At 65.9% G+C, this 56,280-nt stretch carries 53 protein-coding genes and 1 tRNA gene (2 of these 54 running past the window's edge); 21 read left to right on the top strand and 33 right to left on the bottom strand.

Going from position 1 to position 56,280, the window contains the following annotated elements; all coding sequences use genetic code 11:
* Positions 1–1,188, bottom strand: the 5' portion of a protein-coding gene (locus AC3A3X_RS11855) for an FAD-binding oxidoreductase (protein ID WP_487583231.1). 198 nt of this gene lie to the left of the window's left edge; only the first 1,188 of its 1,386 coding nucleotides appear in the window; it begins with the start codon at positions 1,186–1,188; the stop codon falls past the left edge of the window.
* Positions 1,189–1,434: 246 nt separating this feature from the next.
* Between AC3A3X_RS11855 and serA the strand changes: the two genes are divergently transcribed.
* On the top strand, positions 1,435–2,673 hold the full coding sequence (gene serA / locus AC3A3X_RS11860; protein ID WP_487583232.1) for a phosphoglycerate dehydrogenase: 1,239 nt from the start codon (positions 1,435–1,437) through the stop codon (positions 2,671–2,673).
* An 81-nt stretch (positions 2,674–2,754) separates the two neighbouring features.
* Here serA and AC3A3X_RS11865 read toward each other — a convergent pair whose 3' ends face one another.
* On the bottom strand, positions 2,755–3,348 hold the full coding sequence (locus tag AC3A3X_RS11865; RefSeq protein WP_487583233.1) for an NUDIX hydrolase: 594 nt from the start codon (positions 3,346–3,348) through the stop codon (positions 2,755–2,757).
* Positions 3,349–3,535: 187 nt separating this feature from the next.
* Between AC3A3X_RS11865 and AC3A3X_RS11870 the strand changes: the two genes are divergently transcribed.
* The 3 genes from AC3A3X_RS11870 to AC3A3X_RS11880 all read left to right on the top strand — a co-directional run bounded on the left by AC3A3X_RS11870 (position 3,536) and on the right by AC3A3X_RS11880 (position 7,755).
* Positions 3,536–4,555 (top strand): hypothetical protein, encoded by a 1,020-nt coding sequence (locus tag AC3A3X_RS11870; RefSeq protein WP_487583234.1) that lies wholly within the window; start codon positions 3,536–3,538, stop codon positions 4,553–4,555.
* A gap of 198 nt (positions 4,556–4,753) precedes the next feature.
* A complete protein-coding gene (locus AC3A3X_RS11875) occupies positions 4,754–6,226 on the top strand; it encodes an amino acid permease (RefSeq protein ID WP_487583235.1) in 1,473 nt (490 codons plus the stop codon).
* Between the two features lie 101 nt (positions 6,227–6,327).
* Positions 6,328–7,755, top strand: a complete 1,428-nt coding sequence (locus AC3A3X_RS11880) for an amino acid permease (protein ID WP_487583236.1) — start codon at positions 6,328–6,330, stop codon at positions 7,753–7,755.
* 432 nt (positions 7,756–8,187) lie between these two features.
* On the opposite strand, the gene AC3A3X_RS11885 is transcribed toward AC3A3X_RS11880, so the two are convergent.
* Positions 8,188–8,574 (bottom strand): RNA-binding S4 domain-containing protein, encoded by a 387-nt coding sequence (locus tag AC3A3X_RS11885; protein ID WP_487583282.1) that lies wholly within the window; start codon positions 8,572–8,574, stop codon positions 8,188–8,190.
* 161 nt (positions 8,575–8,735) lie between these two features.
* Here AC3A3X_RS11885 and AC3A3X_RS11890 point away from each other — a divergent pair, with 161 nt between their 5' ends.
* Positions 8,736–10,244 (top strand): MATE family efflux transporter, encoded by a 1,509-nt coding sequence (locus tag AC3A3X_RS11890; RefSeq protein WP_487583237.1) that lies wholly within the window; start codon positions 8,736–8,738, stop codon positions 10,242–10,244.
* A gap of 7 nt (positions 10,245–10,251) precedes the next feature.
* On the opposite strand, the gene AC3A3X_RS11895 is transcribed toward AC3A3X_RS11890, so the two are convergent.
* The 6 genes from AC3A3X_RS11895 to ffh form a co-directional block, all read right to left on the bottom strand.
* Positions 10,252–11,058, bottom strand: a complete 807-nt coding sequence (locus tag AC3A3X_RS11895; protein ID WP_487583238.1) for a Mut7-C RNAse domain-containing protein — start codon at positions 11,056–11,058, stop codon at positions 10,252–10,254.
* A 92-nt stretch (positions 11,059–11,150) separates the two neighbouring features.
* A complete protein-coding gene (gene rplS / locus AC3A3X_RS11900) occupies positions 11,151–11,531 on the bottom strand; it encodes a 50S ribosomal protein L19 (RefSeq protein WP_487583239.1) in 381 nt (126 codons plus the stop codon).
* 123 nt (positions 11,532–11,654) lie between these two features.
* Positions 11,655–12,464, bottom strand: a complete 810-nt coding sequence (gene trmD, locus AC3A3X_RS11905; RefSeq protein ID WP_487583240.1) for a tRNA (guanosine(37)-N1)-methyltransferase TrmD — start codon at positions 12,462–12,464, stop codon at positions 11,655–11,657.
* Between the two features lie 11 nt (positions 12,465–12,475).
* Entirely contained in the window at positions 12,476–13,006 is a 531-nt protein-coding gene (rimM, locus tag AC3A3X_RS11910) for a ribosome maturation factor RimM (RefSeq protein WP_487583241.1), read from the bottom strand.
* Positions 13,007–13,052: 46 nt separating this feature from the next.
* The gene (rpsP, locus tag AC3A3X_RS11915; protein ID WP_158731452.1) at positions 13,053–13,310 is read right to left on the bottom strand and encodes a 30S ribosomal protein S16; all 258 of its coding nucleotides are present in this window, start codon (positions 13,308–13,310) and stop codon (positions 13,053–13,055) included.
* 270 nt (positions 13,311–13,580) lie between these two features.
* Positions 13,581–14,948: a signal recognition particle protein gene (ffh, locus tag AC3A3X_RS11920; RefSeq protein ID WP_487583242.1), complete on the bottom strand. Its 1,368-nt coding sequence runs from the start codon at positions 14,946–14,948 to the stop codon at positions 13,581–13,583.
* 160 nt (positions 14,949–15,108) lie between these two features.
* On the opposite strand from ffh, the gene AC3A3X_RS11925 reads away from it, so the two are divergent.
* From AC3A3X_RS11925 to purU, 6 genes are all read left to right on the top strand, one after another.
* On the top strand, positions 15,109–15,900 hold the full coding sequence (locus AC3A3X_RS11925) for a cytochrome C assembly family protein (protein WP_487583243.1): 792 nt from the start codon (positions 15,109–15,111) through the stop codon (positions 15,898–15,900).
* Positions 15,901–15,989: 89 nt separating this feature from the next.
* On the top strand, positions 15,990–16,445 hold the full coding sequence (locus AC3A3X_RS11930) for a MarR family winged helix-turn-helix transcriptional regulator (protein WP_487583244.1): 456 nt from the start codon (positions 15,990–15,992) through the stop codon (positions 16,443–16,445).
* A 2-nt stretch (positions 16,446–16,447) separates the two neighbouring features.
* Positions 16,448–17,992 carry an efflux transporter outer membrane subunit gene (locus AC3A3X_RS11935; RefSeq protein ID WP_487583245.1) on the top strand — a complete coding sequence of 515 codons (1,545 nt, stop codon included), beginning with the start codon at positions 16,448–16,450 and terminating at the stop codon, positions 17,990–17,992.
* On the top strand, positions 17,989–19,182 hold the full coding sequence (locus tag AC3A3X_RS11940; RefSeq protein ID WP_487583246.1) for an EmrA/EmrK family multidrug efflux transporter periplasmic adaptor subunit: 1,194 nt from the start codon (positions 17,989–17,991) through the stop codon (positions 19,180–19,182). Before AC3A3X_RS11935 ends, AC3A3X_RS11940 begins: the two co-directional genes overlap by 4 nt.
* 16 nt (positions 19,183–19,198) lie before the next feature.
* Positions 19,199–20,788, top strand: a complete 1,590-nt coding sequence (locus tag AC3A3X_RS11945; protein WP_487583247.1) for a DHA2 family efflux MFS transporter permease subunit — start codon at positions 19,199–19,201, stop codon at positions 20,786–20,788.
* 162 nt (positions 20,789–20,950) lie between these two features.
* Entirely contained in the window at positions 20,951–21,847 is an 897-nt protein-coding gene (purU, locus tag AC3A3X_RS11950) for a formyltetrahydrofolate deformylase (RefSeq protein ID WP_487583248.1), read from the top strand.
* 107 nt (positions 21,848–21,954) lie between these two features.
* Here the strand turns inward: purU and radA are convergent, their stop codons facing one another.
* The 7 genes from radA to paoA all read right to left on the bottom strand — a co-directional run bounded on the left by radA (position 21,955) and on the right by paoA (position 30,846).
* Positions 21,955–23,361 (bottom strand): DNA repair protein RadA, encoded by a 1,407-nt coding sequence (gene radA, locus AC3A3X_RS11955; protein ID WP_487583249.1) that lies wholly within the window; start codon positions 23,359–23,361, stop codon positions 21,955–21,957.
* A gap of 108 nt (positions 23,362–23,469) precedes the next feature.
* Positions 23,470–23,757 (bottom strand): hypothetical protein, encoded by a 288-nt coding sequence (locus AC3A3X_RS11960; protein ID WP_487583250.1) that lies wholly within the window; start codon positions 23,755–23,757, stop codon positions 23,470–23,472.
* Between the two features lie 276 nt (positions 23,758–24,033).
* Entirely contained in the window at positions 24,034–24,693 is a 660-nt protein-coding gene (locus AC3A3X_RS11965) for a glutathione S-transferase family protein (RefSeq protein ID WP_487583251.1), read from the bottom strand.
* Positions 24,694–24,840: 147 nt separating this feature from the next.
* Entirely contained in the window at positions 24,841–26,946 is a 2,106-nt protein-coding gene (locus AC3A3X_RS11970; protein WP_487583252.1) for a gluconolaconase, read from the bottom strand.
* 108 nt (positions 26,947–27,054) lie between these two features.
* Complete coding sequence (paoC, locus tag AC3A3X_RS11975; RefSeq protein ID WP_487583253.1) at positions 27,055–29,253, bottom strand: aldehyde oxidoreductase molybdenum-binding subunit PaoC; 2,199 nt, start codon at positions 29,251–29,253, stop codon at positions 27,055–27,057.
* A gap of 4 nt (positions 29,254–29,257) precedes the next feature.
* The gene (locus AC3A3X_RS11980; protein ID WP_487583254.1) at positions 29,258–30,208 is read right to left on the bottom strand and encodes an FAD binding domain-containing protein; all 951 of its coding nucleotides are present in this window, start codon (positions 30,206–30,208) and stop codon (positions 29,258–29,260) included.
* The gene (paoA, locus tag AC3A3X_RS11985) at positions 30,205–30,846 is read right to left on the bottom strand and encodes an aldehyde dehydrogenase iron-sulfur subunit PaoA (RefSeq protein ID WP_487583255.1); all 642 of its coding nucleotides are present in this window, start codon (positions 30,844–30,846) and stop codon (positions 30,205–30,207) included. Before paoA ends, AC3A3X_RS11980 begins: the two co-directional genes overlap by 4 nt.
* A gap of 307 nt (positions 30,847–31,153) precedes the next feature.
* Here paoA and AC3A3X_RS11990 point away from each other — a divergent pair, with 307 nt between their 5' ends.
* The 5 genes from AC3A3X_RS11990 to AC3A3X_RS12010 all read left to right on the top strand — a co-directional run bounded on the left by AC3A3X_RS11990 (position 31,154) and on the right by AC3A3X_RS12010 (position 34,732).
* A complete protein-coding gene (locus AC3A3X_RS11990) occupies positions 31,154–31,360 on the top strand; it encodes a hypothetical protein (protein WP_487583256.1) in 207 nt (68 codons plus the stop codon).
* An 89-nt stretch (positions 31,361–31,449) separates the two neighbouring features.
* Positions 31,450–31,716: a hypothetical protein gene (locus tag AC3A3X_RS11995; RefSeq protein ID WP_487583257.1), complete on the top strand. Its 267-nt coding sequence runs from the start codon at positions 31,450–31,452 to the stop codon at positions 31,714–31,716.
* Between the two features lie 897 nt (positions 31,717–32,613).
* A complete protein-coding gene (locus AC3A3X_RS12000; RefSeq protein WP_487583258.1) occupies positions 32,614–33,954 on the top strand; it encodes a tyrosine-type recombinase/integrase in 1,341 nt (446 codons plus the stop codon).
* Between the two features lie 238 nt (positions 33,955–34,192).
* A complete protein-coding gene (locus AC3A3X_RS12005) occupies positions 34,193–34,363 on the top strand; it encodes a hypothetical protein (RefSeq protein ID WP_487583259.1) in 171 nt (56 codons plus the stop codon).
* Between the two features lie 189 nt (positions 34,364–34,552).
* Positions 34,553–34,732: a helix-turn-helix domain-containing protein gene (locus AC3A3X_RS12010; RefSeq protein WP_487583283.1), complete on the top strand. Its 180-nt coding sequence runs from the start codon at positions 34,553–34,555 to the stop codon at positions 34,730–34,732.
* Here AC3A3X_RS12010 and AC3A3X_RS12015 read toward each other — a convergent pair.
* Genes AC3A3X_RS12015 through AC3A3X_RS12025 form a run of 3 tightly spaced genes read right to left on the bottom strand, consistent with a single transcriptional unit; the run spans position 34,710 to position 36,789 of the window.
* Positions 34,710–35,420 (bottom strand): hypothetical protein, encoded by a 711-nt coding sequence (locus AC3A3X_RS12015; protein ID WP_487583260.1) that lies wholly within the window; start codon positions 35,418–35,420, stop codon positions 34,710–34,712. The two genes, AC3A3X_RS12010 and AC3A3X_RS12015, sit on opposite strands and share 23 nt — an antisense overlap.
* Entirely contained in the window at positions 35,417–35,905 is a 489-nt protein-coding gene (locus AC3A3X_RS12020) for a hypothetical protein (RefSeq protein WP_487583261.1), read from the bottom strand. The genes AC3A3X_RS12015 and AC3A3X_RS12020 overlap by 4 nt, the downstream gene beginning before the upstream one ends.
* The gene (locus tag AC3A3X_RS12025; RefSeq protein WP_487583262.1) at positions 35,902–36,789 is read right to left on the bottom strand and encodes a ParA family protein; all 888 of its coding nucleotides are present in this window, start codon (positions 36,787–36,789) and stop codon (positions 35,902–35,904) included. Before AC3A3X_RS12025 ends, AC3A3X_RS12020 begins: the two co-directional genes overlap by 4 nt.
* 311 nt (positions 36,790–37,100) lie before the next feature.
* Between AC3A3X_RS12025 and yecR the strand changes: the two genes are divergently transcribed.
* A complete protein-coding gene (yecR, locus tag AC3A3X_RS12030) occupies positions 37,101–37,436 on the top strand; it encodes a YecR family lipoprotein (protein WP_487583263.1) in 336 nt (111 codons plus the stop codon).
* 65 nt (positions 37,437–37,501) lie between these two features.
* Here the strand turns inward: yecR and AC3A3X_RS12035 are convergent, their stop codons facing one another.
* The 11 genes from AC3A3X_RS12035 to murJ all read right to left on the bottom strand — a co-directional run bounded on the left by AC3A3X_RS12035 (position 37,502) and on the right by murJ (position 49,253).
* Positions 37,502–38,623 carry a phage major capsid protein gene (locus AC3A3X_RS12035; RefSeq protein WP_487583264.1) on the bottom strand — a complete coding sequence of 374 codons (1,122 nt, stop codon included), beginning with the start codon at positions 38,621–38,623 and terminating at the stop codon, positions 37,502–37,504.
* Positions 38,624–38,651: 28 nt separating this feature from the next.
* Positions 38,652–39,137 (bottom strand): hypothetical protein, encoded by a 486-nt coding sequence (locus AC3A3X_RS12040; protein WP_487583265.1) that lies wholly within the window; start codon positions 39,135–39,137, stop codon positions 38,652–38,654.
* A 139-nt stretch (positions 39,138–39,276) separates the two neighbouring features.
* Positions 39,277–41,151 carry an AAA family ATPase gene (locus AC3A3X_RS12045; RefSeq protein WP_487583266.1) on the bottom strand — a complete coding sequence of 625 codons (1,875 nt, stop codon included), beginning with the start codon at positions 41,149–41,151 and terminating at the stop codon, positions 39,277–39,279.
* Positions 41,152–41,347: 196 nt separating this feature from the next.
* The gene (locus AC3A3X_RS12050; RefSeq protein WP_487583267.1) at positions 41,348–41,662 is read right to left on the bottom strand and encodes a CHC2 zinc finger domain-containing protein; all 315 of its coding nucleotides are present in this window, start codon (positions 41,660–41,662) and stop codon (positions 41,348–41,350) included.
* Between the two features lie 3 nt (positions 41,663–41,665).
* A complete protein-coding gene (locus AC3A3X_RS12055) occupies positions 41,666–41,875 on the bottom strand; it encodes a helix-turn-helix domain-containing protein (RefSeq protein WP_487583268.1) in 210 nt (69 codons plus the stop codon).
* Between the two features lie 180 nt (positions 41,876–42,055).
* A tRNA-Thr gene (locus AC3A3X_RS12060) sits at positions 42,056–42,131 on the bottom strand.
* 94 nt (positions 42,132–42,225) lie between these two features.
* The gene (gene ispH / locus AC3A3X_RS12065) at positions 42,226–43,176 is read right to left on the bottom strand and encodes a 4-hydroxy-3-methylbut-2-enyl diphosphate reductase (protein WP_487583269.1); all 951 of its coding nucleotides are present in this window, start codon (positions 43,174–43,176) and stop codon (positions 42,226–42,228) included.
* 28 nt (positions 43,177–43,204) lie between these two features.
* A complete protein-coding gene (gene lspA, locus AC3A3X_RS12070) occupies positions 43,205–43,708 on the bottom strand; it encodes a signal peptidase II (protein ID WP_487583270.1) in 504 nt (167 codons plus the stop codon).
* Complete coding sequence (gene ileS, locus AC3A3X_RS12075; RefSeq protein ID WP_487583284.1) at positions 43,708–46,521, bottom strand: isoleucine--tRNA ligase; 2,814 nt, start codon at positions 46,519–46,521, stop codon at positions 43,708–43,710. Before ileS ends, lspA begins: the two co-directional genes overlap by 1 nt.
* A 72-nt stretch (positions 46,522–46,593) precedes the next feature.
* Complete coding sequence (locus AC3A3X_RS12080) at positions 46,594–47,535, bottom strand: bifunctional riboflavin kinase/FAD synthetase (RefSeq protein ID WP_487583271.1); 942 nt, start codon at positions 47,533–47,535, stop codon at positions 46,594–46,596.
* Positions 47,536–47,627: 92 nt separating this feature from the next.
* On the bottom strand, positions 47,628–49,253 hold the full coding sequence (gene murJ, locus AC3A3X_RS12085) for a murein biosynthesis integral membrane protein MurJ (RefSeq protein ID WP_487583272.1): 1,626 nt from the start codon (positions 49,251–49,253) through the stop codon (positions 47,628–47,630).
* Between the two features lie 119 nt (positions 49,254–49,372).
* On the opposite strand from murJ, the gene rpsT reads away from it, so the two are divergent.
* Entirely contained in the window at positions 49,373–49,642 is a 270-nt protein-coding gene (rpsT, locus tag AC3A3X_RS12090) for a 30S ribosomal protein S20 (protein ID WP_158731471.1), read from the top strand.
* Between the two features lie 136 nt (positions 49,643–49,778).
* Here rpsT and obgE read toward each other — a convergent pair whose 3' ends face one another.
* The 3 genes from obgE to rplU form a co-directional block, all read right to left on the bottom strand.
* Complete coding sequence (gene obgE, locus AC3A3X_RS12095) at positions 49,779–50,858, bottom strand: GTPase ObgE (RefSeq protein ID WP_487583273.1); 1,080 nt, start codon at positions 50,856–50,858, stop codon at positions 49,779–49,781.
* Between the two features lie 233 nt (positions 50,859–51,091).
* A complete protein-coding gene (gene rpmA, locus AC3A3X_RS12100; RefSeq protein WP_487583274.1) occupies positions 51,092–51,349 on the bottom strand; it encodes a 50S ribosomal protein L27 in 258 nt (85 codons plus the stop codon).
* Positions 51,350–51,364: 15 nt separating this feature from the next.
* Complete coding sequence (gene rplU, locus AC3A3X_RS12105) at positions 51,365–51,673, bottom strand: 50S ribosomal protein L21 (RefSeq protein WP_158731474.1); 309 nt, start codon at positions 51,671–51,673, stop codon at positions 51,365–51,367.
* 230 nt (positions 51,674–51,903) lie between these two features.
* On the opposite strand from rplU, the gene AC3A3X_RS12110 reads away from it, so the two are divergent.
* The 3 genes from AC3A3X_RS12110 to AC3A3X_RS12120 all read left to right on the top strand — a co-directional run.
* On the top strand, positions 51,904–52,959 hold the full coding sequence (locus AC3A3X_RS12110) for an OmpA family protein (protein ID WP_487583275.1): 1,056 nt from the start codon (positions 51,904–51,906) through the stop codon (positions 52,957–52,959).
* 580 nt (positions 52,960–53,539) lie between these two features.
* Positions 53,540–55,618, top strand: a complete 2,079-nt coding sequence (locus tag AC3A3X_RS12115) for a S8 family peptidase (protein ID WP_487583276.1) — start codon at positions 53,540–53,542, stop codon at positions 55,616–55,618.
* A gap of 87 nt (positions 55,619–55,705) precedes the next feature.
* Positions 55,706–56,280, top strand: the 5' portion of a protein-coding gene (locus tag AC3A3X_RS12120) for an OmpA family protein (RefSeq protein WP_487583277.1). Its footprint extends 298 nt past the window's final position; the window shows 575 of its 873 coding nt (coding positions 1–575); it begins with the start codon at positions 55,706–55,708; its stop codon lies beyond the right edge, outside the window.

Below are 56,280 nucleotides of genomic sequence, written 5' to 3' on the forward strand. Positions count from 1 at the left end.
GCAATGACCGACGAACTCGCCGTCGTCCATGCCTTCGGGCTTGAGCACGTTGATGTGCAGGTTGCCGTCGCCGATATGGCCGAACCAGACCACGTCGAACTGCGGGTACTCGCGCCCGAGCAGATCCTGGGTCTGCGCCAGGAACGCCGGCATTGCCGAGATCCGCACCGAGACATCGTTCTTGTACGGGCGCCAGCGCGCCAGGCTCTCGGTGATGCCCTCGCGCAGACGCCACAGCTGTGCAGCCTGGGCATCGCTCTGGCTGATGACGCCATCGCTGACCAGCCCCTGCTCCAGGCAATGCTCGAACGCTGCCATCGCCGCGGTCTCGAGCTGCCCGTCACCGACCGCGAACTCGGTGACCACGTAGTAGGGATGCACCTCGTCGAACGGCTTCTGCGCGCCGTGCGCCAGCACGTGGTGCAGCGCGCGGTCGGTGAAGAACTCGAAGGCCTCCAGTGCCAGCCGCTCGCGAAATGCCGCGAACACCTTCATCAGCGTCTCGAACGACGGCAGCGCCAGCAGCATGACGTTGGTCGGCGGCGGCGGATCGGTCAGGCGCAAGGTCGCCTCGACGACGATGCCGAGCGTGCCTTCCGAACCGATCATCAACTGGCGCAGGTCGTAGCCGCTGGAATTCTTGATCAGCCCGCGATTGAGTTCGAGCAGGTCGCCCTTGCCGGTCACCACCGCCAAGCCGGCGATCCATTCGCGGGTGTTGCCGTAGCGGATCACGCGGATGCCGCCGGCATTGGTGGCGATGTTGCCGCCGATCGAGCACGAGCCGCGCGCGCCGAAGTCCACCGGGTAGGCCAGGCCGTGTTCGCGGGCGGCGTTGTGCACGGCCTCCAGCGGGATGCCGGCCTGCACGGTCAGCGTGCGGTCGACGGCATTGAAATCGAGCACGCGGTTCATCCGCTCCAGGCTCAGCACCAGCTCGCCGTTGGCCGCGACCGCCCCACCCGACAGCCCGGTGCGCCCGCCCGAAGGCACCACCGCGACGCCCTCCTCGTTGGCCCAGCGCAGGATCATCTGCACTTCCTCGACCGACGACGGCAATGCCACTGCCAGCGGTGCCGGCGTCCAGCGCCGGGTCCAATCGCGACCGTAGTGCTCCATGTCGCCCGGCTCGGTACTCAGGCGCAGGCCGGGGGCACGGGTAGTCAGGCGCTTCAGCGAGTCGGTCATCAAGATGCCTGTGGTTGAAGGTCTGCTCCCTCCCCTGCATGCAGGGGAGGGCTGGGGAGGGGTTGCTTGCCGCTGGCGGCAAGCTCGGCGCTGGTGCGCCTTGCTACCCCCTCCCAACCTCCCCCTGCCAGCAGGGGGAGGAGCTCTAGCGTGCCAGCAGAGACATCCCGGCGCCAGTGATGCAGCGCAGCAAACAGGCCGGATTTCTGACATAGTCAAACGCCCATCCCACCATCCCGACACGTCGTGAGCCTGCAGACCTCGTACCCGAAGTCCGACATCCGTGTGCTGCTGCTGGAAGGGGTCGCCCCGACCGCGGTGGAGAGTTTCCGCAACGCCGGTTACTCGCAGATCCAGACCTACGACAAATCGCTGCCGCCGGAACTGCTGCGCCAGGAGATCGCCGCCGCGCACATCATCGGCATCCGCTCGCGCACGCACCTGGACGCCGAGGTGCTGTCTCATGCGCGCCGCCTGATCGCGATCGGCTGCTTCTGCATCGGCACCAACCAGGTCGATCTCGACAGCGCCGAACTGGCCGGCATTCCGGTCTTCAACGCGCCCTATTCCAATACCCGCAGCGTCGCCGAGCTGGTCGTCGCCGAGGCGATCATGCTGATGCGCGGCATCCCGCAGAAGAACGCGCAATGCCACCGCGGCGGCTGGTCCAAGTCGGCCGCCGGCAGCCACGAGGTGCGCGGCAAGACGCTGGGCATCGTCGGCTATGGCCACATCGGCACCCAGGTCGGCGTGATCGCCGAAGCGCTGGGCATGCAGGTGATCTTCCACGACATCGAGACCAAGCTGTCGCTGGGCAACGCCCGCGCCGCCGCCGGCCTCGACGAGCTGCTGGCGCGCAGCGACATCGTCACCCTGCACGTGCCGGAGACGGCCGCGACGCAGGGCATGTTTGGTGCCGCGCAGGTGGCACGGATGAAGCCGGGCGCGCACCTGATCAACGCTTCGCGCGGCACCGTTGTGGATATCGATGCGCTTGCCGCGGGCCTGGCATCGGGTCAGGTCGGCGGCGCCGCGGTCGACGTGTTCCCGGTAGAGCCGCAAGGCAACGCCGACGCGTTCGTGTCGCCCCTGGTCGGCCTCGACAACGTGATCCTGACCCCGCACATCGGCGGCAGCACGCTCGAAGCCCAGGACAACATCGGCCTGGAAGTGGCGGCGAAGCTGATCCGCTACAGCGACAACGGCTCGACCCTGTCGGCGGTCAATTTCCCGGAAGTGACCCTGCCCGAGCACACCGGCAGCCTGCGCCTGTTGCACATCCACCGCAACGTGCCGGGCGTGTTGTCGCAGGTCAACGACGTGTTCTCGCGCCTGGGCGTCAACATCGACGGCCAGTTCCTGCGCACGCATCCCAAGGTCGGCTACGTGGTGATCGACGTCACCGCGACGCAAGCCCAGGCGGCGCTGGTACGCGATGAGCTGGCACGCATTCCGGGAACGCTGCGGGTGCGCATCCTCTACTGACACCGCCACCCTTGTAGGAGCGAGCTTGCTCGCGAACCCTGCGTGTCCGCGGCGGACAGGCTTTCGCGAGCAAGCTCGCTCCTACAGGTGAGGGTTCCAGCGATTGCGGTCGAGCCACTTGCGCGCCATGCGGCGCATCGACTCGTCGCTGCCCGGATCGGCCAGGATCTCGTCGATCGCGCGCCACGCCAGGTCATGCGACTCGTCGCTGACGACGTAGTCTTCGTTGTCGCGCGCATGCACGACGTAGCGCACGTCGTAGTGCCAATGGCCGGGGACCTCACCGCGTTCGGGGATCCAGTGCCGGTCAAGGTCGAACACCTCCGGCTCCACGTCCAGGCCGGTCAACCCGGACTCCTCCTCCGCCTCGCGCAGGGCGACGCGCGACAGGTCACGGTCGCCGTCGGCATGGCCACCGAGCTGCAGCCAGCGTTCGAGCTTGCGATGGTGCGTGAGCAGCACGCGTGTCGCGCTGCGGTCGACCAGCCACGACGAGGCCGTGAAGTGGCCGATCAGGTGGATGCGATCGAAGACCGTGTCGGCCGACTCCAGGAACCGGCTGAAGTCGCCTGCGGCTTCGGCTTCCTGCGGCCATCGGCTGGCGTAATCGGCCAATGCCGCGCGCAGCGAATCGATTGAGCCGAAGGTGGCGCTGGCCTCGTGATCGGTGTTCAACGGTTCTGCCCTGGAAGGAATGGCGCCATTTTAGGCTGGCGGACGGCTGTTTTCCGAGATTCTGACGGCGCAAGGGAGAGGAAGGGCGCGCGGCGCGAGAACTTTTCCCATATCAACTGAGACAACTCTTATTCCGCGGACCCGGCGCCGTGCGACAGGATCCGGATGAACGGACACCGGATACCTTATGGAAGAGACGACGACGCCACCCTGCGCGCGCGGCGCAGTGCGCGAACCCCTGCTGCAACTCAATGGCCGGCAATGGCCCACTCCGCTCCTGCTGACCCTGCTGGCGCTGGCCGCCACGAGCGTGCAGGCGCAAACGCCGGCCGACACCAACCAGGTCCGCTTCACCGGCCCGCTGGTCAGCTCCGCGCCGCCATTGCCCAAGGGCATGCTCAACATCGAGCCGTACCTGATCAACACGCAGACCGTGGCCCGCTACGATTCGAAGGGCCATCGTCACGACGTCGACGGCGTCACCGACGACTGGCAGATGTCGGTACCGGTCCAGTACGGCGCCACCGATCGCCTGACCCTTGCCGTCACGCTCAACGCCGCCTACGCACCGGGCCGCGACGGGCAATGGGATCTCGCCGCCGGCGACACCCGACTGTCGGCGTCCTGGCTGCTCGCGCACGGCAGTGGTGCGCACCAGCCGAAGCTGACCGTAACGGCGCACCAGAACCTCACCACCGGCCAGCACGACCGTCTCGAACAGCGGCGCATTCCCGGCCCAACCGGCAGCGGCGCCGACTCCACCACCCTTGCGCTGGATGGCCAGGCGTACTTCCTGCCACGCAGCAACCTGCGCGGTCGGGCCGGCCTGGCATGGCGGCTGCCGGGCGCCGACGCCGGCCTGCACGGGCAGAGCGGCTACCACACGCATGCCGGGTTCAAGGGCAACGCGGAGCTGGGCCAAGGCGTCGTCGCCACCCTGGGAGCGGAATACAGCATCAACGGCAACTGGGCGCTGGCCTCGGACCTGGTGTACGAGCACGAAGCCAGCACCCGCGTTCGCGGCCTTGCCGGCAACGACCTGGTCGACGAGACCCTGCCTTCGTCCTGGCGCCTGTCGATCGCCCCCGCGGCGGAGTACCACTGGTCCGACAACGCCGGCATGATTTTCGGCGCACTGGTGTCGCTCGATGGCCGCAACAGCGCGGCGATCGTGTCTCCGCAGGTCGCGGTCAACCTGGCGTTCTGACGTCATCGCGCCGGCCCCGGACATGGCTGCTTGCCCGCGGCCGCAACCGCGCCGGCACCGTTTCGCGTATACCAAAGGGGTGTGACGTTTCACGCTTGCCGCTTCTTTCCCGCGTGGGTTAAGGTGGCCCGCCCCCCACGGCCCATACGTTTCACTCGCCGCCTGAATGGGTGGCAGATCACATTTCAGGGGAATCAGATGTTCAAAGACCTCTTCATCACCAAGCCGGTGGAGCCCGCCGGGCACGTCGATGCCGGTGAGCCCGTAGAAGGCAGCCTGCAAGGCGAGGCAGTCCTCAAGCGATCGTTGACTGCCACCCAACTGGTGATGCTGGGGATAGGTGCCGTCATCGGCGCCGGCATCTTCGTGTTGTCCGGCCACGCCGCCGCCGAGCACGCCGGCCCGGCCATCGTCCTGAGCTTCATCATCGCCGGCTTCGCCTGTGCCCTCGCCGGCCTGTGCTATGCCGAGTTCGCCGCGATGATGCCGGTCTCGGGCAGCGCCTACTCCTACTCCTACGCCACGCTGGGCGAGTTCGTCGCCTGGTTCATCGGCTGGAACCTGGTGCTCGAGTACATGTTCGCCGCCTCGACCGTCGCGGTCGGCTGGTCGGGCTACCTCAACAGCTTCCTCGAATACTTCCACCTGGCCTTGCCGACCTCGCTGGCAGCCGCCCCGCTCAACGTCGTCGACGGCAGCATCGTCTACACCGGCGGCCTGATCAATTTGCCGGCGGTGTTCATCGTCGCCGCGCTCAGCGGCCTGTGCTACGTCGGCATCACCCAGTCGGCGATCGTCAACTCGGTGATCGTGGCCATCAAGGTCATCGTCATCGTGATGTTCGTCGCCTTCGCGACCAGCTACATCAACCCCGACAACTGGGTGCCGTTCATTCCGGAGAACGAAGGTCCGGGCAAGTACGGTATGTCGGGCGTCATCCGCGGTGCGGCGGTGGTGTTCTTCGCCTACATCGGCTTCGATGCGGTCTCGACCGCGGCCGGTGAAGCCAAGAACCCGCAGCGCGACATGCCGATCGGCATCCTCGGTTCGCTGGTCATCTGCACGATCATCTACATCATCGTCGCCCTGGTGCTGACCGGCCTGCTGCCGTACCACCTGCTGAGCACGCCCAAGCCGGTCGCAACCGCGCTGGAAGCCTACCCGGCCCTGGCCTGGCTGAAGATGATCGTGGAGATCGGCGCCATTGCCGGCCTGAGCTCGGTGATCCTGGTGATGTTGATGGGCCAGCCGCGCATCTTCTACTCGATGGCGAAGGACGGCCTGATGCCGCAGGTGTTCGCCAAGGTGCACCCGAAGTTCCAGACGCCGTACATGGGCACGATTATTGTTGGTGTGTTCGCCTGCCTGCTGGCCGGCTTCCTGCCGATCGGCCTGCTTGGCGAACTGGTCTCGATGGGCACCTTGCTCGCCTTCGCCACCGTCTCCATCGGCGTGCTGGTACTGCGCAAGAGCCGCCCGGACCTGGCGCGTCCGTTCCGCGTGCCGGCTGCGGCAATCATCTGCCCGCTCGGCGCGGCCGCCTGCCTTTACCTGTTCTGGCAGCCGTTCTCGGAGCATTGGCACCTGATGACCGGCTGGACCGCGATCGGCATGGCGATCTACTTCTTCTACGGTTACCGCAACAGCAAGGTTCGCAAGGCTCAGCGCTGATCGCTGATCCACTCAAGGCCGGCGGTGACCCCGTCGGCCTTGTTCATTGAGGTTTCGCACTCTTTTCAATTCCGGCTATTGGCCGGTTCGGGAATCGCCTGATGTTCGGACAACTCTGGGCCACCAAACACCCCCATGCCAGCCATGCCGATGCGCAGGGTCTGGAGCTGCACCGCACGCTCGGCCCGTGGGGTCTGACCGCGCTGGGCATCGGCGCGGTCATCGGCGGCGGCATCTTCGTCATCACCGGCCAGGCCGCGGCGGATCATGCCGGCCCGGCGATCATGCTGTCGTTCGTGCTGGCGGCGATCTGCTGCACGTTCTGCGCACTGGCCTACGCCGAATTCGCGGCAATGGTGCCGGTCTCCGGCAGCGCCTATACCTATACCTACGCGACGCTGGGCGAACTGGCTGCGTGGTTCATCGGCTGGATGCTGGTACTTGAGTACGGCGTGTCGGCGTCCGCTGTCGCCGTCAGCTGGACCGGCTACTTCCTCAGCCTGCTCGATCACTTCGGCATACACCTGCCACAGGCCCTGGTCAGTGCGCCGCTGGACGCGCAGCTCAAGCCGACCGGCGCGATCGCCAACCTGCCGGCGGCCGGCATCGTACTGCTGCTGACCTGGCTTTGTTACGTGGGCATCCGCAAGTCGTCGGCAATGAACATGGCGATGGTCGTGCTCAAGACCGGGCTGATCCTGCTGGTGATCTTCGCCGGCTGGAAGTACATCGATCCGGCCAACTGGCATCCGTTCATCCCGGCCAACGAGGGTCCGGGCAAGTACGGCTTTGAAGGCGTGCTGCGCGGTGCGGCGCTGGTGTTCTTCGCCTACATCGGCTTCGAGGCGGTGTCGGTGGCGGCGCAGGAGTCGCACAAGCCGCAGCGCGATCTGCCGATCGGCATGCTGCTGTCGCTGGCGATCTGCACGGTGCTGTACATCGCCATGGCCGCGGTCATGACGGGCCTGGTGCCGTTCGCGCAGCTCGGCACGGATGAGCCGGTGGTCACTGCAGTGGCGGCGCATCCGGAACTGGGCTGGCTGCGGGTGGTGGTCGAGATCGGCGCGCTGATCGGTCTGTCGTCGGTGGTGCTGGTGATGATCATCGGGCAGCCGCGTATCTTCATGATCATGGCGCGCGACGGTCTGTTGCCGCCGCTGTTCACCCGGATCCATCCCGAGTACCGCACGCCGCACATCAATACCGTGATCACAGGCATTGGCATTGCGATCCTGGCGGCGTTGTTCCCGCTCGATGTGCTCGGTGAGCTGACGTCGATGGGCACGCTGATTGCGTTTGCCGCGGTCTGCGGCGGTGTGCTGATCCTGCGCCGCACGCAGCCCGACCTGCCGCGTCCGTTCCGCATTCCGTTCGCGTGGGTGGTCTGCCTGGCCGGCATCTTCAGCTGCCTGGCGCTGCTGTCGACGATGACCGCGCACAACTGGTTCCTGATGGTGGTGTGGACGGCGGTCGGGTTCCTGATTTACTTCCTGTACGGCTACAGGCACAGCAGGCTCAAGAAGGGCTGATGGGCAAGAAGGGCGCCGATGGGCGCCCTTCTTTTTGGGGTTGGCGTTGCTTGTCGTCCCGAACGCAAGTGAGGGGCCTGCTGGTGCAGTTGCGTGTCGGGCTTGCGTCTGCGTTGCGGCGTCGTCCGCCGGGCCGGGGATTGCTCCGCCCCTTAGTCGGACATCCTGTCCGAATGCGGGGCGTGGGCCATCCATGGCCCACTGCGGAGCAATCCCCGGCCCGGCGGACGATGCTTCGGCATTTCGTTGCTTGGTCTTCGGTGGCCCTCACCCCGACCCCTCTCCCGCAAGCGGGAGAGGGGCTAAAGAAAACCGTCATCCCCGCGAAGGCGGGGACCCAGCGACTTTCGCCTGATCGAGGGCAATCGCTCCAGCGCAATCAGCAGGTCGAACCCACTTGATCGTGGAGGCCCCTCGCGACGTGGTCGCCAGCTATAGCGCGTCGATATCGCCCAAGGCGCGGATCAATCTACGCGCACGCTTGTCCGGTTTGCTCTCCGGTGCACGGTAGCCGTTGCGCTCGGCAATGCGATGGGCGCGCAGCTGCTCGCGCGCCAGCCGAGAGGCTTCGCTCTCGGCGTACAGGGTCTGTGCGGCGCTGGCGGGCCCGCGCGTGTCGCTGAGCGCGAGCACGGCGATTTCGAAGGTTTCCTCGCCGCGCGCCACGCGCAACACGTCGCCCACGCGCACCACCCGTGAGGCTTTCGCGCGCTGGCCGCCGACGTCGACCTTGCCGGTCTCCACCGCCTGCTTGGCCAGGCTGCGGGTCTTGTAGAAGCGCGCGGCCCACAGCCACACGTCCAGTCGCACTGCCTGCATCGGATCGGGTTGTTGTGTCACTGCATCTTCCAGCGTGCGGGCCACTGCATCGGCCATTGGAATTATCACCGAACCGGCCCTGAAACGCGCCTGCAAAAAGGCATACAGCCACTTCGCGCCGCGGGTGCTACCTTGCCGCCCTTCCCTTCGCAGGTCCCGTGATGCCGCCCAGACAGCACAACCTCACCGAGGGCCCGATCGGCCGCAATCTGCTGGCGTTCGCGCTGCCGATCCTCGCCGGCAACGTCGCGCAGTCCCTCAACGGCTCGGTGAACGCGGTCTGGGTCGGGCGCTTCCTCGGCGAGGAAGCGCTGACCGCCACGGCCAACGCCAACAACATCATGTTCTTCCTGATCGGGTCGGTGTTCGGCTTCGGCATGGCCGCCACCATCCTGATCGCGCAGGCAATCGGGGCGCGCGACATCACCCAGGCGCGGCGCGTCATGGGCACCAGCGCGACGTTCTTCGTCGGCCTGTCGGTCGTGATCGCGGCGCTGGGCTGGTGGCTGTCGCGGTACCTGCTGGCGGCGATGGGCACGCCGCTGGCCTCGCTGCAGTTCGCCGAGGATTACCTGCAGGTGATCTTCCTGGCGATGCCGATCCTGTACACGTTCGCCTTCATTTCGGCGGCGCTGCGCGGTGCCGGCGATTCGCGTACGCCGTTCCGTTTCCTGCTGGTGTCGGTGCTGCTCGACATCGCCTTCAATCCGCTGCTGATCTTCGGCATCGGACCGTTCCCCAAGCTCGGCATCGCCGGTTCGGCCTGGTCGACGCTGCTGGCGCAGGGGCTGACCCTGGTCGCATTGCTGCTGTACCTGCGTCACCGCAAGCATCCGCTGTGGCTGGGCCGGCGCGACGCGCACATGTTCCGGATCGACCTGACGATCCTGCGCGCGCTCGTGGTCAAGGGCGTGCCGATGGGGCTGCAGATGGTGCTGATCTCGCTGGCGATGATCGCGATGATGAGCATGGTCAACCAGTACGGAACCGACACTACTGCCGCCTACGGCGCCGCGCTGCAGTTGTGGACCTACGTGCAAATGCCGGCGATGGCGATCGGCGCGGCGTGCTCGTCGATGGCCGCGCAGAATGTCGGCGCGCATCGCTGGGACCGCGTATCGGCCACCGCCAAGGCCGGCGTGCTGTTCAACTTCCTGCTGACCGGTGCGATCATCGCGCCGCTGATCCTGCTCGACCGCTGGACCCTGGCGCTGTTCCTGCCCGAAGGCAGCAGCGCGCTCGAAGTCGCGCGCCATCTCAACCACATCTCGGTGTGGTCGTTCCTGTTCTTCGGCGTGACCTTCGTGGTTTCCGGCGTGGTGCGCTCCACCGGTGCGGTGATTCCGCCGCTGCTGATCCTGGCGCTGGCGTTGTGGGGCATCCGTGTGCCGTTCGCCAACCTGCTGCAACCGACGTTCGGGCCGGATGCGATCTGGTGGAGCTTCCCGGTCAGCGCGCTGTGCTCGATGCTGATGGCATTGTCGTATTACCGCTGGGGCAACTGGCGCAAGGCGCGGATGCTGCCGCCGGATCCGCACGAGGTCGCGGTGCCGGCCGAAGTGCCGGCCACGCCGCCGTCGCCGGTGGCGGACCCTAGTGCAGAGACGGACGAGGACGTTGCCAGCGGCCTGGCGTTGTCGGCTGCCGAGGGCGCCAGCACGAAACGGTAGCGTTGCCCTAAACCGCCACGCCGACTTCGGCCAGTCGCTGCCTGAGCCTCTGCAGATGGCTGCCAGGCCAGTACACCTGGCGGCAATGCGCGCACTGGCTCATCGAGTCGTGCTGGCAACCCATCTGTGCATGCAGCCGTTCCGCGGCGTCGCCATCGAGCAACTCCACCGGCCCGTTGCAGCGCGCGCAGCGCGTGAACGGCGCGATGCGCTCGTCGAGCTGGAAGCGGTCGCAGACCTCGCGCAGTTGCCGGCGCGGGTCGGTTGCGTGCAGGAAGGCGCCGTGCGTCAGCGCCGAACGCTTGAGCAGCCCCTTGTCGCGGCTGAGCAGCGTGCGCCGCTGTGCACGCGAGATCGCCAGCAACTCATCGTCGTCGTAGTCGTTGCGGTAGAGCGTGTCGAAGCCGAGCAGTCGCAGGTAGGCGGCCAGGCGCCCCAGGTGCACGTCGAGCACGAAGCGTGGCTCGCGCAAGGGCGTGGGGCGCAGCCGACAGGCGTCGCCGAGCTCGAAGCGCTCGAACATCGGATACACCGCCACGCGTTCGCCACCGTGCAGGCGATGGGCGAAGCCCACCGGCGCACCATCGACCAGGATCAGGTCCACCTCGGTGTGCGGTACACCCAGCGATTCGATGCGGTCCTTGACTGTCGGCGTGCCGTCGAAGGCATGCATGAAGCTGCGCCTCCTGCGCTCGGGCGCGAGGAAGTCGCACAGCTCCTCGTAGAAGCGGAATTCGCATTGGCGAAGCTGGCTCGCCAGGGTGCGCTCCCATGGCAATGGCCGGAACGGTCGCTGTTGCGAGCGTACGCCCATTTGCGGGCACGCATGATGCGAGCGCACAAATGCAAACGGCCGCCCTGGGGCGGCCGTTGCAGTTCGCAGCAGGCTTGAAGACCTGCGCGTGATTACTCGGACTTGGAGTAGGCCGAGAGATCTTCCTTGATGCGCGCCTTCTTGCCCTTCAGGCCACGCAGGTAGTACAGCTTGCCGGCGCGGACCTTGCCGCGGCGCTTCACGTCGACCGAAGCGATCGTGGCGCTGTGGGTCTGGAAGACGCGCTCGACGCCGAAGCCGTGCGAGATCTTGCGCACGGTGAACGACGAGTTCAGGCCGGCGTTCTTGATCGCGATGACCACGCCTTCGTAGGCCTGGACGCGCTCACGCGTGCCTTCCTTGACGTTGACGTTGACGACGACGGTGTCGCCCTGGCTGAAGTCGGGCAGCTGACGCTTGATCTGCTCGGCTTCGAAATTCTGGAGAAGCGTGTGGATCGACGGATTGTTCATGGCTTTGGCCTGTTGGAGTCGTTTTAGCGCGAGTGCACGTGGACCCGCGTCTGGCAGGGGCTGAAACTAAAGGGGTGGAACTAATGGAAGCCGCGGATTATAGCGGCTTTTTTCCTTGTGTGGCTATGACTTGGCCCTGGCCGGGTCAGGCTCGGAAGCGGTCGCGACCGGGGTGGTGTCCGCTTTGCCCCCGTCGCCCGCCAGCTCGGCCCGGTAGGCCGCCAGCAGCTTGCGGTCGGCCTTGGACAGACTGGCCTCGTCGAGCAGGTCCGGCCGTCGCTGCCAGGTCCTTCCCAGCGCCTGCATCCGCCGCCAGGCGGCGATATGGGCGTGGTTGCCCGACAGCAGCACCTCCGGCACCGAACCCAGCTCGTGCTCGATCGGCCGGCTATAGTGCGGGCAGTCCAGCAGCCCGTCCTCGAAGCTGTCCTGGACCGCCGACTCGGCATCGCCCAGCACGCCCTCGCGCAGCCGCGCGACCGCATCGACGACCACCGCCGCAGCCAGCTCGCCGCCGGACAGGACGTAGTCGCCGATCGAAATCTCTTCGTCGACTTCTGCCTGGATCAGGCGCTCGTCGATGCCCTCGTAACGCCCGCACAGCAGGATGAGGCGCTCACGGCTGGCCAGCTCGCGGACCTTGGCCTGGGTCAGGGGCACGCCCTGGGGGCTCAGGTAGACGACTTTCGCAGGGGCCGGATCGGCAGCACGCGCTGCCTGCAGGCTCGCCCGCAGCGGGTCGATCAGCATGACCATGCCGGGGCCGCCGCCGCAGGGGCGGTCGTCGACCCGGCGGTAGTTGCCTTCGGCGTAGTCGCGCGGGTTCCAGCCATGCAGCGACAGCAGTCCGCGCTCGCCGGCACGCCCGACCACGCCAAAGGCGGCGCACTGGGCGACGAACTCGGGGAACAGGCTGATGACGTCGATGCGCATGGCAGGTGGAACTAGAACTCGGGGTCCCAGTCGACGGTGACCACGCCGTTGTCGAAATCCACCGATGCCACGTACTGCGGAACCACGAACGGGATCATCCGCTCGCGCTCGTCGTCGCGCGCGACCAGCACGTCATTGGCGCCGGTGGCGAAGATGTGCGAGACCACGCCCAGCGAAACGCCGTCGACGGTGACCACGCGCAGGCCTTCCAGGTCGACCCAGTAATACTCACCCTCGCTCGGCGGCGGCAGCGCCGAACGCGGAACGTAGATCTCGGTGCCGCGCATCGCCTCGATGGCGTCGCGGTCGGTGACGTCGGGGAAATTGGCAACGGTGTACTTGCCGGTTTGTTTCCCGCGCACGCCGCGCAGCTCGCGCTCGTTGCCCTGCGGGTCGCGCAGGATCCACGGCTGGTAATTGAAGATCGCGGCGCGCGGCTCGGTCCAGGACTCGAGCTTTGCTTCGCCACGAATGCCAAAGGCGCCGGACACCCTGCCTAGCAGGATGCGGCGCCCTGGGCGCTCCTCGGAGGAGCCAGTCATGCAGGTGCTCTAAGCATCGGCCGCGCGGTCAGGCGCGGCCGGCAGATCAGGCTGCGGTCGCGGCCTTGGCCGCTTCCTTGTACAGCACGGCGACCTTGTCGGTCAGCTGCGCGCCGTTGCCAACCCAGTGAGCGATGCGCTCGACGTTGAGCTCGACGCGCTTCTCGGCGCCCTGGGCGACCGGGTTGTAGAAGCCGACGCGCTCGATGTTGCGGCCGTCACGGGCGTTGCGGCTGTCGGTGACGATGACGTGGTAGAAGGGACGCTTCTTGGCGCCGCCGCGTGCGAGACGAATCTTGACCATGGTTCGGTAGTTCCTGTGTTGCCCAGTCGCCGGAATGGCGAGGTAAGCCAAAAAGTATAAGCCATTGATCCGGGTCGGGAAAGCCCTGGGAAGTGGGCCTGGGCGGGGTCCAGGGGGCTGGCGCGCTTCGCGCGGCCCTCATCCGCCCTGCCGGGCACCTTCTCCCGCCAGCGGGAGAAGGGATCTGGCCCTGATAGGGACCTGAAGCCCTGAAAGGAAGTGTGAGCCCCTCTCCCGCTTGCGGGAGAGGGGTTGGGGTGAGGGCCAGCCTCAGCGGAACGGCATCCCGCCGCGTGCGCCCATCATCCCCTTCATGCCCCGCATCAGCCCCTTCATGCCGCCGCCGGACAGCTTGCTCATCATCTTTTCCATCTGCTGATACTGCTTCATCAGCTTGTTGACGTCGGCCGGGGTCAGGCCGGCACCCTTGGCGATGCGGGCGCGGCGCGAGCCGTTCAGCAACGCGGGGTTGCGGCGCTCCTTCCTGGTCATCGAATTGATGATGGCCACCATCCGCGGCACTTCCTTGCCGGTGACCTGGCTCTTCACCGAATCCGGGATCTGGCCCATGCCCGGCAGCTTGTCCATGAGGCCGTGCAGGCCGCCCATGTTCTGCATCTGCTCGAGCTGGTCCTTCATGTCGTTGAGGTCGAACTTCTTGCCCTTGGCGACCTTCTCGGCGAGCTTTTGCGCCTTGTCCTTGTCGACCTGCTGCTCGACCTGCTCGACCAGCGACAGCACGTCGCCCATGTCGAGGATGCGGCTGGCGATACGGTCCGGGTGGAACACGTCGAGGCCGTCGGGCTTCTCGCCGGTGCCGATGAACTTGATCGGACGCTGGGTGATGTAGCGCACCGACAGCGCGGCGCCACCGCGGGCGTCGCCGTCGGTCTTGGTCAGCACCACGCCGGTCAGCGGCAACGCTTCACCGAAATGCTTGGCGGTGACCGCGGCGTCCTGGCCGGTCATCGAGTCGACCACGAACAGCGTCTCGACCGGCTTGACCGCGGCGTGCAGCGCCTTGATCTCGGCCATCATCGCTTCGTCGATGCTGGTGCGGCCGGCGGTGTCGACCAGCAGCACGTCGACGTAGGACTTGCGCGCATCGTCGATGGCCGCCTTGACGATCGCCTCGGGCTTCTGCTCGGCGCTGGACGGGAAGAACAGCACGTCGACCTGCTGCGCCAGCGTCTTGAGCTGCTCGATCGCGGCCGGACGATAGACGTCGGCCGACACCACCATCACCTTCTTCTTGCGCTTTTCCTTCAGGTGCTTGGCAAGCTTGGCCACCGTGGTGGTCTTGCCCGCGCCCTGCAGGCCGGCCATCAGGATCACGGCCGGTGCCGGCACGTTGAGGTTGAGGTCGGACGCGGCCGAGCCCATCACCGCCGACATCTCGTCGCGGACGATCTTGATCAGCGCCTGGCCCGGGGTCAGCGACTTGAGCACTTCCTGGCCGACCGCGCGCACCTTGATGCGCTCGATCAGGGCCTGAACCACCGGCAGGGCCACGTCGGCCTCGAGCAGGGCGATGCGGACTTCGCGCAGCGACTCGCGGATGTTCTCCTCGGTCAGCCGGCCACGGCCGCGAAGGCGCTCGATGGTGCCGGAGAGACGTTGGGTCAGGGATTCGAACATGCGGGGGATACCTGCGGGTCGCGCGAACGCGGGATGGATCAAAGCGGGGCGCGAAGTATAGCTCTGCATCCAAGGACGAGCAGACCCTCGCTGCGCTCGGGTTGCAAAGACCCGGCGCCGATCACTGCGGTTCGTCTCGCGGCTATGCGACACTGCGGCGATGACAATCGTTCTCATCGCCATCGCCCTGTATCTGCTGGCCACTGTCCTGCTCGTTACCGGGGTGCGCCAGCAATCGCCGCGAAAGTCGCGGGTGTGGCTGCTGCCGGCCGTGGCCGGCGTGCTGCTGCATGCCCTCGCCCACCTGATCGCCTGGCATCAGGCCGGCGGCGCCGACCTGCACTTCTACGCGGCGTTGTCGCTGGTCGGGCTGGGCATGGCCGCGCTGACGACACTGGTCGGCGCCGGTGGCCGCATGGCAGCGCTGGGCGTGATCGTGTTCCCGCTGGCTGCGCTGACCCTGTTCGGGTACCAGCACCACGGCCACGTCATCGCCGAAAGCCTGGACTGGCGCCTGCAACTGCACGCCTGGTTCGCTCTGCTGGCCTACGCCACCCTGGCGATCGCCGCGCTGCTGGCAGTGATGCTGTGGTTGCAGGAAAGGGCCCTGCGTCGCCGCGAGTTCCATCAATGGCTGCGTGCCTTGCCGCCGCTGGTGGAACTGGAGACGCTGCTGTTCCGCACGATCGCGGTCGGCTTCGTCCTGCTCACCGCAACCCTGCTGACCGGGGTGCTGTTCGTGGAGAGCCTGTTCGCCCAGCACCTGGTCCACAAGACCGTCCTGAGCGTGCTGTCGTGGCTGGCCTTCGGCGGCCTGCTGCTGGGCCGCTGGCGCTACGGTTGGCGCGGCAGCACCGCGGTGCGCTGGACCCTGGCGGCGATGGGACTGCTGGTCCTGGCCTTCTTCGGCAGCAAGTTCGTTCTCGAACTGGTCCTCGGCCGCCCTGCCTGACCCCTGTTCAGCTGGCGCAACCCGGCGTTCCATTGCTGCAACAATATTTGCATTGACAACTATTGCGCGGGCGAACAAAATCTTGCCCCATGAAAACGCTACCCCTCGCCGCCTGCAGCGGTTCCACGCTGGGACTGCTGTTCAGGCAGGTCCGCGACGCCATGTGGGGGCGGATGGAGTACGAGCTGGCCAAGGCCGGCCATGAGTTGACCTTCAGCCAGTACATCACCCTCAAGCTGCTGTCCTCCGGCCCCGCCGGCGTCACCGACCTCGCCCGCTACGCCGAGCTCAATCCCGGCGCGATGACGCGCCTGCTCGACAAGCTCGAGGCGCGCGGCATCGTCGCGCGCGTGGCCGACCCCACGGACCGGCGCGGTATCAACATCCACCTGACCGACGCCGGCCAGGCCATGTGGCTCGACGTCAACCAATGCGGCCAGCGCGTGCGCGAGCGCGCCATGGACGGCATGGACGATGCCCAGCGCGAACTGCTGATGCGGATGCTCGAGCAGGTTCGCGACAACCTTTCCCTTTCCGACACCTGACCATGACTCCCTACGCACTGCGCCCGCATCGCGGGCTGAAGCCCGTGCTCGCCGCACTGGCCGTTGCTGTCCTCGTCGCCGGCTGCGCGAGTTCGCGCGGGCTTGCTCCCGAGGGAACGCCGCTCGATGCAGACGGCCTGCAGGCGCAGCGCAGCCTGTCCGATGCTGCTGCGTCCGATGCCGCCGGCTCTGATGCAGCGTTCCCTGCACAGGACTGGTGGACCTCGCTCGGCGATGCCCAGCTCAACGCGCTGATCGCCGAAGCGCTCGCCGGCACCCCAAGCCTCGACGCGGCCGATGCGCGCGTGCGCCAAGCCATCGCCCAGGCCGGCATTGTCGACGCCGCGCGCAAGCCCACGCTCGGCGCCGCGGCGCAGTACTCGGGCGTGCAGTTGCCCGAGACGATCGCGCCCGCGCCCCTTGGTGGCAGCTATCAGGGTGTCGGGGTGCTCAACCTCAGCTTCAGTTACACCTTCGACCTGTGGGGCGGTGAGCGCGCACGCTGGCAGGCCGCCGTCGGCCAGGCCCGTGCAGCGCAAGTCGATGCGCAGGCCGCGCGATTGACGTTGTCGTCGAGCATCGCCCGCACCTATGTGGCCCTCGCGCAGGCATTCTCCGCACGCGATGTCGCCATGGCCGATCACGCGCGCGCTTCGGAACTGCTCGACCTGGGTCGCCAGCGCGTCGCCGCCGGCCTCGACAACCAGTTGCAGATCCGCCAGGCCGAGAGTGCCGTGGCCAGTGCGCAGCAGCAGATCCAGGCCAGCGAGCACGAGATCGAAATTACCCGCAATGCGTTGGCTGCGTTGCTCGGCAAGGGCCCTGACCGTGGCCGCGACATCGCCCAGCCGGGCGTGCTTACTGCCGCCTCGCCGAGTGTGCCGTCGGTGCTGCCGAGCGAACTGCTGGGCCACCGTCCCGACGTGGTCGCCGCGCGCTGGCGCGTGGAAGCATCGCAACAGGGCATCAAGGCCAGCAAGGCGGCGTTCTACCCGACCGTCAATCTGGTCGCGATCGCCGGCGTGGCCGCCGGCAATCTCGGTGACCTGTTCTCCAGCGATGCCCTCGTCTATGGCGGCGGCCCTGCCCTGACCCTGCCGATCTTCGACGGCGGCCGCCTGCGCAACCAGCTTGCGCGCAGCGATGCCGATTACGACCTCGCCGTGGCCAGCTACAACCAGACCCTGGTCGGCGCGCTGCGCGAAGTCGCCGATGCGTTGCATGCAGCGCGCTCGCTCGACGGCCAGATCGTCTCGGCGACGCAGGCACGCGACGCCGCGCAGGACGCCTGGAAAATCGCCACCTCGCGCTATCGCGCCGGCCTGGGCACGCAGCTGGATGTGCTCGCCGCGCAGCGACCGCTGCTCGAAGCCGACCGCATCCTGACCGTGCTGCTCGCCCAGCGCCTGGCCGCATCGATCGATCTCGACCGCGCCCTCGGCGGCGGTCTCGCACTGAACGCACCCGGCCCTGACACCGAAACCAATAACGCTGCCCCTAATAACGCTGCCCCTAATAACGATTTCGCCAAGGCCCCCACGCCATGACCACCGAACCCAATCCCAACGCTCCCAAGGGCGCAGTGCCCCCGTCCAACGGCAAGCGCAAGCGCGCACTGCTGATCCTCCTCGCCGTCGTGGTCGTCGCAGGCCTGTCGTGGTCGACCTGGTACATGCTGGTCGCACGTTGGCACGAGGACACCGACGATGCGTACGCGCAGGGCAATGTCGTCAGCATCGTGCCGCAGACCATGGGCACCGTGGTCGGCATCGACGCCGACGACGGCATGAAGGTGGTCGCCGGCCAGGCGCTGGTGCACCTGGATCCGAACGATGCGCGCGTCGCCTTCGATCAGTCCGTCGCCAACCTCGCCAATACCGTGCGCCAGGTGCGCGGCCTGTACAGCGCGGTCGATGCCGGTGCCGCCGACCTGGCCGCGCGCCAGGCCTCGGTCGACCGCGCACGCGCCGACCTCAAGCGTCGCGAAGGCCTGGTCGGCAACGGTGCGGTGTCGGCTGAAGAGCTGGCCCACGCCCGCAACGAACTGGCCGTGCTCGAAGCCGGGCTGCGCTCGATCAACGGCAACCTGTCGCGCAACCGCGCCCTGGTCGATTCGACCACGGTCAGCAGCCAGCCGCAGGTCGAAGCGGCCGCTTCGCAGCTGCGTCAGGCCTACCTCAACCTGCAGCGCACCGCGATCGTCGCGCCGGTGTCGGGCTACGTCGCCAAGCGCCAGGTCCAGCTCGGCCAGCGCGTGCAGCCGGGTACGACGCTGATGACGATCGTGCCGCTGGAGCAGATCTGGGTCGAAGCCAACTTCAAGGAAACCCAGCTCTCGCGCATGCGCATCGGCCAGCCGGTCAAGGTGCATGCCGACCTGTACGGCAGCGGCGTCGAGTACGACGGCAAGGTCACCAGCCTCGGCATGGGCACCGGCAGCGCGTTCTCGCTGCTGCCGGCGCAGAACGCCAGCGGCAACTGGATCAAGATCGTGCAGCGCGTGCCGGTGCGCATCGAGATCGAACCGCGCCAGCTCGCCGAGCACCCGCTGCGCCTGGGCCTGAGCATGCATGTCGACGTGACCGTTCGCGACCAGGACGGCGCGGTCCTGGCCGACGCGCGCAAGGGCGGCAAGACGCTGTTCACCACGGCCGCCTACGAGCAGCAGCTCAACGACGCCAATGCGCTGATCGGCAAGATCATCAAGCAGAACCTGCCGACCGCGGCCCGCAACTGAGCGGCCTGAGCACGCCATGTCGACCATTGCACAACAGGAAGAAGAGTTCGGGCTGCCGGTAACGCCCGAACCCAAGGCGGCTTTCCGGCCGCCGAACATGGCGTTGACGACGATTGGTCTTGCCCTGGCGTCGTTCATGCAGGTGCTCGACACCACGATCGCCAACGTCTCGCTGCCGACCATCTCCGGCAACCTCGGCGCCAGCGCCAACCAGGCGACGTGGGTCATCACCTCGTTCGCGGTCAGCAACGCGATCGCGCTGCCGCTGACCGGCTTCATGACCCGCCGCTTCGGCGAGCGCACGTTGTTCACCTGGGCCACGCTGGCGTTCGTGATCGCGTCGTTGCTGTGCGGCCTGGCCAACAGCATGGGCCTGCTGGTCGCGGCGCGTGCGCTGCAGGGCTTCGTCGCCGGCCCGATGTACCCGGTGACGCAGGCGCTGCTGATTTCGATCTATCCACCGCACAAGCGCGGACAGGCCATCGCCCTGCTGGCGATGGTGACCGTGGTCGCGCCGATCGCAGGACCCATCCTTGGCGGCTGGATCACCGACAACTACAGCTGGGAATGGATCTTCTTCATCAACATTCCCATCGGCATCTTCTCCAGCATCGTCGTCGGTCGCCAGCTCAAGGGCCGGCCCGAGCGGCACGAGAAGCCGAAGATGGACTACATGGGCCTGGCGATGCTGGTACTGGGCGTCGGCGCCCTGCAGATCATGCTCGACCTGGGCAACGACGAAGACTGGTTCAACTCGACCAAGATCGTCTGGCTGGCGATTGTCGCCGCGGTCGCGCTGGTCGTGTTCGTGATCTGGGAACTGACCGAGAAGGACCCAATCGTCAACCTGCGCCTGTTCCGCCATCGCAACTTCGCCAGCGGCACGCTGGCGATGGTGATGGCGTACTCGGCGTTTTTCAGCGTCGGCCTGCTGGTGCCGCTGTGGCTGCAGCGCAACCTCGGCTACACCCCGATCTGGGCCGGCTATGCCAGCGCACCGATCGGAATCCTGCCGGTGTTGTTGACGCCCTTGGTCGGCAAGTACGCGCCGAAGTTCGACCTGCGCATCCTGGCGACGTTCGCCTTCATCGTGATGGCCGGTACCAGCTTCATACGTGCCGGTTTCAACCTCGACGTCAACTTCGAACGCGTCGCCGAAGTGCAGTTGTGGCAGGGTCTTGGCGTGGCGCTGTTCTTCATGCCGGTGCTGACGATCCTGCTGTCGGACCTGGAACCGCATGAGATCGCCGCCGGCTCCGGCCTGGCCACCTTCGTGCGCACGCTGGGCGGCAGCTTCGCCGCCTCGCTGACGACCTGGGCCTGGAACCAGCGAAGTACCGTGCACCACGCGCGCCTGACCGAAAGTATCAGCGCCTACGACCCGGCGATGCAGCAGACGGTGACGGCGCTGGGCCAGGGCGATCCGCAGCGCGGCGCGCTGGCGTTGAACCAGATGATCTCGCAGCAGGCGGTGCAGATCGGCTTCAACGAGATCTTCCACCTGCTGGGGATCCTGTTCCTGCTGGTGATCGTGTTCGTGTGGTTCGCCAGGCCGCCGTTCGCGGCGAAGATCGGCGGCGGCGGGGCGGCGGCTGGCGGGCACTGACGCCGGGAGCTGCCCTCATCCGGCCCTTCGGGCCACCTCTCCCGCAAGCGGGAGAAGGGAGCAATAGCCTCCTCCCGCTTGCGGGGTGAGCGCGTGCCATATAGCCCCTCTCCCGCTTGCGGGAGAGGGGTTGGGGTGAGGGCAGGCTGCCCGTAGTGGTTGATGAATTGCGTTGTATCGCATGGATTCCCACGCGATGCCGAAATGCCCTCCCACTACGTCCTCACCCTCTCCTGCCCCGACCGCCCCGGCATCGTCAACGCCGTGACCGGGCACCTGCTGCGCTTCGAGGGCAACATCCTCGACGCGCAGCAGTACAACGACCTGGAAACCGATCGCTTCTTCATGCGCACGGTGTTCGCGCTGGAGGCCGTTGCAATCGACGCGCTGCGCGACACCTTCGCGACCCTGGCCGACGGCTTCGGCATGCGCTGGTCGCTGCGCGACCGCGACGTGCCGCGACGGGTGATGCTGCTCGCCTCCAAGTTCGACCACTGCCTGGCCGACGTGCTGTACCGCTGGCGCATCGGCGAGCTGGCGATGGAGATCACCGGCGTGGTCTCCAACCACCCTCGCGAAACCTACCAGTACCTCGACCTGGACGGGATCCCGTTTCATTACCTGCCCGTCGCCAAGGGCCGCAAGCATGAGCAGGAAGCCGAGCTTCTGGCATTGATCGAGCACACCGGCACCGAGCTCGTGGTGCTGGCGCGCTACATGCAGGTGCTCTCGGAATCACTGGCGACACGGCTGGCCGGTCGCTGCATCAACATCCACCACTCGTTCCTTCCAGGCTTCAAGGGCGCGCGCCCGTATCACGCAGCGCACGCCCGCGGGGTCAAGCTGATCGGCGCGACCGCGCACTTCATCACCGCCGACCTGGACGAGGGCCCGATCATCGAGCAGGACACGCAGCGGGTCAGCCACCACGACACGCCACAGGATCTGATCCGCATCGGCCGTGACATCGAACGCCGCGTGCTGGCGCAGGCACTGCGCTACTGGCTGGACGATCGCATCCTGCTCAACGGGCATCGCACCGTGGTGTTCGCGGTGTAGGCAAGAGTCCGTCATTCCCGCGAAGGCGGGAACCCAGTGGCGTTGGCTTCAAGATCAAGGTGGGTCCCGGCTTTCGCCGGGACGACGGGTAGTGGGTCGAGTCTGGCTCAGGCCTGTTCCAGCGCGTCCGCCAACCGTTCCACCGCGATCACCTCCATCTCGCCGACACGGCCGCTCTTGGGCGCGTTCGACTTGGGCACGATCGCGCGCTTGAAGCCGTGCGTGGCCGCTTCCTTCAGGCGCTCCTCGCCATTGGGCACCGGCCGGATCTCGCCGGACAGGCCGACCTCGCCGAAGGCCACCGTCTGCTCGGCCAGCGGCCGGTCGCGCAGCGACGACAGCACCGCCAGCAGCACCGGCAGGTCGGCCGCGGTTTCCTGCACACGGATGCCGCCGACGACGTTGACGAACACGTCCTGGTCGCCGACACCGACGCCGCCATGTCGGTGCAGCACTGCCAGCAGCATCGCCAGGCGGTTGCCTTCCATGCCCACCGCGACGCGGCGCGGATTGGACAGCGGTGAGGCATCCACCAGCGCCTGCACTTCCACCAGCAGCGGTCGCGTGCCTTCGCGCGTGACCATCACGCAGCTGCCCGGCTGCGGGCTGTGGCTGCCGGACAGGAAAATCGCCGACGGGTTGGGCACTTCGCGCAGGCCCTTGTCGCCCATCACGAACACGCCCAGTTCATTGACCGCGCCGAAGCGGTTCTTGAAGGCGCGCAGCACGCGGAAGCGGCTGCCACTCTCGCCTTCGAAATACAGCACGGCATCGACCATGTGCTCGAGCACGCGCGGGCCGGCGATGCCGCCCTCCTTGGTGACGTGGCCGACCAGGAACACAGCGGTTCCGGTTTCCTTGGCGTAACGCACCAGCCGCGCGGCACTTTCGCGCACCTGGCCGACCGAGCCGGGCGCGGCGCTGAGTTCTTCGGTCCACAATGTCTGCACCGAGTCGGCGACGATCAGGCCCGGGCGCATCTTCACCGCATGCTCAAGCACGCGCTCGACTCCGGTTTCCGCCAGTGCATGCACGCCCTCGACCGACACGCCCAGACGCGCGGCGCGGCCAGCCACCTGCGCCAGCGACTCTTCGCCGGTGACATACAGCCCCGGCAGGCTCCCGGCCATCTTGCTGATGGCCTGCAACAGCAGGGTCGATTTGCCGATGCCCGGATCGCCGCCCACCAGCACGACCGAGCCATGCACGAGGCCGCCGCCCAGAACCCGGTCGAACTCGCCGATGCCGGTGCTGACGCGATCTTCCTCGCTATGGCGGACCTCGCTCAGCGCGGTGACTGCCGGCGCATCGGCGCGCCCGGCCCAGCTGCTGCGGCGGCTTGCTGCGACGCTGGCGCCGGCCTTGGCCGCCGGCTCGACGACGAACGCGCTCAGGGTGTTCCAGCCGCCGCATTCGCCGCACTGCCCTTGCCACTTGGTGAAATCGGCACCGCATTCGGAGCAGACGTAGGCGGTACGGGACTTGGAGGCGGGTTTTGCAGCAGGCTTGGGCATGACGGCGACGCGAGGAAGTTATGCCGCCACTGTACGGGGCGGCGTCGCGCCAGGCGAGACTGCCCGCACCCCAACCCCTCTCCGCAAGCGGGAGAGGGGCTTACGAGCTTAGGCCGCGAACCGCAGGTGGTACTCCGGGTAGAACGCGCTCAGCTCCTGCTGTGGCGCGCCGAGCAAGCCACCGACGTCGCCCTGCGGCACGATGCTGTAGCCGCGCGCGTCGATGTCCTTGGCGATGCCCTGCCAGTCCAGGCGCGGTGCGGCCATGTCACTGTCGAGCGTCCAGCCGAAGCTCACCTCGCCCAGGACGGCCATCTCATCAACGGGCAACGGTGCGCCACAGGGCGCCACCACATAGCCGTCGTCTTTGCCCACCACGAAAACATCCATCCGCATGGTCAACACCCTGTCGACACCTCTTCCGGAAAAACAGGCGGCATGGTGGCGAGCGCACGAGTAATTTTTCGTGAAATACAGATTGCCGATTGATGAAACGTTCATTCGCCTGCTGCGTTCACAGGTGGCTCAGCTGCCAGAGGGGACGGTAGCCACCCACTCATCCCGGCCAGCTTGCTGCGATCCCAGGCACGGATCGCATCGAGGTTGGCCTGCAGTTCCGCGCGGCGCTCTTCGCGCTTGGGCAGCGGCACTTTGCGGCTCAGGGCAGCTCGTTCAAGGCATGTAGTCGGCCATCTCGACCACCGGCAAGGCCCGGGCTTCGTCCATCCATTCCACCATCGCCGGCCGCGCCATCAGGCGCAGGCACCAGTCCTGCGCAAGCGGAAATCCGCCGAGGTCCGGGCGATGCGACACGATCCGCTGTACCACGGGCACGAAGGCCAGATCCGCCAGTGACAACGCGCCGAACAGCCACGGGCCACCGCTGTCGGCCAGCGCCTGCTCCCAGACCCGGCACACGCGATCGGACTGCTCGACCTCATCGGCGGTCATCGCACGCCTGAGCGAATAGAACGAACTTTCGAACGACAGTCGCGAGCAGATGCCGGACAGGCCGCCATGAACCCAGGCCAGCAGGGATCGCGCCCTGGCACGCTGGTGGATATCGGCAGGCAGCAGCGGCGTCGCGCCCAGTTCGCTGGCGTACTCCATGATCGCCAGCGAATCGAAGATAACGTGGTCACCGACGACCAGCACCGGAACCGCAGCCGGAGGCGAGAACTGCCCGATGCGGGCGAGGTTCTCATTGCGTTGCGGCCGGCGGATGTCGACGATGCGCTCCTCGAAGGCGATGCCCTGCTCGCGCAACGCGAGCCAGGCGCGCAATGCCCAGCTCGAGGCATTGCGGGTTCCCGTGTACAGCACAAGACTCATTTCGACGGCCTCGCATGCTGCGCCAACGCGCGAACGCGAATTCTAGCCAGCGCGAACGCGTGCAGTCGACGCCCGCGGTTTGCGGGTTGTGCTGCGTTCAACGGTCGCGGCGCTGCGACCCGGCAATTCAGCGATACAGCGAAGTGGCTACTGCACGCGAACGGCCAGGTCGCGACCGGCGCTCGCCGAGTTGCCCATGTAGTCCTTGGCGGTGATGCGCAGGATGTAGTCGCCGGCGGCAAGGTCCGCCGGTTGCCATTGGCCGGTGGCCAGCACGCCGTCGCGAACGGTGTTGGTCACCACGTACTGGAAGCGCGTGATCGCGCTGCCGTGGGCGGTGATGCCGCTGCCGGGCGCATAGGCGACCTTGACCGCGTCGTTGTCGGCGGGCATGCGGTCGAAGGCGATGTTCATGCGTGGCGCCTCGTAACCGGGCAGCGGCCGTCCCGTTGCATCCAGCCACTGGTAGCCCAGCGCATGCAGGCCCAGGCGGCGGCGCGGCAGGTTGCGGTCGACCTGGTCCCAGGCGTCGACCACGATCTGTACGCCAGGCAACGACCGCGCCAGCAGCACGCGACCGTCCTGCTTCTGCAGCAGCGGCTGCTGGGCGGTGTCGAACAGCTCGATCCGGTCTATGCGCGGCGGGTAGCTGTCGGCATAACCGCGGAACCCCAGGGCGATGGCGTTGCGCTCGTAACCCTGGGCGCCGACGCTCAGGTGCACGTGCGCCATGGCGTTGATGGTGCCAAGCACGTCGCCTGCCTTGAAGCGCGTGCCACGCATCACGCGCACGCGTTCGGGCTTGCCAGCTTCGTCGAGCAGCAGGTGGAAACGCGCCGGATCGATCGGCTTGCCCTGCGCAGTGCGACCAACGCGCATGTGGATGTAGCCGATGCTGTCCAGCTCGAGTCCTTCGCCCAGCTTGCCCAGGGCCCAGCTCGCGGTCGGGCTGGTGACCTTGCCGTCGGCGATCGCGAGCACTTCCTGGCCGACGTCACCGCGGATGTCGAGGCCGCCGTGCAGATGATCGCGGCTCTCGTGCTGGTAGTTGCCGCGCACCTCGCCCAGCGTGCCGACCACTTCATGCCAACCGTCCTGCGGACGCAACGGCCAGCGTCCCTGCGTGTCCGGCAAGGGCGCGTCGGCGGCCGGCCCGACCGTCAGCACCGGTGGCGCGGTCGCTTCCGTCGAGATGGGCACGATGCGGTGCACGCGACGGCTGGCGGCATCGGCGACATACAGCGCACCGTCGCGATCGATCGCCAGTCCGGTCGGGCGCGACAGGCGCTGGTCCTGGCTGGCACCGGTGATCACCGCCCAGCGTCCGTCACGCGTGTACTGCAGGACCGTGCCGCGACTGTTCTCGGCGACATAGACCACGCCGTCGTGCGCGATGGCCAGGCTCAGCGGGCGATGCACGACCGGATTGGCATCGTCCGGCGCGCCGTGCAAGACCGTATCGACATCGCCTCGCGGGGTGACTCGACGCACCGCGTTGTTGCGCGTGTCGGCGACCCAGATCCGCCCGAACGCATCGATCGCCAACCCGGTCGGCGTGTCGAAACTCGCCTGTGCGCCAAGTCCGTCCTGGTAGCCCGGGCGATCGCGACCGGCCAGCGTGCTGACCATGCCATCGGGCGCGATCACGCGAATGCGGTCGTTGTACGTGTCGGCGACATAGACGCGACCGTCCGTGCCAACCGCGACACCAATGGGCCCGTTGAACTGCGCCTGCGCAGCCGGGCCATCGCGGAAGCCGGCGCTGCCGTTGCCCGCGATGGTCGTCACGGTGCCCTGCGGCGACACTTTGCGGATGGCGTGGTTGCCGGTGTCGGCGACGTACAGATTACCGGCCTCGTCGATGGCCAGTCCGGACGGGGTGTTGAACGCAGCCGCACCACCGGCGCCATCGACAAAGCCCTCGGCCGACCCGGCCACGGTAGTGACCGAGCCATCGCGCGCGATCCTGCGGATGCGGTTGTTGTCGCCGGCATCGGCGACGTACACCGAGCCATCGGCCGCACGGACGATGCCGTACGGATCGGCGAAACGCGCCTGCATCGCGGCGCCCTCGCGCAGGCCGGAAACACCGTCGCCGGCGAGCAGTTCCAGCCTGGCCTTCCACGCGAACGGCGTCGGCGCTGGCCCGGTTGGCACGATCGCGACCTCACGGGTCGGCACGAAGATGAAAGTGGCGGCCAGCGCCGCCGCGGTCAGGCCAATGGCCATCCACAGCCAGGTGTTTCGGGTCATGCAGGTCCTGGAGATTCGTCGCGGCGCGCCTACGTTGCGCGCCGCTGGAGATCGATTCTAGGCCGATCGCCGGGTGCTCCGTCCAGCGTCGTCTGCCTGCCTGCGCGATTACGCCAGCACGGGCAACTTCGCGAGCAGCTTGTCGAGTGTGATCGGGTACTCGCGCACGCGGATGCCAGTGGCGTTGTGGATGGCGTTGGCAATGGCGGCACTGACGCCGCAGATGCCCAGCTCGCCCACGCCCTTGGCCTTCATCGGTGAGGACATCGGATCGACCTCGTCGAGGAAGATCACTTCCTGATGCGGAACGTCGGCATGCACCGGCACTTCGTAGCCGGCCAGGTCGTGGTTGACGAAGAAGCCCAGACGCTTGTCGACGACCAGTTCCTCCGACAGTGCCGCGCCGATGCCCATCGTCATTGCGCCGATCACCTGGCTGCGCGCCTGCTTCGGATTGAGGATGCGTCCGGCCGCGCACACGGCCAGCATCCGTCGCACCCGCGATTCACCCGTTGCGATGTCGACGCCGACTTCGGCGAAATGTGCGGCAAATGTAGATTGCTGGTACTTCTTGGCGAGGTCGCCGAACTCGATCGCCTCCTCAGCCACCAGATCCCCACCCTCGCCCGCCTGCGCCAGCGGAATGTCGCGCTCGCCGACGTGGATGCGGCCATCGGCGAAGGTCGCCTCGTCGGCATTGAATCCCAGCTTCGTGGCGATCGCCTGGCGCAACTTCTGGCAGGCCGCGAAGACACCGGCGGTCGAACTGTTGGCGCCCCACTGGCCGCCGGAGCCGGACGAGACCGGGAAGGACGAATCGCCCAGGCGAACCACCACGCGATCGATCGGCAAGCCCATCATCTCCGCTGCGGTCTGGGCGATGATCGTGTAGCTGCCGGTGCCGATGTCGGTCATGTCGGTCTCAACCGTGACCAGACCGGTGCGGTCCAGGCGCACGCGCGCGGCGGATTTCGTCGTCAGGTTGTTGCGGAACCCTGCCGCCACGCCCATGCCGACCAGCCAGCGTCCGTCGCGCTGCTCGCCCGGCGCCTTGCCTCGCTGGCTCCAGCCGAAGCGCTGCGCGCCCTGGCGGAGGCATTCGTTGAGCTGGCGCTGCGAGAACGGGCGCTTGGGATTCTCCGGATCGACCTGCGTGTCGTTGAGGATGCGGAACTCGACCGGGTCGAGGCCGAGCTTGGCGGCCATCTCGTCCATCGCGATTTCCAGCGCCATTAGGCCCGGCGCCTCGCCAGGCGCGCGCATGGCGTTGCCCTCTGGCAGATCGAGGACGGCCAGGCGAACGCGCGTCATCCGGTTGGCGCCGGCGTAGAGCAGCCGCGTCTGCTGGATCGCGTTCTCGGTGCCGCCGCCGGGCAGGTCGCCCGACCAGCTCTCATGTCCGATCGCGGTGATCTTGCCATCGCGCGTCGCACCGATCCGGATGCGCTGGATCGTGGCCGGGCGATGGGTGGTGTTGTTGGCCACCAGCGGTCGCGGCAGCGCGATCTTCACCGGCCGTCCGCAGGCACGTGCACCAAGCGCGGCCAGCACGGCATCGCAACGGACAAACAACTTGCCGCCGAAACCGCCGCCGATGTAAGGCGAGATCAGGCGCACGTTCTCGCGCGGAATTCCGAGCGTCTTGGCGACGTCGCCGCGGCCCCAGTTGATCATCTGGTTGGCGGTCCAGACGGTCAGTTTGTCGCCGTCCCACGCCGCGATCGATGCGTGCGGCTCCATCATCGCGTGCGACTGGTCGGGCGTGGTGTAGGTCTCGTCGAGCGTCACCGGCGCCTTGGCGAAGGCACCGTCGAAGTCACCGACTGCGGAGTCGGGCTTGGGCTCCTTCGGCACCTGGGCCCCGGCCTTGGCCTTGTGCAGATCGTAGGCACCGTTGCCGCGGTCGTACTGCAGGCGAACCAGCTGCGCGGCGGCGCGTGCCTGCTCGAACGTCTCCGCAACCACCACGGCGACAGCCTGGTGATAGTGCTGGATGTCCGGACCACCCAGGAGCTTGGCGGTGTTGAAGTCGCCCTTGACCAGCGGGCCCGCGTTGCCGGCGGTGACGATCGCCAGCACGCCAGGCGCGTGCTCGGCGGCAGTGAGGTCCATCGAAGCGATCCGCCCCTTGCCGATGCCGGCGCCGACCACATAGCCATAAGCAGGCTTGGGGAACGCGTCATGCCACTCGTGCGCGTAAGTGGCCGTGCCCGTGGTCTTGCGCGGTCCGTCGATGCGATCGATCGGCTGGCCGACGACCTTGAGCTTGTCGATGGGATTGGTGCCGGCGGGGGTGTCGAATCTCATGGCCTCATCCCTTCGCCTCGACCAGCACCGCACTCAGCGTGCGCTGGGCAAGCAGCGTCTTGAATTCGTTCTGCGCGGTGGTGCGCGCGCCGGCGAACATGCGATCGGCGACGGCCTTGGCACCGCGCGGCAGTTCCGCTTCCGCCGCCTCGACCCGCCACGGCCGCGGCGCGACACCGCCCATGGCGACGCGGCCCGTCCCATCGCGTTGAACCACCGCTGCCACCGACACCAGGGCAAAGGCATAGGAGGCGCGATCGCGGACCTTGCGGTAGATCTGCGTCCCGCCGACCGGTTCGGGCAGCGTTACCGCCGTGATCAACTCGCCCGCAGCCAGCGTGTACTCCAGGTGCGGCGTAGCGCCTGGGGCCCGGTAGAGTTCGTCGAGCGGCATGCTCCGCGTCGACCCGTCGGCCCGCACGGTCTCCACCGTTGCATCGAGCGCACGCATCGCCACTGCCATGTCGCTGGGATGGGTGGCAATGCACGAGTCGCTGGCGCCGATCACCGCGTGCTGGCGGCTGAATCCTTCCAGCGCCGCACATCCGCTGCCAGGCAGGCGTTTGTTGCAGGGCTGGTTGGTGTCGTAGAAGTACGGGCAACGCGTGCGCTGCAGCAGGTTTCCGCCCGTGGTCGCCTTGTTGCGCAGCTGGCCGGACGCACCCGCCAGCAGCGCGCGCGAGAGCACGCCATAGTCGCGGCGGACGCGGGCGTCGGCGGCGAGGTCCGTATTGCGTACCAGCGCACCGATGCGCAGGCCGCCGTCGCGTGTTTTCTCGATCTTGTCCAGCGCCAGGCCGTTGACGTCGATCAGATGGCTCGGGGTTTCGACCTCGAGCTTCATCAGGTCGAGCAGGTTGGTACCGCCGGCGATGAACTTCGCGCCGGGCGTGCGCGCGGCAGCGGCCGCTGCCTCGGCGGGCGATCTGGCTTGCTCGTAACCGAAGGCCTTCATGCCGACCTCCCCGCCGCATCGGTGATGGCCTCGACGATGTTGGAGTACGCGCCGCAGCGGCAGATGTTGCCGCTCATGCGCTCGCGGATTTCCTCCACGTCCAGCCGCGGTCGCGCGGTGAGGTCGGTGCTGACCAGGCTGGGAATCCCGTCCTTGATCTCGTCGAGCATTGCCACGGCCGAGCAGATCTGACCCGGCGTGCAGTAACCGCACTGGTATCCGTCGTGTTTGACGAAGGCCGCCTGCATCGGATGCAGCTTGTCGGGCGTGCCCAGCCCTTCGATCGTGATGATGCGGTCTCCCTCGTGCATCACCGCCAGCGTCAGGCAGGCATTGATGCGTCGCCCGTCGACGATGACGGTGCAGGCACCGCACTGGCCGTGGTCGCAGCCCTTCTTCGTCCCGGTCAGGTGCAGCTGCTCGCGCAGTGCGTCGAGCAAGGTGGTGCGCGTATCGAGCTCGAGCTCATGCGCCTTGCCATTCACGTTGAGCTTCACCTTGTGCACCACGGGTGGCGGCGCCGGTGCCACCGCACTGGCCTCAGCCGCGAGCGTTGGCAGTGCCATGGCCGAGGCCGAGGTCACGGCCGCCTTGAGCAGGTCGCGCCGGGTGATGGGTAGGTTGCGGATACGGTCCACGGGCCTGCCTCTCGATGGGTACTTCGGGTTGTGCTGCGCGGAGTCGCCGAGCTTGCTGGGAACTGGCGTGCTGGAAGGGTGACCAAGCGGCAGGCGAATTGCATGCATTCACAACTGACCACTACAAGCGACTCCCAGTGAAGGCAGGGTGGATGCAGTGCGAGGATGTTGTATCGCGATGGCTGGCGTGTGTCAGCAGGCATGCGAGCGAAGCCACCATGCCGAAACGGCCCGAGAATGAAATGGCTCACCGAAAATACCATGCAAGTGTTTGTTTTTTATGGCTCTTTACCAGTTTTAATGGGCTATGCGCCTGCAGCGTGTTTTCTTCCGGAGGCAGGTCCAACCAGCCCAAGCTGAAGTAGATCGGATTGCCGCGGCGGTTTTTGGCTTCCTGATCGGCAACCTGGACAAGGTCGCGCAGTACGTGAGCATGAGCACCATCGGCACGATCCTGCCGAAAGTCGCGCTAGCGTTTGCACTTGTGCTCGCAGCCAAGTTCTCGGCGGTTTGATCTGCGCTCGCGCGGGCGCGATGGAGCGCGCCTCCGCCATCCAAGCATCATGGGCAGCAAGCTCGCGGGGCATGCCGAACCCTGAGCACATGTCGGCAGCGTACTCAGCACTCCTTCCCTGGCCGCTCAAGGTGATCTTCTGGATGGCGCCACCGCGCATCGATCGAATTACCAGATGCACGCTCTGGTGGCTGATGCCCGCCGGTCTGTGTTCGCTCACCGCATCGGGCCTGGTGATCTGGGGCGTGGCTTCGAGTGCGCACTCCGACGAGGCTGTTGCCGGGGGAAGCTGGGTCAAGCTGCGGGTTTGGCGCAACTTGGTGTCGGGCACCGACACCTCCGCGATCGTGCGCTGACGCCTCATCGGGATTGGAGGTCCGCTTCCGGCCATAAGCGGCCATCGCCACGCGCCTCGATCAATCGACCCGCGTAGCAGTCCCCTCTTGAAAAGCCTATTGGCCCTCCAAGATGCGATCCATCCAGAAACGTACAGGGCCGAAGACGCGTCTTACGGCGTGATATGTGATGCGGACTGCAGGCCGGCGCGCGCACATAGTCTCGTACTTGCCCCTCTCCGAGCTTCGGCCTTGGAACCTGATGTATGGCGCGTCGGCCGAATCTAACGTGACACCCATGAAGAACTCACCGCCGTGCCGCCCTATTCGCTGAAAGTCGCAATTGGTGATGCGCCCTTGCGCGCTCAGTTCACCCTGAAGGTGACGCGGGACCTCAAGCTTGATCGTGCCAATGACCAATATGGTCGCCAGTGCAGCCACGCAGACCAAGGCGTACTTCTTTCGACGGGGTGTGATCATGTGACTGGAAGCGTGAACATTGGCGCGAGCATATCAAGCCGGGTCACCGACATGCCTGCATCAGGACTCGCTGCGCCATACAGCGGGCGGACTGTCCGCTTGGGTCGGAAGAGGACACCAGTGATCGTTGGATTGGGATGGGTCTGCCGATCTGTTACCCGATAGCCAGCGGGCAAAAATGAAAAAGGGCCTGCAAGGGAAAACCTTGCAAGCCCCTGTTTTTATGGTGCCGGAAATAGGAATCGAACCTACGACCTACGCATTACGAAGTCCCCGCCTACGCATTTCAGCGCATAACGCAAAGCCACCCCGAAGCCTTATACTGCAAGGGTTACAGGGGTGTTTTCCATAACGCCACCTAACGCTGGGGTCCACTTCCTAACAGCACTTTTGGACCCCAGCCGGACCCCAGCGAGCCCGTGCCCGAAACCTGCGCATATGCCGATCATCGCCTTCAACGAAAAGACCCTAGACGCAAAGCTGCGGAAAAAGCACGCCGACCGCGTGGAGTACAACGACGCCGTCACGGCCGGGCTGTGCCTGCGCATCGGTCCCGGTGGCGCGGCATGGTTCTACCGTTACAGGATCGGCGACCAGAAGCACCGGCAGAAGCTTGGCGATCATGAAGCCATCGCCCGGGAAGCAGCGGCCAGCATCCCGCCGATGGCATCCTTCACCCTCGCCCGGATGAAAGCGGCCAAGATCGTGGACGACTTGGCCAACGGTCGGCACCCAAAGACGGAACAGGCCCGCGAGCGCGCCGAGGTCCGCGACGCGGTCGCAAGGGATGAAGAACGCCTTGTGCGACATATCGCCGAGCAGTGGGCAACCGTGCACTTGCCCAAGCTAGCCGCGTCCAGCCGCAAGGATTACCGCCGGGCACTGGACGAGTTCTTGGTACGGTTCGGCGGGCAAGATATTGGAGCCATTCGCCGGGGTGTGCTCAAGACCTATCTGGACGAAGTGGCCGCACGGTCCGGCGCTGCCGGCAACCGTATGGCTGTGGTCATCCGACTGCTGTTCGCCTATGCCCGCGACCGCTTTGACTGGGACAGCAGCCCCGCCGCTGAACTGGAAAACCCTGCCGAACAGACTAAGCGCGAGCGCACGCTCGACCGCGATGAAATTCGTGTGCTGTGGCGGGCCTGTGAAATGGCTGGCTACCCCTATGGCCATTGCCTCCGCCTCGCACTGTGCTTCGGCCAACGCATGGGTGAAGTGGGTTCATGGCGCCGCAGCGACATCGACAGCACCGGGGACTTTTGGAAGCAGCGCAAGAACAAGTCCAACCGCCGCACCGATCTGTGGGTGGATGACTACGCGCTGGAAATTCTGCGCGACTGTCCAAACCTTGGTGCAGGAGCCCCGTTCTTCAGCGCCAGCATCGACCCACAAACCGGGCAGCCCCGACCATTGCGGTCCGATACGCTGCACAACGCCATCCGGCGCCATGTGACCCCGAAGCTAAAGGATGCAGCCAAGGAACTGGGCTTGCCGGAGATCACGGAACGCTGGGTGCCGCATGACCTGCGCCGCACGGTACGCACTGGATTGACTGGCTGGTGTGGTGTCACACCCGACACCGCCGAACGCGTCTTGAACCATGCAATGGGTGGCCTGCGTGCAATCTACGACCACAGCGACTATCGCCCGCAGGTTGCAGAAGCACTTCACCGCTGGGACAACGAATTGCACGCCATCCTAAAGGGCTTGCCGCCTACAGGCGTCGCGCTCCCGGTCCGACGCTCTGAGCGCGAGGCGGTGGCCAATGCCGCGTAAGCGTACTCCGGCAAACGCCCTGCCCGTGCCTGTTGAGCCGGTGGCGTTCGCTGCTGCGGTCGAGAGTCAGCGCGCGTTACTGCTACTGGCAGCGCAAAAGCTGGACGACGGTTTACCGCTCGAGTCCCATGAGCGACGGTTGGTAGTTGGCGTACTCCGCGCGATGGCGGCTGCGCCAGCACCCCAACCGCCTCGCAGGCCGGGCGCGCCCTCCCAGATTGACCCAGTAGAAGCTGCGATGACTTATGCCGTTCTAATCAAAAACGGCGCATCGAATGCCGAGGCCATAGGCAAAGTAGCCGGCAACTACGATGTCGAGGACGGCACCATCCGCTATATCGTCGCCATCTACGGCCCAACCGCCTGCCGATTGCTGGACACTGACATCAACGGGCAAGACAACGCTTAACACCGCCAACTAGGAAGCCGCGACGGTCTTCCCGAGGCCCAGCGTAAACGGCGAAGGGGGTAAGGCCGCCAAGACCGCCAAGACCGCCCACGTGGTGACTGGGGCCAAACCACACCCCTCGTTGCCCAACTCCGGCTTCGGCAGTGGTAGGTTCGGCCCATGCGCCGCAGGCGACCCAACCCGGCAGCGATGATCGCCGCCTGCGAGGCGGCCGGGATGAGCCGCGCCCAGATCGCACAGGCGTCCGGACTATCGCCCAGTTACATTTCCCGAATCGCTTACGGGGACAGAGGGCGACATCCCAGCTACGACACAATTGAGCGCCTTCAACGGGTGTCGCAAGGTTCTAAGCGGCACCAACCGGGTTGAAGAAGGTCGCCTTCTGGACCGCCGTCTTGAATCGACCTTCTAACGTCGTGCGCAACTCTGTCGGCAAACTAGCCCATTGGTCGGCGTACACGGCCCAGAAAATGTCGTTGATGAACTCCGAACATTCCTGCTGAAGCTGAATAACTTCCGAAAGCGCCGCACTTGACCCAACGATGTCCGCCGGCGAACTGATCTGCGGGAGCACGCATTCGCTTTGACCGTGGAGGTGCGCGGACAGCAGACGATAGGGGTCATCTTGGCTACGCGTTTTGATCTCCATCAGCATCTTGAACCGTGCCTTGTAACGATCAAACGACAGTTCTAAGTAGCCGAGCAGGTCCTTCTTCAACTTGAAGCCATCGCCGGTCGCCTGCACGCGATCCCATTCGACCTTATGGTCCTTAAAATAAAGCCATCCCAGCGCCAAGTCGATCTGGAGGCGGAGCGAACCGAGGGCTGGTCTTACTAGCCCCAGCGCCACGCAGGCAGCCGCCTCGCGCACTGCGGCGGCCGTAGCATGCAACAGGCAATCTGCGTTGCCCGTCAACTGCGTTGACAAGTATTGCAGCCACAGCATTTCCAAGCGGGAAGCTTCCTCGGCCTTCGCAACCAACGCCACGCCATGGTCAATGCAGTTCTTTGAAGTGCGTGCGGCCAGTTCCGACAACTGCTCGTCAACTGCTGTCATCGCGTTCGCTTCCCCAACGACCAGTCTGCCTGAGGCGAGTTCACGTAACTGTTACGCGCGATTGTCGCGAGACGCAGCAAGTCCTTTGCAGGGACGTACAACAGCACACGATCGACCCAAACGCGAAGCGCCTTCTTCGACAGCGGCGGAAGATCCTTCTTACTCATCAATCCCGCATCCACGATCATGCTCGACAGAACGTCGTGAGCCTCACTACTGGAGAGGCCTGCTTCCTTCCGCAGCAATCGCTCCACGCGCTCACCCACGCTCGATTCACTGGCCGATACCCTGCCGTGCGCTTCGTGGGATTCCGTCACCACGTAACCCTGTGGGCGGGAAGCCGCAAAATCGGCAAGGACACTGACCCGATAGAGAATTTCGTCCATAGGAACTTCCCGGAGTTCGCTTAGCAGGCGCCTGAGCTCACTTCTGCTGAGCCCAAGGCTCGCCAGAAACAGCTCAATACTTGCGAGTTTGCTATTCATTTGATTAGCCCGAGTTCCTTGCCCAGCTCATCGACAAGCACGTTGACGTTTGCCGAAACCCTGTGCCTATTGGAGACCATTTTGTCCGTCGCGAAGCCGGTGTACGAAGGGTTCGCAGCGAGAATGCCAGAATGATAAAGCGGTGTTGAAAGAGTTTTTGAACCAAAGTCACCGTGACTTCTAAGGATGTTCTCAACTGTAGGGTCGTAGTTTGATCGTGGAATTCCATTTAACAGGACAATCAGTTTCGGCTTCTTGACAAGCGTTGGAAGGTCAGCAATGAACTTATCCAGCAACTCCAATCCCAAAACAGAAAAACGATCGGGCCTTACTGGCACCAGCACATGCGTTGCAACTTCCAACGCGCACACGGTCATGAACGAACTGCTTGGATTGCAATCGATGCAGACCAAGTCCATCTGCTTCCGAGCGTCAGCAACGAACGACTTGAACCTTGCCCGAACTGGAGCCAATGCCTTGGCGTCGTCGATCAACGAATACTTGACCAATCCAAAGTCACCGGGCACAAGCCGAAGCTCCGCATCATGTGGTGGGTTCGTCTTCTTCATGACGATGCTCACATCGTCAAGCGAAGGCGGCGGAGTGCTGTCCGCTGTGATGGTGAACAACGACGTTTGTGGCGCCGACTCCATTACTGAAAGAATCGTTTTGTTGGCTTGCTTCAGTTTTTCGTAGCGCGTCTGAAGCACTACTGTCTGCGTCAAGTTGAACTGCGGATCAAAGTCAATAAGCAGAGTGTTCTTCAGCAGCCTCAGATACAGAACGCGCATCACATGGGCGGAGATGGTCGTCTTCCCAACCCCGCCCTTCATGTTGAGCACGGCGACCACTGGCGCTGGCTTCTTTGTTTCCTTTGCTGCCACGATTCCCCCTGAAGATAGTGGCTTCGATGTGAATTCCCCTTGAGCACCAGAGGCCAGCAAGCTGTCCCCCTGTGCCGAAGTCGCAGAGTACGCTTGGCACACAGGCCGCGACAATCGGCTGGCGCCTTCGGAGTGGGCCTCGACCCTTCAGCCGGCTTGACCTATATGGTTTCGTGGACTTTTTGACGTGCAGGGTATGGGCGCCGGTGGTGGCAAGGGGGGGCGACCTTTTCCCATATCCCCCCCGAGGCGCCACCCCCGAGAATGTGACGGCTTCCCGGAATTGCCCGGGGGTGCAACAGGGGGAAAACATGAAGAACATCTTGACCATGGCCATGGCCTTGGTGCTGCTCGCTGGCTGTTCGACCGTCAACGAATGGTCCGCCATCGGTGGCAGCCGCGCAGACGGCACTGTGAGGCTGGGGTACTCGCTGGGTCCGTTCCAATCCGCCAAGGTGCAGGAATCGCAGGCCGTCGCCACCGCCACTGCCAAGTGCAAAACATGGGGCTACACCGGCGCTGAGGCGTTTGGTGGTCAAGTCCAGCAGTGCACCGCCAGCAACGGCTATGGGTGCGTTGCCTACAACGTGACCAAGGAATACCAGTGCACCGGGCTGGGCGACAAGGACCCGTCCAAGGCTCCTTGAGTCCGATCCCTTCGTTCGCGGGGCGCACAGGGCCGGGGCTTCCCCGGCCCTTTTGCTTCGATGGCTCACCACGCAACACCGGTCACTGCTGTGACCAAGCCCGGCCGGCGCATCGTCCAATCACAGTCAAACAGCAGGCGCAAACCGATGCTGGTGGTCTGGAACAGTGAACGCACCGGCGTTGCGGGTGTTCCACCTTCCACGATTTGTTCGGGCGTGGCGTCTTCCATATGCAATGCCGCACTGTTGCTTGCAGTGATTTCAGGCAGGCCACCGGACGCGGTGGCGAACGCATCGAGATCAAGGGCCACGGCCAGATCGGCCGGAACGTTGTGACTGACCACCGTTTCAAATCCGATCAGCTCGCCGTTGCTGATGTCATCAGCAAACACGAACACGCCATTGCCATTCGACACCAGCCGCAACCCTAGCGCACGGGCCGGGTTGAGCAACACCACCGGCCGCGTAGCCTTAGCCGCCATCAATGGGTCCAACAGGGAATGCAGGTCGGCCACGATGCTGTTGATGGCGTTGGCGCCTGTGTCAGCGGCGGCAGGCGTGATGCCATTCAACAGGCCGGCCGGACGCTTGTCGTCGGCAGCCACGTCGTCAAGCAACTTGGCGTCGAGACTTTCCGCCGTGTCCGCACCCATCAACTCCCTGATGACCTCTTCTGCCGATGGTTTGGTGGCCTTTTCCAGTTCACGCGTGAACACGGAAATGACTGCCATCTTTTTCGGTGTCAGAAGTGTGGAGGCTAGTGTGGCCTGCTTGACCGGAATGGGGTCGCCTTCGCCGATGAAGTCACCGGCCAGTTCGCCAGTTGTGTTGCGCGTTGGCAGGCGAATCTTTCCAGCGCCATCAAAGACAAGGCGGGGCGACTGCATCCGCGCCAGCGTAGAGAGGACCGATAGCGACTCCAACGCGTCCAAGAACGCGGCGGTTTCTTCCGGCACCAGTGCGCCTGCCCAAGCACTGTCACCGATGCTGGCCGGCTGCGTTGACGCACGCAACACGGTGGCCACCGCGATGTCGGAGTGGTATCGCTGGGCAATGACTTCGTCCGTGGAAACCTGGCGGACGTGCGCAATCAAAGCAGTGGTCAGTGCGCGAACCATGATGTCGCCCTTGGGACGGCGGGTTGCACGCTGGCGCTGGGGCTGGGCACTGCGAACAATGGCATTCATGTGATTCTCCGGTTTGCGTGCCGTGCGCTTACTGACGGCGCTGGCGTGGCTGGTTCCGTGTTTCTTCCAACAGATGCGCAAGCTGTGCGGGCAGATCGCGAAGGCTATCGGCCAGTGCGATTGCGTGCCCGTTGGGCATCGGCTGTGCTTCTTCTTCCTGCAACTCCCGCAACGCGCGCGCTGCCGCGTAGTGGAAGCCCATGTCCTTTGGCAAGCTCAGTTGCAGCATGGCCAGCAGGCGACGGTTAATGCGGTCCTGCTGCACATCGCGCTCCTCGCGTTCGCGCAGCAGCGTCAGCATGGTTTCAAAGGCTGCCCGCGTCATTGCGAACGCGGTGTTGGCTTCGATGGCTGCCATGCCGGCCGTGGCGCGGATGATCTGCGGAAGATCGGCGGCCGTGATTGCGATGTCCTCCAGACCGGCGACACGTGTGGAGTCGAATTCGTCGGCACGGGTTGTTGGGTTATCGCCGTGTCGCTGACGGGGTGCGTTGTTGTCTTTTCGGCGGGCCATCTGTGGCCTCCCTTGGATTTGGCATTGCAGACAGCGGCAGTAGCGCCGGCAGGAAATGACTGCCCACGAACCGGCCGCATAGGTAGCCCGATGGCTCTCGGGGCGGCGGCGGAGGTTCGCGGGCAGTCGGGGGCACGCTTCATTTCGGAGTTTCGTCGGGATCGGACACAGGATCGGTGGCGGCGCCGACACCAAACAGCAGGGCATCAAACCGATCCTCGGGCGCAATGGCGATGTTGGCGGTGTTAGTTCTTCCGCGCGGCTCGCAACCATGCTGAACAAGGCTTTCAGTAAGATCGCCGGTTGTTGCATTTGCATCGACGGCCTTAGACGTGGCTGCCTTAGTGGGCAACACCCACTGCCAGAACCCCGACGCGCCTATCCCGGCCATACGCTGGGAATGCACACCTAACTGTGCTTTGGCGCGTTCGACTGTGTGCCACGACAAGCCGGCGGCAGTCGCTTCCTTCTTGATCACCGTGACGCGCACCGGCCCCATGGCCAACATGTCTGTTAGCCACTCGGCCGCCTCATCACGGGCCGACGCCGGTTGTTCGGCCGCGTTCAGAAGTTCGCGCGCGGTGCCTTCCATACTTTCCCCCCAGACCACGGCAGCCACCGGCATCAGCGCGCCGTCAATCTGGTGCTCGCCTACTTCAATACGGTAGCCCCAGCCACCCGAGTCAGCGGCCAAGTTGTTCTTTGCCCGCGTCAGGAACCGCGCACCGTCTTCACCCTTGGCCGCCACCAGCACCGTGCGCGCCTGTGCCGTCAAGGCGACGCTGCCGTTGACGCGTTCAGTTGGATCGCGGCCGCTGGTGCCCTTGCTGAAATGTCCGATACCTAAGAACGCTGCGCCGGTGGCTTCTGCCAAGTCACGCACAGGCGTCAACGCCCGGCGCGCGGTAGCGTTCTGATGGCTATCGCTCCCGGACGGGAACACGCTGGCGATGGTGTCGATGATGACCAGCACTACATCGCCTATGGCTTCCATGGCCAAGCGCAGCGCAGGCAGGTCGGTAGCCGGATCAAACGCGCGCGCCTGCCCGGTGGCCGGATCAATCGCGCCAGTGATGAAGTGGATGCGGCTGCAATCCCCCCCAGCCGCGCACACGCGTGGCTTCAACGTGTCGGCCACGTCATCCTCGGATGACCAGATCAGCACGTTCCCTTGTGGCGCAAAGCTGCCATCCGGCCATCGCCCACCGCGACTAACTGTCGCCGCCATCAGCATCGCCATTGTGGTCTTGCCGCAGCCCGGCGCGCCCGCCAGAAGTATCAACTTCCCGCAGGCAATCCAATCACGCCAAGCCCATCGCACCGCCTTGGCGCAAATTTGGTCGGCGCGCTGCGTTATGGCCGGCAACGGCACGTCATCGGCCTTGGACATCGGAGCTGTTGGTTTCTGTGGTGGGCCAAATGGACGCCGTGGCAGGTCCAACAGGTCGTCGGCCCAAGGTGCGCACTGATTGGCGAGCCAATCCACGGCGTCGCCTTTGTCGGGAAGGCCAAGTGGGTCTGGGTCGATCGCTTCAACGGTGGCAGCAATCGGGCGCAGCCGGGCTGCAACTTCATCGCCGTAGCGGCGCCCGGCGTCATCATTGTCCGGCCAAATCACCACATGGCGACCGCGCAGCGGGGACCAATCGGCCGAACCTGCCGACGTGGCGCCGCCGCTGGTGGTTGCGATGGCGCCGATGTTGGCCAGTGCGTCGGCTGCCTTCTCGCCTTCCACCACGTACACCACCGCGTTTGGATTGCGGGCTAGATCAGCGAGCCGATACAGCGGTTTGCCGCGAGCACAGTCTGCCTTAGGCTCACCTACCCGCCAGCGCTGGCCGTCATGGAAGAACGGCCGGATGACTTTTTCACCGGCCCCGTTTTCCAATCGGGCCCGGGAGAACAACAGCGCGCCGGTGTTGTCGGTGTAGTCATGAATAGCGACCAGCGTGAAGCCCGCACCATTCAAATGGCGGTGGAACAGATCGCGGGCAGCAGCGGTTTGGGCGCTCAAGGCAGAAGCTCCAATTCCGCAAGAATGGCGAAAAGTGGACAACCGCAGTTGCATGTCAGGTCTGGATCGCCGTCGATAACTGCGACGGTGAGGGCCAACGACCGGCCACAAGCCGGACATGCACAGCGCCACGCACTTGGACCTGTCCGGCGCACAGGACCAATGCGGCCTAGCCGATCAAGGATCGCTTCGGTATTCATCTCCGACGCCCTATCAGGTCGCGCACGGCCTCAACGAACGGAAGCCCGGTGACCCGCATGTGGAAAGTCACCATGTCGCCCTTCCCGCAACCGGCAAAGCAGCGCCAGCCGGCATGGGTAACGGACACCATGAAGGACCGGTTGCGGTCCTCGTGGAACGGGCAATGCGCACGAGCCCAGCCGCTTGTGTTCGGCGACTGCCTACCCTTCAAGCGTTCCTTGTAATAGCTGCGCGCGTCCGGCAGTCGCAGACGCCAGTCCGCTGGCAAGCTTGGGCTTTGAGTGCGCGTCTGGCGCGCTGCGCGGTCCATGGGTCACAGCCCCGGCGCGCCTTCGCGCTGCAACGCGCGGACCTCGCCAGCGCGCCGGAAGTTGCGCTTGCCGATCTTCGTGACCGGAATGATGCCCTTCCGTGTCCAGCGCCATAGAGTCATCTGGCTGACGCCCAGCGCGGCAGCGGCCACAGGATCGGGGATCAAGGTGTCGTCGGCATCAAGCGCCGGCGTGAAACTACGAGCCTTCATAACTCAACCCACCATCAGCGATCTGTTCGCCGTCGTGGTGGAGCGTGTTGGGTCGTGGGCCTATGCACTAGGTACAACTCAGGGCGAATTGTTCCGGGCCCAGATGGACCCCAATTGGACCCCAGCGTTACAACAAGAAAGGGCCTGCAAGGCGAAAACCTTGCAAGCCCTTGATTTCAATGGTGCCGGAAATAGGAATCGAACCTACGACCTACGCATTACGAATGCGCCGCTCTACCAACTGAGCTATTCCGGCGAATTTTCGGCCAGCCCCCGCAGGGCCGGCTGCGGAAACGTCCGCGAGGCACGAATTCTAGGCGCTGGGTACGTTCCTGGTCAATCAATCGCGGTCAATCGACCAGCTGCAGCCGCAGCTCCTTCGGCAGGGCAAAGACCATGTCCTCGGGTTCGCCGTCGAGCTCGCCGACGTGCTGGGCACCCAGTTCGCGCAGGCGCTCGATCACGCCGCGCACCAGCACCTCGGGCGCCGAGGCGCCGGCGGTGACGCCGATGCGCTTGCGGCCCTCGACCCAGGACGGGTTGATCTCGATCGCGCCGTCGATCAGGTAGGCCGCCACGCCCTCGCGCTCGGCCAGCTCGCGCAGGCGGTTGGAGTTGGAGCTGTTGATCGAGCCCACCACCAGCACCAGGTCGCACCTGGCGGCCAGTTCGCGCACGGCGTCCTGGCGGTTCTGCGTGGCATAGCAGATGTCGTCGTTCTTCGGGCCCTGCATGGCCGGGTACTTGCTCCGCAGGGCCTCGATCACGCTACGGGTGTCGTCCACCGACAGCGTGGTCTGGGTGGTGTAGGCGACGTTTTCCGGCTGGTCGATCTCGAGCGCGGCGACGTCGTCGTTGTCCTCGACCAGGTAGATCTTTCCCAGGCCGGCCTCGCGCTTCCACTGGCCCATCGTGCCTTCGACCTCGGGGTGGCCTTCGTGGCCGATCAGCACCACGTCGCGGCCGGCGCGGCAGTGCCTGGCCACTTCCAGGTGGACCTTGGTCACCAGCGGGCAGGTCGCGTCGAACACCTTCAGGTCGCGCCGCTGCGCTTCCTCGCGCACGGCCTTGGACACGCCGTGGGCGCTGAAGATCACGGTGGCGCCGTCGGGCACCTCGTCGAGTTCCTCGACGAAGATCGCGCCACGGTGCTTGAGGTCGTCGACCACGAAGCGGTTGTGCACGACTTCGTGGCGCACGTAGATCGGCGCGCCGAGCGTCTCGATCGCGCGCTTGACGATCTCGATGGCGCGGTCGACGCCGGCGCAGAAACCACGGGGATTGGCTAGCAGGACATCCATGGCGCCATTGTACTCCGCCGCAACCGGGCTACTTGGTCGCCGCCGGCTGCGGCTTGGGCGCCAGCAGGCCGAACAGGGCAATGCCTATGGCGCCGGCGACGATGGCCGAATCGGCGACGTTGAACGCCGGCCAGTAATGGTCGCGCCAGTGCCACTGGATGAAGTCGACGACGTGGCCGTGCAGCAGCCGGTCGATGACGTTGCCCAAGGCGCCGCCGATCACCAGCGAGTACGGCAGCGCGCTTTTCCAGTCGCCGCGCCGGGTCTGCGTCAGCCACCAGCCGAGCAGGCCGCTGATCGCCACCGCCAGCACCACGAACACGTACTTCTGCCAGCCGCCGGCATCGCTCAGGAAGCTGAACGCCGCGCCGGTGTTGTAGGTGAGGTACCAGTTCCAGAATCCCTTGATCACGGGGGTCGCGACGCCGTCTTCCAAGGACGTCAGCGCCCACCACTTGCTCAGCTGGTCGAGCCCGATGACCAGCACCGACAGCAGCAGCCACGGCAGCGCATTGGGACGAACCGGCGCCATCAGAACCACTCCCGGTTTTCGCCGGCGCCGCTGATGTTGACCGCGCAGCGGCCGCACAGCTCCGGATGGGCGGCATCGCTGCCGATGTCGGCGCGGTACTGCCAGCAGCGCACGCACTTGGCCTTCGTCGTAGGCGTGGCCAGCACGGCGATGTCCTTGATGCCGTCATCGGCCACGACTTCCACATCGCCACTGATGAACAGGAAGCGCAGCTCGTCGCTGAACTGCGCCAGCCAGTTCTGGTCGGCGACCCCGGCCTTCAACGCGATCTCGGCCTCTAGCGCGGCGCCGATGTCGCCGGCGGCGCGCATCGGTTCCAGCGTCCGGCTGACTTCCTCGCGCAGGGCCAGCAGGCGATCGAAGTCCTGCGCCGACAGCACCGAATCCTCGCCAAGCACGGCCAGGCCGTCGTACCAGGTGGTGAACAGCACGTTGTCCTCGCGCGGGCCCTTGTCGGTCACCTTCGGAAGGTGCTGCCACATCTCATCGGCGGTGAAGGCCAGGATCGGCGCGATCCAGCGCACGAAACCTTCCGCAATGCGGTACATCGCACTCTGCGCCGAACGGCGGCCGCGCGAGTCTTCCGGCATCGTGTAGAGACGGTCCTTGGTCACGTCCAGGTAGAGCGAACCCAGGTCGACGCTGCAGAAGTTCGACAGCGCCTGCACGATCTCGGCGAAGTCGTAGCGCTCGTAGGCGCTGGCGATGCGGTCCTGCAGTTCGGCGGCGCGGTGCACGATCCAGCGGTCGAGCGCGACCATGTCGCCCAGCGGGCGCAGGTGCACGGCCGGGTCGAAACCGCTGAGGTTGGCCAGCAGGAAGCGTGCGGTATTGCGGATGCGGCGGTAGACGTCGGCATTGCGCTTGAGGATGTCGTCGGAGACCGACATCTCGTTGCGGTAGTCGGTCGAGGCGATCCACAGGCGCAGCACGTCGGCGCCCATCTGGTCGATGACCTTCTGCGGCGCCAGCGTGTTCTGCAGCGACTTGGACATCTTCTTGCCCTGCGCATCGACGGTGAAGCCGTGCGTGAGCACCTGCCGGTACGGGGCGACGCCGTCCATCGCCACGCCGGTCAGCAGTGAGCTGTGGAACCAGCCGCGGTGCTGGTCGGAGCCTTCCAGGTAGAGATCGGCCGGCTTGTGCAGGCCGTCCTGCGGACGCTGCGCGAGCACGCACTCGTGGCTGACGCCGGAGTCGAACCAGACGTCGAGGATGTCGGTGACCTTCTCGTAGTTCGCCGCTTCGTCGCCGAGCAGTTCTTCGGCGGTCATCGCGTACCAGGCATCGGCGCCTTCGAGCTCGACGCGCTCGGCGACCTTGCGCATCAGTTCGGGCGAACGCGGGTGCGGCTCGCCGGTCTCGCGATGGAAGAACAGCGCGATCGGCACGCCCCAGTAGCGCTGGCGCGAGATCGTCCAGTCCGGACGGCCTTCGATCATGTTGTAGATGCGCGCCTCGCCCCACTCCGGCACCCAGCCGACCTTGCCGATCTCGGCCAGGCTGTCGCGGCGCAGGCCGGCCTGCTCCATCGAGATGAACCACTGCGGCGTGGCGCGGAACACCACCGGCGTCTTGTGGCGCCAGCAGTGCGGGTAGCTGTGGGTGATGCGGTGAGCGAACAGCAGGTGGCCGCTGGCGCCGATCACGTCGAGGATCGGCTGCTCGGCCTTCCAGATGTGCAGGCCGGCCAGGGTCGTGCCGTCGGCCGGTGGCGTCGACGGCAGGTACAGGCCTCGGCCATCGACCGGGTTGATCTGGGCGGCGCTGTAGCGATCCATCAGGCCGTACTTCAGGCCGACCGCATAGTCCTCCTGGCCGTGGCCCGGCGCGGTATGGACGATGCCGGTACCGTCCTCGGCCGAGACGTGATCACCGACCAGCACCGGGATCTCGCGATCGGCGTAGAACGGGTGCTGCAGCAACTGGCTGTCGAGGTCGTTGCCGAGGACGCGACCGAGCACCTGCATCTCTTCGATGCCGTAGCGCGACAGCGCCTTGCCGGCCAACGCTTCGGCCAGCACCAGCAGGCGGCGGCCGCCGTCGGCCATGCGCGGGCCTTCGACCAGCACGTACTCGAGTTCGGGGCCGACGCTCACTGCCAGGCTCGCCGGAAGCGTCCACGGCGTGGTGGTCCAGATCGGCATCGCCACGCGCACGCCGTTCTCGACGGTGGCGCCGAACAACGCCGCCAGCGCCTGCGGATCGCGCGCGTCGTAGGCGACGTCGATCGCCCAGGACTGCTTGTCGGCGTACTCGATCTCCGCCTCGGCCAGGGCCGAACCGCAATCGAAGCACCAGTGCACCGGCTTGGCGCCGCGCACCAGGTGACCGCGTTCGACGATCTTCGCCAGCGAACGGATGATGTCGGCCTCGTAGCGGAAGTCCATCGTCCGGTACGGGTTCTCCCAGTCGCCAAGCACGCCCAGGCGCTTGAAGTCGGTGCGCTGCAGGTCGATCTGCTCGGCGGCGTACTCGCGGCACTTCTGCCGGAACTCGCTGGCGTCGAGCTTGTCGCCGACCTTGCCGAACTTCTTCTCGACCTGGTGCTCGATCGGCAGGCCGTGGCAATCCCAGCCCGGCACGTACGGTGCATTGAAGCCGGCCAGCAGCTTGGACTTCACCACCACGTCCTTGAGCACCTTGTTGACCGCATGGCCCAGGTGGATCGCGCCGTTGGCATACGGCGGGCCGTCGTGCAGCACGAAGCTGCGCTCGCGCTTGCCGACCTTCTCGCGAATGCGCTGGTACAGGCCCTCGCCTTCCCAGCGCGCCAGGGTCACCGGCTCGCGCTTGGGCAGGTCGCCGCGCATCGGGAAATCCGTCGCCGGCAGATGCAGGGTGGCTTTGTACTGGTTGGTGTCGTTATTGGTCACAGCGTGCGCTCAGGCGAAAACTTCTTGCGAAAGGATGGCGCGCGCCTGCTCGGCGTCGCGGTGCATCTGCGCGGTCAGTGCCGGCAGATCGGAGAATTTCAGTTCGTCACGCAGCTTGGCGACGAATTCGACTTCGATGCGCCGACCGTAGAGGTCGCCGCTGAAGTCGAACAGGTGCGCTTCGAGCAACGGCTCCACGCCGGCCACGGTCGGACGCGTGCCCAGGCTCGACACGGAGGCGCGCGGCTTGTCGCCGACGCCGTGCACCCAGGTCGCGTAGATACCCGACAGCGCCGGGGTCTTGCCGGCAAAGCGCAGGTTGGCGGTCGGAAAGCCGAGCGTGCGGCCGAGGCGCTTGCCCGGCACGACGTGGCCGTCGATCGCATAGGGCCGACCGAGCAGGTCTGCGGCCGCGTCGAAATCGCCGGCGAGCAGGGCTTCGCGGATCTTCGTGCTCGACACGCGCTCGCCGTCGAGCAGGAACGGCTCGATCTCGCCGGCATTGAAGCCATGCTCGGCACCCATCTGCTGCAACAGCGCGATGTCGCCGGCGCGGCCCTTGCCGAAGCGGAACTCCGGCCCGACCCAGACTTCGCGCGCCGACAGCCGCCCCATCAGCACGGTTCGGACGAAATCTCCGGCCGACATGCTGCTGAAGCGACGATCGAAGCGCAGCAGGCCCAGCTGGTCGGCGCCGAGGGCGAACAGGCGCTCGGCCTTGGCATGGGTCAGCAGCAACCGCGGCGGCGGTGCCGCCGGGGCGAAGAACTCGCGCGGCAGCGGTTCGAAGCTGAGAACGACCGCTTCCACGCCCAACGCGCGGGCACGGGCAACCGTGTGGCGCACCAGCGCCTGATGCCCGAGATGCAGGCCGTCGAATGCGCCGATGCAGACCACACTGCCGTGCGGGCACCGGGACCCGCCCTCGACGTCACGAAAAAGCCTGCTCATTGCCATCAAGTATAGCCGGGGCAAGGGATTTCCATTCCCTGAAGACTCGTCATCCCCGCGCAGGCGGGAATGACGGGTGATCAGGCACTTGCTCAGTGCCCGCGCAGGTCGCGCGGGCGGATGCCCTGCAGCCACAGCGCGGCGGCATAGGCGATGCCGCCGGCGCCGACCAGCACGCCCAGCTTCCACACCCGCTCCCACCACGGCCACTCGCCCCAGCCCTGCCAACCCCACAGGATGGCCAGCAGCACCGCCGTCATCGCAATGCTGGCCACGGCAATCTGGCGCAGGAAACGGCGCCAGCCCGGCTGCATCTCGTAGACCTTGGCGCGGCTGAGGTACCACCACAGCTGCAGGGCGTTGGTCCAGCCGGCAATCGCAATCGCCAGCGCCAGCAATGCGTGCGCGCCGGGGATGCGACCCAGGGCATCGAGCAGGCCGGTCGACTGCGCCCGTGCCGCGGCACCGACATCGGTCAGGAACAGCAGCCCCAACATCAACGTGACGGTCATCAGCACGTTCACCGCCACCGACACCACCGCCGACTTCACCGGCGTCCTGGTGTCCTGGCGCGAATAGAAGCCCGGCGCCAGCACCTTCACCAGCAGGAACGCCGGCACCGCGGTCGACTGCGCGATCAGGCTCAGCTGCGCCATGCGCGTGTCCTCGGCGCTGAAATGACCGTGCTGGAACAGAGCGGCGATCAGCGGCTTGGCGCACAGCACCAGGCCGATGCAGGCCGGCACGCCGATCATCATGCAAAGGCGGAAACCCCAGTCCAGGCCGCGCGAGAAGCCCTTGGGATCGGTGTCGGCGTGGCGCGCCGACAGGTGCGGCAGGATCACCGTGCCGATGGCGACGCCGAACATGCCCAGCGGGAATTCCAGCAGGCGGTCGGTGTAGTACAGCCAGGTCACGCTGCCGCTGATCAGGAACGAGGCCATTACCGTGTTCAACAGCAGGTTGACCTGCGCCACCGAAGAACCGAACAGTGTCGGCACCATCAGCTTCATGATCTTGCGCACGCCGCCGTGCGAGCCGCCCCAGCGCGGTCGCGGCAGCAGGCCCAGCCGTGCCAGCGACGGCAACTGGAACACCAACTGCGCGATGCCGGCGGCGAACACGCCCCAGGCCAGCGCCAGCACCGGCTCGTAGCCCCACGCCTTCAGCTGCGGCGCCAGGCACAGCGCGGCCAGGATCATCGAGATGTTCAGCAGCACCGGCGACAATGCCGGGATGGCGAAGCGCTTGTAGCTGTTGAGGATGCCGCCGACGAACGAGGCCAGCGAGATGAACAGCGCATAGGGAAAGGTGATGCGCAGCATCAGCTCGGCCAGCTTGCTCTGCTCGCTGCCGGGCTCGAAGCCGGGCGCGAACAGGCGCATGACCACCGGCGCGAAGATCACCGCCAGGGCCGTGATCACCAGCAGCGCGGCGGTCAGGGTGCCGGCGACACGGTCGATCAGCTCCTTGACCGCGGCCTCGTCATGCCTGGCCTTGTACTCGGCCAGCACCGGCACGAAGGCCATCGAGAACGAGCCCTCGGCCGAGAGCCGGCGCATGAAATTGGGGATCCGGAAGGCCACCACGAAGGCGTCCATGGCCCAGCTGGACCCAAACACGGCCGCATAGATCTGGTCCCGCACCAGCCCGGAGAGGCGCGAGATGAACGTCATCGCGCTGAAAACGGTTGTAGAGCGCAACAGCCCCCCACTCATCGGCCCTTCCCCCAGCTGCTGACCCACCCCGTGTTGACCCAGGCCACTGAATCGGCCATACTTTCCGGTCTGATTTTCCGCATTCTCAATTTTCTCTTACCAGTTTCCAGGAATTCGCCGTGGCAAACATCAAGTCCGCCAAAAAGCGCGCCAAGCAGACCGTCGTCCGCAATGCCCGCAACGCCAGCCAGCGTTCGATGCTGCGTACCGCTGTGAAGAAGGTGCTCAAGGCCCTGGGCGAGAGCGACGCCGCCGGCGCCGAGGCCGCCTTCGCAGTCGCTCAGCCGATCCTCGATCGCTTCAGCTCGCGTGGTCTCATCCACAAGAACAAGGCTGCCCGTCACAAGGCCCGCCTGAACGCTCGCATCAAGGCGCTCAAGGTTGCCTGATACGGCTGACGCGCCGGCATCGCCGGCGCGGAGGTTGCAGCAGTAGCCAAGTTCGTCGCCCTGCCCGGCTTCACCGCCGGCAGCGCAAAACAAAAACCCGGCCGATGCCGGGTTTTTTGTTGCCTGTGCGACAGGCTTACGGAGCATGCGGGCCTTCTGCCTGCGCGGCCTCCAGCGCTTCTGCACGCTGGCGGTCGAAGAAGGCCATCACGTCCTGCATGATCGGGAACGTACCTTCGCGACCGATCGCCGAGACCATGTACCAGCGATCCTTCCAGCCCAGCTCGTCGATGATCGCCTGGGCCGCGGCCTGCTGTTCTTCTTCCAGCAGCAGGTCGGCCTTGTTGAGCACCAGCCAACGTGGCTTGTCGAGCAGTTCCGGGTCGTGCCTGGCCAGCTCGCGCTCGATCGCGCGCACCTGTTGGGCCGGGCTCAGTCGCTCGCTGCCTGCTTCCTCGTCGAACGACATCGGTGCCATGTCCACCAGGTGCAGCAGCAAGCGCGTGCGCTGCAGATGGCGCAGGAACTGCGCGCCCAGGCCGGCACCGTCGGCAGCGCCTTCGATCAGGCCCGGGATATCGGCGATGACGAAGCTGCGATGCGCTTCGACGCTGACGACACCGAGATTGGGATAAAGCGTGGTGAACGGATAGTCGGCAACCTTGGGAGTCGCCGCCGACACCGCGCGGATCAGCGTGCTCTTGCCGGCGTTGGGGAAGCCGAGCAGGCCGACGTCGGCCAGCAGCTTGAGTTCGAGCTTGAGCTCGCGCTCCTCGCCCGGCAGGCCCGGCAGCGCCTTGCGCGGCGAGCGGTTGACCGAGCTCTTGAAATGCATGTTACCCAGGCCGCCACTGCCGCCCTTGGCCACAAGCAGGCGATCGCCGTGGCTGACCAGGTCGCCGATGACTTCATCGGTGCCGACGTTGGTGATCACGGTGCCGACCGGAACGGTGATGACCAGGTCTTCGCCGGCCTTGCCGTACATCTGCCGGCCCATGCCGTTCTCGCCGCGCTTGGCGCGGAACTGGCGCTGGTGGCGGAAGTCGACCAGGGTGTTGAGGTTCTCGTCGGCGACCAGCCAGACGCTGCCGCCAGCTCCGCCGTCGCCACCATCGGGACCGCCGAGCGGGATGAATTTTTCACGGCGGAAGCCAACGCAGCCATTGCCGCCGTTGCCTGCGCTGACCTGGATTTCGGCTTCGTCGACGAGTTTCATGGGCTCTACTGCAAATGCGGGAATGGGGAACAGGGAACAGGGAACGGCGGGGTGCGGGCGCTTGAAGTGTAGAACTCCAGCTGCTTGTCTGCAGGCCGACCACAGGAAGGATCCGGGAACCGACAGTTCCCTGTTCCCTGTTCCCTGTTCCCTGTTCCCTGTTCCCGCTTTTCATTCTGTTGAAACGAAAAGCCCCGCCGAAGCGGGGCCCCTCGCTGCAGCTTCGGATCCGATTACTCGGAAACGACGCTGACGGTGCGACGCTTCTTCGGGCCCTTGGTCGCGAACTCGACCTTGCCGTCGACCAGCGCGAACAGGGTGTGATCGCGGCCGAGACCGACGCCGGTACCCGGGTGGAACTGGGTGCCGCGCTGACGCACGATGATGTTGCCGGCCTCGATGGCCTGGCCGCCGTACATCTTCACGCCGAGGTACTTCGGGTTGGAGTCGCGGCCGTTACGGGTGGAACCTACGCCCTTTTTGTGTGCCATGGCTGCTTCTCCTGATTAACCGGCGATGCCGGTGATTTCGATTTCGGTGTAATGCTGACGGTGACCCATCTGCTTGCGGTGATGCTTGCGGCGACGGAACTTCACGATGCGCACCTTGTCGGCGCGGCCGTGGCCGACGACCTTGGCGGAGACGGTGGCACCCTTGAGGGCGTCGCCGATCTTCACGCCGTCGCTGCCGCCCAGCATCAGGACGTTGTCGAGCTTGATCTCGCTGCCGACTTCGGCATCGAGCAGTTCAACGCGCAGGGTTTCGCCCTGCATCACGCGGTATTGCTTACCGCCGGTGACTACTACTGCGTACATGACCAGATTCCTCTGTAGTTATTTTGGTCGCTGCCGCACCCAAAACCGGGCGGACAGAAGCGGAATTTTAGGGGTTTCAGCGGGTTACGGCAAGTCCTGGGCCACTGCCGCGGCCACGGGGGCCACAGACGGCCTGCCGCCCCCTTAACGCCGCCCATGCTGTACTGCCCGGGGATCGGGGCTGGATGCCCGCAGCCTCCGTCCGGGGCACCTGAGCGGGAGGAAACGCCATGTTCAGCCAGATTCTAGAGCAGGTGACCCGCCGGTTCGGCCTCGATCCGGACCAGGCCAAGCGCTTGATGGGCCTGCTGGTGGCACAGGTCTTCAACCCCAAGCACGGCGGTCCCGCCGGTTTCATCCAGTCGTTCAGGAACCAGGGGCTGGGCGAGTTGATGGACTCCTGGCTCGGGTCCGGGCCAAACCAGCCGATCACGCCCACCCAGCTTGAAGGCGTCCTGGGAAGCGACACCCTTGCCAGCTTCGGCACCCGCCTGGACTTGCCGGCGGCCACCGTCGGCAGCGCCGCGGCGGCGATGCTGCCCGAGGCGATCGATGAGCTGAGCGAGCATGGCGACCTGCCGGTCGCGGCCAGTCCGCTGTCGCAGAAGCTCGAGCACTGGTTTGGCGGCATCGGCATCGGACTGGACGAGTTCGGGCAGTGGGCGGCAGCGTCCGCCGTGGGCGCCGCCGGCGTCGCGGCAGCAGCACCGCTGCGACCCGATCCACCTGCGGTCGCGCCCTCCCCCTCCCGATCGAAAGCCCATCACTGGCTGCCGTGGCTGCTGATCGGTGTGGTGATCATCGCCGCGGTGCTGCTGCCTCGCGGTTGCCACGGCGAACGCACCGGCGTCACCGATGCGCCAACCACCGCGGGCAATGGCGATGCGGCCACGCAGGCGCTGGACCTGCTGATCTCGCGCGACTTCACCGCCGACGACCTGGTGCATGCGCTGAACCTGATGGTGGTGCACTTCGACAGTGACAGCGCGCGCATCTCCGTGCAGAGCGACGCGATCCTCGCCAAGGCAGCCGCTGCGATCAAGGCATCGCCTGCGGGGACGCACATCGAGATCGGCGGCCACACCGACAACAGCGGCGATGCCGCATCCAACCTCAAGCTCTCGCAGGATCGCGCCGACGCGGTGAAGCAGCGACTGATCGAACAAGGCGTCGATGCGGCAAGCCTTACCAGCATCGGCCACGGACAGGATCAACCGGTCGCCGACAACGCGACCGACGAAGGCCGCGCGCGCAATCGCCGCATTGATTTCAGCGTTGTGAAGTAGTCGACACTTTCACGCAGCGTCGACACGTGTGCGTCATGCGTGTTGCGCATTCATCATTGACGAGCCTGATCGCGAATGCATTTCGTGCATGCGCGTGCACACTTTTCGCCGCACAACGCTTGCACTTCGCCAATGATTTGGAATACGTTCACGTTGTGAGCGGCTACAGGGGGCTGCATCACGATCGATGATCCCACGCGGCTGCGTGTCAACGCGGCAGAGGGATTGAGCGCGGCTCAAATGGACGCGATTCAAAACGGGAGCCCTGGCATGTCACTGGAAGGATCCAGTCCGTCCGTAGCCGACGGTGATGCATTGCCTACCCTGGTCGCGACGACGCCCGCATTCGCGACAACCCTTCTCTTCGACATCCGCGCTGCGCCCGTGGGCGTGTCTGCGCGCCTGCGCCGTCTTCCCAGTTCAACCATCCCGCGTGCCGGCACACGACTGCAATGCAGCGTCCGCGCCTTTGGCACACACCCTGTCGGGCGACACGGAACTGCTCCGCTGTAGCCGACACGAACCCCGGTGCCAGGGGGAGGCGCCGGGATCTCCTGAGCAGCCAACAAAGGATGTTGTCATGACTCGCAAGACTCGCTCCCTGAAGTGGACCGCGCTGGCCATCGCCACGGCGTTCATCGTCGCACCTGCTGCCAACTCGGGCGGGAAGCTGCCCAACGTCAGCACGTCCAAGGTTTCCACCGTCTCCAAGCAAGCGGCAAAGGCGGCCAGGAAACAGCCTGTGCAGTACGACCGCTTCATCATCACCTACAGATCCGACGCCAAGAGGTTGAGCGCTGCCGCAAGTGGCACGCAACTGGCCTCGGCCGCCAAGACGCTGGGCCTGGGCATCGCACCGATGCGCACGCTGGCGACCGGCAGCTCGCTGATCCGCACCGATCGCAAGCTCGACCTCGTCGCAACCAAGCAGCTGATGGTCGAGCTGATGAAGGATCCGGCCGTGCTCGCCGTCGAGCCCGATCGCCTGCGCAAGCCGCTGATGGTGCCCAACGATCCGCTGTATGCGCAGCAGTGGCACTACAAGAACGGCCCGGGCGGCATCAACGTCGAGCCGGCATGGGACATCAGCACCGGTTCGGGCGTGGTGGTCGCAGTGCTCGACACCGGCAGCACGCCGCATTCGGAGTTGAACGGCCAGTACGTTGCCGGCTACGACTTCATCTTCGACCCGGAAGTCAGCGTCGATGGCGACGGTCGCGACGCCGATCCGAACGATCCGGGCGACTGGCACGACGGTGAGTGCAACATCTTCGGCATTCCCGAGGACAGCAGCTGGCACGGCACGCATGTCGCCGGCACGGTCGCGGCCGCGACCAACAACGGCGTCGGCGTGGCCGGCGTAGCGTTCGGCGCGAAGGTGCAGCCGGTACGCGTGCTCGGCAAGTGCGGTGGTTACGAGTCCGACATCATCGATGCGGTGACGTGGGCTTCGGGCGGCACCGTTGCCGGTGTTCCGGCCAACGCCACGCCGGCCGAAGTGATCAACCTCAGCCTCGGTGGCGGTGGCGCCTGCTCCGTCGCCGAACAGGCGGCCTACACCGCGGCGGTCGGTCGCGGCACCACGGTGGTGGTATCGGCGGGCAACTCGTCCGACGATGCGGCCAACTACTCACCGGCAAGCTGCAACGACGTGATCACGGTGGCCTCGGTCGGCCCGACCGGCACGATCTCGGACTTCTCCAACTACGGCACGGTCGTCGACGTCGCCGCACCAGGCGGTTCAGGCTTCAACCCGGCCGCGGACAACATCCTGTCCACGCTCAACCTCGGCCTGCAGGGCCAGGAAGGCGAAGGCTATGCCTGGTACGCGGGTACCTCGATGTCGGCACCGCACGTGTCCGGCACGATCGCCCTGATGCAGGCCGCGGCGGCAACGCCGAAGACCCCGGCGCAGATCAAGAAGATCCTCGAGAACACCGCCTATGCATCCGGCGGATTCGCCGGTGGTTGCAGCTACGACAACTATTGCGGCGCCGGCATCATCGACGCCCGCTACGCCGTGGCCGTCGCCGCCGGTACCGAAGCACTGCCGCCGGACGTCCCGCCGCCGCCGCCGCCGCCGCCGGCCACCCCGCTGAGCAACGGCGTCACCGTCACCGGCATCACCGTCGCCGCCAACGGCACGATCCGCTACGAGCTGCTGGTCCCCAACGGCGCGGCCAACCTGTTGTTCGCCATGTACGGCGGCACCGGCGATGCCGACATCTACGTCCGTCGCGGAGCCGAGCCAACGTTGACGGCGTATGACTGCCGACCGTTCAGCGCCGGCAACAACGAGAACTGCTTCTTCCCGGCACCGCAGGGCGGCAAGTGGTACGTGACCATCCGCGGCTTCAGTGCGGCCACCGGCGTGTCGCTGTATCCCAGCTTCACCGACGCCAACTGGCCGCGTTCGGTCGAGGCCGATGCCACCGCGCTCGACAACCACCGCACGCGCGTCGACCTGACCTGGACCCACGGCAAGAAGAACATCGACATCTACCGCAACGGCGCCATCCTCAAGACCGTGAAGAACAAGAGCGCTGCCACCGATACGTTCCGCATCATCGGCAGCGGCACGATGAGCTACAAGCTGTGCAACAACGGTACGCAGGAGTGCGCCGATCCGGTCGAGATCGAATACGCATCGCACAAGTAAGCGCAGTGGAAACCCACGAGGGCCCGGTTCGCCGGGCCCTCCCTTTCGTGAAGCCATGCTCCCGGAGCGCCCATGAAGCCAGTCCGCATGACTGCATCACCCACCCTTGCCACGCCATCGCGGGCGGCGCTTGTCGCCGCGGTGATGCTCGCCGCCGTGATTGCCGTCGCCGGCTGCAGCCGTGACGCCGCACCGGCGCCATCGGCGCAGGCCGCAGCGGATACTGCCGCCGCGCCGCCGGCCGCGCGGTTCGAGGCGCGCCTGAACCTGGTCAACAACAACGGCACCGTGCGCTATGACGGAACCATCGGCAGCGAGGCCAGTCGCAAGGCGATCGAGGCGATGCTGCGCCAGGCCTACGGACCCGGCATCTCCGGCTCGCTCGCGGTGGACGCGGCCGCAAGGCCGGCGCCGTGGCAGGTGAATCTGCCGCAGTTCCTGACCGCATTCACGATGCCCGGTGCCGCGATCGGCTTCGACGGGCAGCGCATCGAGCTCAGTGGCTACGCATCGGAGCCCGACCGCGCCGCCCTGCTCGCCCGCGCCGAACAGCTTTTCCCGGGCTACGCCTTCACCGGCCTGTTCCGCGGCGTGGCGGGCGCCGGCCCTGACGACGCCGCAAAGGCGCTGGCGGGGCTCAAGGCCGGCGCGTCGGCAGGCGA

It is taken from the genome of Lysobacter sp. Soil_N_23, assembly GCF_057656135.1.

Bases quoted from the DNA above. Each gene is read 5' to 3' on its own strand.
- ispH (WP_487583269.1), bottom strand. From the start codon at position 43,176: ATGGATGTCCTGCTAGCCAATCCCCGTGGTTTCTGCGCCGGCGTCGAC.
- AC3A3X_RS12040 (WP_487583265.1), bottom strand. From the start codon at position 39,137: ATGGCCCGCCGAAAAGACAACAACGCACCCCGTCAGCGACACGGCGAT.
- AC3A3X_RS11980 (WP_487583254.1), bottom strand. From the start codon at position 30,208: ATGAAGGCCTTCGGTTACGAGCAAGCCAGATCGCCCGCCGAGGCAGCG.
- AC3A3X_RS12005 (WP_487583259.1), top strand. From the start codon at position 34,193: ATGACTTATGCCGTTCTAATCAAAAACGGCGCATCGAATGCCGAGGCC.
- AC3A3X_RS12055 (WP_487583268.1), bottom strand. From the start codon at position 41,875: ATGAAGGCTCGTAGTTTCACGCCGGCGCTTGATGCCGACGACACCTTG.
- yecR (WP_487583263.1), top strand. From the start codon at position 37,101: ATGAAGAACATCTTGACCATGGCCATGGCCTTGGTGCTGCTCGCTGGC.
- murJ (WP_487583272.1), bottom strand. From the start codon at position 49,253: ATGAGTGGGGGGCTGTTGCGCTCTACAACCGTTTTCAGCGCGATGACG.
- rplS (WP_487583239.1), bottom strand. From the start codon at position 11,531: ATGAACAATCCGTCGATCCACACGCTTCTCCAGAATTTCGAAGCCGAG.
- obgE (WP_487583273.1), bottom strand. From the start codon at position 50,858: ATGAAACTCGTCGACGAAGCCGAAATCCAGGTCAGCGCAGGCAACGGC.
- ileS (WP_487583284.1), bottom strand. From the start codon at position 46,521: ATGCGCGGCGACCTGCCCAAGCGCGAGCCGGTGACCCTGGCGCGCTGG.
- rpsP (WP_158731452.1), bottom strand. From the start codon at position 13,310: ATGGTCAAGATTCGTCTCGCACGCGGCGGCGCCAAGAAGCGTCCCTTC.
- ffh (WP_487583242.1), bottom strand. From the start codon at position 14,948: ATGTTCGAATCCCTGACCCAACGTCTCTCCGGCACCATCGAGCGCCTT.
- rimM (WP_487583241.1), bottom strand. From the start codon at position 13,006: ATGACTGGCTCCTCCGAGGAGCGCCCAGGGCGCCGCATCCTGCTAGGC.
- AC3A3X_RS12035 (WP_487583264.1), bottom strand. From the start codon at position 38,623: ATGAATGCCATTGTTCGCAGTGCCCAGCCCCAGCGCCAGCGTGCAACC.
- AC3A3X_RS11995 (WP_487583257.1), top strand. From the start codon at position 31,450: ATGTCGGCAGCGTACTCAGCACTCCTTCCCTGGCCGCTCAAGGTGATC.
- AC3A3X_RS11945 (WP_487583247.1), top strand. From the start codon at position 19,199: ATGTCGACCATTGCACAACAGGAAGAAGAGTTCGGGCTGCCGGTAACG.
- AC3A3X_RS11965 (WP_487583251.1), bottom strand. From the start codon at position 24,693: ATGAGTCTTGTGCTGTACACGGGAACCCGCAATGCCTCGAGCTGGGCA.
- AC3A3X_RS11970 (WP_487583252.1), bottom strand. From the start codon at position 26,946: ATGACCCGAAACACCTGGCTGTGGATGGCCATTGGCCTGACCGCGGCG.
- AC3A3X_RS11960 (WP_487583250.1), bottom strand. From the start codon at position 23,757: ATGCGGATGGATGTTTTCGTGGTGGGCAAAGACGACGGCTATGTGGTG.
- AC3A3X_RS11880 (WP_487583236.1), top strand. From the start codon at position 6,328: ATGTTCGGACAACTCTGGGCCACCAAACACCCCCATGCCAGCCATGCC.
- paoC (WP_487583253.1), bottom strand. From the start codon at position 29,253: ATGAGATTCGACACCCCCGCCGGCACCAATCCCATCGACAAGCTCAAG.
- AC3A3X_RS12115 (WP_487583276.1), top strand. From the start codon at position 53,540: ATGACTCGCAAGACTCGCTCCCTGAAGTGGACCGCGCTGGCCATCGCC.
- AC3A3X_RS12080 (WP_487583271.1), bottom strand. From the start codon at position 47,535: ATGAGCAGGCTTTTTCGTGACGTCGAGGGCGGGTCCCGGTGCCCGCAC.
- AC3A3X_RS11890 (WP_487583237.1), top strand. From the start codon at position 8,736: ATGCCGCCCAGACAGCACAACCTCACCGAGGGCCCGATCGGCCGCAAT.
- trmD (WP_487583240.1), bottom strand. From the start codon at position 12,464: ATGCGCATCGACGTCATCAGCCTGTTCCCCGAGTTCGTCGCCCAGTGC.
- purU (WP_487583248.1), top strand. From the start codon at position 20,951: ATGAATTGCGTTGTATCGCATGGATTCCCACGCGATGCCGAAATGCCC.
- AC3A3X_RS11940 (WP_487583246.1), top strand. From the start codon at position 17,989: ATGACCACCGAACCCAATCCCAACGCTCCCAAGGGCGCAGTGCCCCCG.
- radA (WP_487583249.1), bottom strand. From the start codon at position 23,361: ATGCCCAAGCCTGCTGCAAAACCCGCCTCCAAGTCCCGTACCGCCTAC.
- AC3A3X_RS11895 (WP_487583238.1), bottom strand. From the start codon at position 11,058: ATGGGCGTACGCTCGCAACAGCGACCGTTCCGGCCATTGCCATGGGAG.
- rpmA (WP_487583274.1), bottom strand. From the start codon at position 51,349: ATGGCACACAAAAAGGGCGTAGGTTCCACCCGTAACGGCCGCGACTCC.
- AC3A3X_RS12020 (WP_487583261.1), bottom strand. From the start codon at position 35,905: ATGAATAGCAAACTCGCAAGTATTGAGCTGTTTCTGGCGAGCCTTGGG.
- AC3A3X_RS12110 (WP_487583275.1), top strand. From the start codon at position 51,904: ATGTTCAGCCAGATTCTAGAGCAGGTGACCCGCCGGTTCGGCCTCGAT.
- AC3A3X_RS12000 (WP_487583258.1), top strand. From the start codon at position 32,614: ATGCCGATCATCGCCTTCAACGAAAAGACCCTAGACGCAAAGCTGCGG.
- AC3A3X_RS11935 (WP_487583245.1), top strand. From the start codon at position 16,448: ATGACTCCCTACGCACTGCGCCCGCATCGCGGGCTGAAGCCCGTGCTC.
- AC3A3X_RS11990 (WP_487583256.1), top strand. From the start codon at position 31,154: ATGCGCCTGCAGCGTGTTTTCTTCCGGAGGCAGGTCCAACCAGCCCAA.
- AC3A3X_RS11870 (WP_487583234.1), top strand. From the start codon at position 3,536: ATGGAAGAGACGACGACGCCACCCTGCGCGCGCGGCGCAGTGCGCGAA.
- AC3A3X_RS11930 (WP_487583244.1), top strand. From the start codon at position 15,990: ATGAAAACGCTACCCCTCGCCGCCTGCAGCGGTTCCACGCTGGGACTG.
- rplU (WP_158731474.1), bottom strand. From the start codon at position 51,673: ATGTACGCAGTAGTAGTCACCGGCGGTAAGCAATACCGCGTGATGCAG.
- AC3A3X_RS11925 (WP_487583243.1), top strand. From the start codon at position 15,109: ATGACAATCGTTCTCATCGCCATCGCCCTGTATCTGCTGGCCACTGTC.
- AC3A3X_RS12050 (WP_487583267.1), bottom strand. From the start codon at position 41,662: ATGGACCGCGCAGCGCGCCAGACGCGCACTCAAAGCCCAAGCTTGCCA.
- AC3A3X_RS11875 (WP_487583235.1), top strand. From the start codon at position 4,754: ATGTTCAAAGACCTCTTCATCACCAAGCCGGTGGAGCCCGCCGGGCAC.
- AC3A3X_RS12010 (WP_487583283.1), top strand. From the start codon at position 34,553: ATGATCGCCGCCTGCGAGGCGGCCGGGATGAGCCGCGCCCAGATCGCA.
- lspA (WP_487583270.1), bottom strand. From the start codon at position 43,708: ATGGCGCCGGTTCGTCCCAATGCGCTGCCGTGGCTGCTGCTGTCGGTG.
- AC3A3X_RS11885 (WP_487583282.1), bottom strand. From the start codon at position 8,574: ATGCAGGCAGTGCGACTGGACGTGTGGCTGTGGGCCGCGCGCTTCTAC.
- AC3A3X_RS12015 (WP_487583260.1), bottom strand. From the start codon at position 35,420: ATGACAGCAGTTGACGAGCAGTTGTCGGAACTGGCCGCACGCACTTCA.